The organism is Bacillus sp. ISL-51, from assembly GCF_018613535.1.
GTDB lineage: Bacteria > Bacillota > Bacilli > Bacillales > Bacillaceae > Bacillus.
This window is the reverse complement of sequence record NZ_JAGGQB010000004.1, coordinates 57,545-114,253: the sequence shown is the minus strand read 5'-3', so window position 1 is coordinate 114,253 and position 56,709 is coordinate 57,545. Positions and strand designations below refer to the sequence as shown.

At 43.6% G+C, this 56,709-nt stretch carries 56 protein-coding genes, 7 tRNA genes and 10 pseudogenes (2 of these 73 only partly in view); 52 read left to right on the top strand and 21 right to left on the bottom strand.

The window, feature by feature from the left end:
- From J7E26_RS04325 to J7E26_RS04315, 3 genes and pseudogenes are all read left to right on the top strand, one after another.
- Positions 1–1,769: the 3' portion of an APC family permease gene (locus tag J7E26_RS04325; RefSeq protein ID WP_214801652.1), read on the top strand. 52 nt of this gene lie to the left of the window's left edge; the window shows 1,769 of its 1,821 coding nt (coding positions 53–1,821); its start codon lies off the left edge, out of view; the stop codon is at positions 1,767–1,769.
- A 53-nt stretch (positions 1,770–1,822) separates the two neighbouring features.
- Positions 1,823–2,273, top strand: a pseudogene (locus J7E26_RS04320) (NUDIX hydrolase).
- Between the two features lie 58 nt (positions 2,274–2,331).
- On the top strand, positions 2,332–4,053 hold the full coding sequence (locus J7E26_RS04315) for a pyruvate oxidase (protein ID WP_214801650.1): 1,722 nt from the start codon (positions 2,332–2,334) through the stop codon (positions 4,051–4,053).
- 61 nt (positions 4,054–4,114) lie between these two features.
- Here the strand turns inward: J7E26_RS04315 and J7E26_RS04310 are convergent, their stop codons facing one another.
- From J7E26_RS04310 to J7E26_RS04300, 3 genes are all read right to left on the bottom strand, one after another.
- Positions 4,115–4,381 carry a hypothetical protein gene (locus J7E26_RS04310; protein WP_214801646.1) on the bottom strand — a complete coding sequence of 89 codons (267 nt, stop codon included), beginning with the start codon at positions 4,379–4,381 and terminating at the stop codon, positions 4,115–4,117.
- Positions 4,382–4,487: 106 nt separating this feature from the next.
- Positions 4,488–5,765 (bottom strand): Nramp family divalent metal transporter, encoded by a 1,278-nt coding sequence (locus J7E26_RS04305; protein ID WP_214801913.1) that lies wholly within the window; start codon positions 5,763–5,765, stop codon positions 4,488–4,490.
- A gap of 233 nt (positions 5,766–5,998) precedes the next feature.
- The gene (locus tag J7E26_RS04300) at positions 5,999–6,256 is read right to left on the bottom strand and encodes a GlsB/YeaQ/YmgE family stress response membrane protein (RefSeq protein WP_214801643.1); all 258 of its coding nucleotides are present in this window, start codon (positions 6,254–6,256) and stop codon (positions 5,999–6,001) included.
- A 541-nt stretch (positions 6,257–6,797) separates the two neighbouring features.
- Here J7E26_RS04300 and J7E26_RS04295 point away from each other — a divergent pair.
- Positions 6,798–7,157 (top strand): SH3 domain-containing protein, encoded by a 360-nt coding sequence (locus J7E26_RS04295; protein ID WP_214801638.1) that lies wholly within the window; start codon positions 6,798–6,800, stop codon positions 7,155–7,157.
- A 144-nt stretch (positions 7,158–7,301) separates the two neighbouring features.
- Here J7E26_RS04295 and J7E26_RS04290 read toward each other — a convergent pair.
- From J7E26_RS04290 to J7E26_RS04280, 3 pseudogenes are all read right to left on the bottom strand, one after another.
- Positions 7,302–7,517: pseudogene (locus J7E26_RS04290) on the bottom strand (DUF2188 domain-containing protein); the annotation flags it as partial.
- 57 nt (positions 7,518–7,574) lie between these two features.
- Positions 7,575–7,980 (bottom strand): annotated as a pseudogene (locus tag J7E26_RS04285) (DUF5360 family protein).
- Positions 7,977–8,228 (bottom strand): annotated as a pseudogene (locus J7E26_RS04280) (DMT family transporter); the annotation flags it as partial. The pseudogenes J7E26_RS04280 and J7E26_RS04285, both read right to left, overlap by 4 nt.
- A 106-nt stretch (positions 8,229–8,334) precedes the next feature.
- Between J7E26_RS04280 and J7E26_RS04275 the strand changes: the two are divergent.
- The 4 genes and pseudogenes from J7E26_RS04275 to J7E26_RS04260 all read left to right on the top strand — a co-directional run bounded on the left by J7E26_RS04275 (position 8,335) and on the right by J7E26_RS04260 (position 10,309).
- Positions 8,335–9,144: an EcsC family protein gene (locus J7E26_RS04275; protein WP_214801633.1), complete on the top strand. Its 810-nt coding sequence runs from the start codon at positions 8,335–8,337 to the stop codon at positions 9,142–9,144.
- 94 nt (positions 9,145–9,238) lie between these two features.
- Positions 9,239–9,487 (top strand): annotated as a pseudogene (gene gsiB, locus J7E26_RS04270) (glucose starvation-inducible protein GsiB); the annotation flags it as partial.
- A gap of 137 nt (positions 9,488–9,624) precedes the next feature.
- A pseudogene (locus J7E26_RS04265) lies at positions 9,625–9,967 on the top strand (cupin domain-containing protein).
- A gap of 9 nt (positions 9,968–9,976) precedes the next feature.
- The gene (locus J7E26_RS04260) at positions 9,977–10,309 is read left to right on the top strand and encodes a DUF4937 domain-containing protein (RefSeq protein WP_214801628.1); all 333 of its coding nucleotides are present in this window, start codon (positions 9,977–9,979) and stop codon (positions 10,307–10,309) included.
- A 26-nt stretch (positions 10,310–10,335) separates the two neighbouring features.
- On the opposite strand, the gene J7E26_RS04255 is transcribed toward J7E26_RS04260, so the two are convergent.
- Both J7E26_RS04255 and J7E26_RS04250 read right to left on the bottom strand, forming a co-directional pair.
- Entirely contained in the window at positions 10,336–11,157 is an 822-nt protein-coding gene (locus J7E26_RS04255; RefSeq protein ID WP_214801625.1) for a manganese catalase, read from the bottom strand.
- An 83-nt stretch (positions 11,158–11,240) separates the two neighbouring features.
- The gene (locus J7E26_RS04250; RefSeq protein ID WP_214801621.1) at positions 11,241–12,293 is read right to left on the bottom strand and encodes a TRAP transporter substrate-binding protein; all 1,053 of its coding nucleotides are present in this window, start codon (positions 12,291–12,293) and stop codon (positions 11,241–11,243) included.
- A gap of 79 nt (positions 12,294–12,372) precedes the next feature.
- On the opposite strand from J7E26_RS04250, the gene J7E26_RS04245 reads away from it, so the two are divergent.
- From J7E26_RS04245 to J7E26_RS04210, 8 genes are all read left to right on the top strand, one after another.
- Complete coding sequence (locus J7E26_RS04245) at positions 12,373–13,995, top strand: two-component system sensor histidine kinase DctS (protein ID WP_214801618.1); 1,623 nt, start codon at positions 12,373–12,375, stop codon at positions 13,993–13,995.
- The gene (locus J7E26_RS04240) at positions 13,970–14,641 is read left to right on the top strand and encodes a two-component system response regulator DctR (protein ID WP_214801615.1); all 672 of its coding nucleotides are present in this window, start codon (positions 13,970–13,972) and stop codon (positions 14,639–14,641) included. The genes J7E26_RS04245 and J7E26_RS04240 overlap by 26 nt, the downstream gene beginning before the upstream one ends.
- 108 nt (positions 14,642–14,749) lie before the next feature.
- A complete protein-coding gene (gene dctP / locus J7E26_RS04235) occupies positions 14,750–16,006 on the top strand; it encodes a dicarboxylate/amino acid:cation symporter (protein WP_214801612.1) in 1,257 nt (418 codons plus the stop codon).
- A gap of 183 nt (positions 16,007–16,189) precedes the next feature.
- On the top strand, positions 16,190–17,239 hold the full coding sequence (locus tag J7E26_RS04230; RefSeq protein ID WP_214801609.1) for an AI-2E family transporter: 1,050 nt from the start codon (positions 16,190–16,192) through the stop codon (positions 17,237–17,239).
- A 101-nt stretch (positions 17,240–17,340) separates the two neighbouring features.
- Positions 17,341–18,267: an ABC transporter ATP-binding protein gene (locus J7E26_RS04225; RefSeq protein WP_214801606.1), complete on the top strand. Its 927-nt coding sequence runs from the start codon at positions 17,341–17,343 to the stop codon at positions 18,265–18,267.
- A complete protein-coding gene (locus J7E26_RS04220) occupies positions 18,260–19,027 on the top strand; it encodes an ABC transporter permease (RefSeq protein ID WP_214801602.1) in 768 nt (255 codons plus the stop codon). The genes J7E26_RS04225 and J7E26_RS04220 overlap by 8 nt, the downstream gene beginning before the upstream one ends.
- A 96-nt stretch (positions 19,028–19,123) precedes the next feature.
- Positions 19,124–19,459 (top strand): hypothetical protein, encoded by a 336-nt coding sequence (locus J7E26_RS04215; protein WP_061520120.1) that lies wholly within the window; start codon positions 19,124–19,126, stop codon positions 19,457–19,459.
- A gap of 116 nt (positions 19,460–19,575) precedes the next feature.
- Positions 19,576–20,724 (top strand): acyl-CoA dehydrogenase family protein, encoded by a 1,149-nt coding sequence (locus tag J7E26_RS04210; RefSeq protein WP_214801598.1) that lies wholly within the window; start codon positions 19,576–19,578, stop codon positions 20,722–20,724.
- 23 nt (positions 20,725–20,747) lie between these two features.
- On the opposite strand, the gene fbpB is transcribed toward J7E26_RS04210, so the two are convergent.
- Positions 20,748–20,894 carry a Fur-regulated basic protein FbpB gene (gene fbpB, locus J7E26_RS04205; protein ID WP_214801596.1) on the bottom strand — a complete coding sequence of 49 codons (147 nt, stop codon included), beginning with the start codon at positions 20,892–20,894 and terminating at the stop codon, positions 20,748–20,750.
- The gene (locus J7E26_RS04200; protein ID WP_214801908.1) at positions 20,881–21,054 is read right to left on the bottom strand and encodes a Fur-regulated basic protein FbpA; all 174 of its coding nucleotides are present in this window, start codon (positions 21,052–21,054) and stop codon (positions 20,881–20,883) included. The genes fbpB and J7E26_RS04200 overlap by 14 nt, the downstream gene beginning before the upstream one ends.
- Positions 21,055–21,269: 215 nt before the next feature.
- Between J7E26_RS04200 and J7E26_RS04195 the strand changes: the two genes are divergently transcribed.
- Positions 21,270–22,163, top strand: a complete 894-nt coding sequence (locus J7E26_RS04195) for a cation diffusion facilitator family transporter (RefSeq protein WP_214801592.1) — start codon at positions 21,270–21,272, stop codon at positions 22,161–22,163.
- On the opposite strand, the gene J7E26_RS04190 is transcribed toward J7E26_RS04195, so the two are convergent.
- Positions 22,160–22,477 carry a thioredoxin family protein gene (locus tag J7E26_RS04190; protein WP_214801590.1) on the bottom strand — a complete coding sequence of 106 codons (318 nt, stop codon included), beginning with the start codon at positions 22,475–22,477 and terminating at the stop codon, positions 22,160–22,162. The two genes, J7E26_RS04195 and J7E26_RS04190, sit on opposite strands and share 4 nt — an antisense overlap.
- Before the next feature lie 153 nt (positions 22,478–22,630).
- Between J7E26_RS04190 and J7E26_RS04185 the strand changes: the two genes are divergently transcribed.
- The 5 genes from J7E26_RS04185 (at position 22,631) to J7E26_RS04165 (ending at position 29,056) form a co-directional block, all read left to right on the top strand.
- On the top strand, positions 22,631–23,716 hold the full coding sequence (locus tag J7E26_RS04185) for a D-alanine--D-alanine ligase (protein ID WP_214801588.1): 1,086 nt from the start codon (positions 22,631–22,633) through the stop codon (positions 23,714–23,716).
- Positions 23,717–23,794: 78 nt separating this feature from the next.
- Positions 23,795–25,165 (top strand): UDP-N-acetylmuramoyl-tripeptide--D-alanyl-D-alanine ligase, encoded by a 1,371-nt coding sequence (locus J7E26_RS04180; RefSeq protein WP_214801586.1) that lies wholly within the window; start codon positions 23,795–23,797, stop codon positions 25,163–25,165.
- 344 nt (positions 25,166–25,509) lie between these two features.
- Positions 25,510–26,994 carry a degradosome RNA helicase CshA gene (gene cshA / locus J7E26_RS04175; protein ID WP_214801584.1) on the top strand — a complete coding sequence of 495 codons (1,485 nt, stop codon included), beginning with the start codon at positions 25,510–25,512 and terminating at the stop codon, positions 26,992–26,994.
- Between the two features lie 114 nt (positions 26,995–27,108).
- Positions 27,109–27,588: a PH domain-containing protein gene (locus tag J7E26_RS04170; RefSeq protein WP_214801581.1), complete on the top strand. Its 480-nt coding sequence runs from the start codon at positions 27,109–27,111 to the stop codon at positions 27,586–27,588.
- Complete coding sequence (locus J7E26_RS04165) at positions 27,578–29,056, top strand: PH domain-containing protein (RefSeq protein WP_214801578.1); 1,479 nt, start codon at positions 27,578–27,580, stop codon at positions 29,054–29,056. Before J7E26_RS04170 ends, J7E26_RS04165 begins: the two co-directional genes overlap by 11 nt.
- Here J7E26_RS04165 and J7E26_RS04160 read toward each other — a convergent pair.
- A complete protein-coding gene (locus tag J7E26_RS04160; RefSeq protein WP_214801573.1) occupies positions 29,053–29,652 on the bottom strand; it encodes a rhomboid family intramembrane serine protease in 600 nt (199 codons plus the stop codon). The genes J7E26_RS04165 and J7E26_RS04160 overlap by 4 nt on opposite strands.
- Positions 29,653–29,745: 93 nt before the next feature.
- On the opposite strand from J7E26_RS04160, the gene acpS reads away from it, so the two are divergent.
- From acpS to J7E26_RS04090, 14 genes are all read left to right on the top strand, one after another.
- Positions 29,746–30,111, top strand: a complete 366-nt coding sequence (acpS, locus tag J7E26_RS04155) for a holo-ACP synthase (protein ID WP_214801570.1) — start codon at positions 29,746–29,748, stop codon at positions 30,109–30,111.
- Positions 30,112–30,283: 172 nt separating this feature from the next.
- Entirely contained in the window at positions 30,284–31,300 is a 1,017-nt protein-coding gene (locus J7E26_RS04150) for a LolA family protein (RefSeq protein ID WP_214801567.1), read from the top strand.
- 116 nt (positions 31,301–31,416) lie between these two features.
- A complete protein-coding gene (gene alr / locus J7E26_RS04145; protein WP_214813160.1) occupies positions 31,417–32,586 on the top strand; it encodes an alanine racemase in 1,170 nt (389 codons plus the stop codon).
- A gap of 122 nt (positions 32,587–32,708) precedes the next feature.
- Complete coding sequence (gene endB / locus J7E26_RS04140; protein ID WP_003156188.1) at positions 32,709–32,990, top strand: type II toxin-antitoxin system antitoxin EndoAI; 282 nt, start codon at positions 32,709–32,711, stop codon at positions 32,988–32,990.
- A gap of 5 nt (positions 32,991–32,995) precedes the next feature.
- Positions 32,996–33,346 (top strand): type II toxin-antitoxin system endoribonuclease NdoA, encoded by a 351-nt coding sequence (ndoA, locus tag J7E26_RS04135; protein ID WP_003156187.1) that lies wholly within the window; start codon positions 32,996–32,998, stop codon positions 33,344–33,346.
- 119 nt (positions 33,347–33,465) lie between these two features.
- The gene (locus J7E26_RS04130) at positions 33,466–34,287 is read left to right on the top strand and encodes an STAS domain-containing protein (RefSeq protein ID WP_214801561.1); all 822 of its coding nucleotides are present in this window, start codon (positions 33,466–33,468) and stop codon (positions 34,285–34,287) included.
- Positions 34,288–34,291: 4 nt separating this feature from the next.
- A complete protein-coding gene (gene rsbS, locus J7E26_RS04125) occupies positions 34,292–34,657 on the top strand; it encodes an RsbT antagonist protein RsbS (protein ID WP_003156180.1) in 366 nt (121 codons plus the stop codon).
- 2 nt (positions 34,658–34,659) lie between these two features.
- On the top strand, positions 34,660–35,061 hold the full coding sequence (locus J7E26_RS04120; RefSeq protein ID WP_214801558.1) for an anti-sigma regulatory factor: 402 nt from the start codon (positions 34,660–34,662) through the stop codon (positions 35,059–35,061).
- A gap of 11 nt (positions 35,062–35,072) precedes the next feature.
- Positions 35,073–36,080 carry a PP2C family protein-serine/threonine phosphatase gene (locus tag J7E26_RS04115; RefSeq protein WP_214801555.1) on the top strand — a complete coding sequence of 336 codons (1,008 nt, stop codon included), beginning with the start codon at positions 35,073–35,075 and terminating at the stop codon, positions 36,078–36,080.
- A gap of 63 nt (positions 36,081–36,143) precedes the next feature.
- Complete coding sequence (gene rsbV, locus J7E26_RS04110) at positions 36,144–36,473, top strand: anti-sigma factor antagonist (RefSeq protein ID WP_214801552.1); 330 nt, start codon at positions 36,144–36,146, stop codon at positions 36,471–36,473.
- The gene (gene rsbW / locus J7E26_RS04105) at positions 36,470–36,952 is read left to right on the top strand and encodes an anti-sigma B factor RsbW (protein WP_214801549.1); all 483 of its coding nucleotides are present in this window, start codon (positions 36,470–36,472) and stop codon (positions 36,950–36,952) included. Before rsbV ends, rsbW begins: the two co-directional genes overlap by 4 nt.
- Complete coding sequence (gene sigB / locus J7E26_RS04100; protein WP_214801546.1) at positions 36,918–37,706, top strand: RNA polymerase sigma factor SigB; 789 nt, start codon at positions 36,918–36,920, stop codon at positions 37,704–37,706. The genes rsbW and sigB overlap by 35 nt, the downstream gene beginning before the upstream one ends.
- Positions 37,706–38,308 (top strand): phosphoserine phosphatase RsbX, encoded by a 603-nt coding sequence (rsbX, locus tag J7E26_RS04095; protein ID WP_214801541.1) that lies wholly within the window; start codon positions 37,706–37,708, stop codon positions 38,306–38,308. The genes sigB and rsbX overlap by 1 nt, the downstream gene beginning before the upstream one ends.
- Positions 38,309–38,380: 72 nt before the next feature.
- Entirely contained in the window at positions 38,381–40,540 is a 2,160-nt protein-coding gene (locus J7E26_RS04090) for a Tex family protein (protein WP_214801538.1), read from the top strand.
- A gap of 9 nt (positions 40,541–40,549) precedes the next feature.
- Here J7E26_RS04090 and cmpA read toward each other — a convergent pair whose 3' ends face one another.
- A complete protein-coding gene (cmpA, locus tag J7E26_RS04085; protein ID WP_003156164.1) occupies positions 40,550–40,663 on the bottom strand; it encodes a cortex morphogenetic protein CmpA in 114 nt (37 codons plus the stop codon).
- Positions 40,664–40,761: 98 nt separating this feature from the next.
- On the opposite strand from cmpA, the gene J7E26_RS04080 reads away from it, so the two are divergent.
- From J7E26_RS04080 to J7E26_RS04045, 8 genes are all read left to right on the top strand, one after another.
- Entirely contained in the window at positions 40,762–41,211 is a 450-nt protein-coding gene (locus J7E26_RS04080; protein ID WP_214801535.1) for a SprT family protein, read from the top strand.
- Positions 41,212–41,346: 135 nt separating this feature from the next.
- Positions 41,347–41,421: transfer RNA gene (locus tag J7E26_RS04075), tRNA-Asn, on the top strand.
- A gap of 3 nt (positions 41,422–41,424) precedes the next feature.
- A tRNA-Ser gene (locus tag J7E26_RS04070) sits at positions 41,425–41,515 on the top strand.
- Between the two features lie 19 nt (positions 41,516–41,534).
- Positions 41,535–41,609, top strand: a tRNA-Glu gene (locus J7E26_RS04065).
- 11 nt (positions 41,610–41,620) lie between these two features.
- Positions 41,621–41,695, top strand: a tRNA-Gln gene (locus J7E26_RS04060).
- A 31-nt stretch (positions 41,696–41,726) separates the two neighbouring features.
- Positions 41,727–41,802 (top strand) — tRNA-Lys (locus J7E26_RS04055).
- A 10-nt stretch (positions 41,803–41,812) separates the two neighbouring features.
- Positions 41,813–41,894 (top strand) — tRNA-Leu (locus tag J7E26_RS04050).
- A gap of 63 nt (positions 41,895–41,957) precedes the next feature.
- Positions 41,958–42,041, top strand: a tRNA-Leu gene (locus tag J7E26_RS04045).
- A 95-nt stretch (positions 42,042–42,136) separates the two neighbouring features.
- Here J7E26_RS04045 and J7E26_RS18525 read toward each other — a convergent pair.
- Both J7E26_RS18525 and J7E26_RS04035 read right to left on the bottom strand, forming a co-directional pair.
- Positions 42,137–42,705: pseudogene (locus tag J7E26_RS18525) on the bottom strand (tyrosine-type recombinase/integrase); the annotation flags it as partial.
- Positions 42,706–42,822: 117 nt separating this feature from the next.
- The gene (locus J7E26_RS04035) at positions 42,823–43,671 is read right to left on the bottom strand and encodes a sialate O-acetylesterase (protein WP_214801533.1); all 849 of its coding nucleotides are present in this window, start codon (positions 43,669–43,671) and stop codon (positions 42,823–42,825) included.
- Between the two features lie 216 nt (positions 43,672–43,887).
- Here J7E26_RS04035 and J7E26_RS04030 point away from each other — a divergent pair.
- From J7E26_RS04030 to J7E26_RS04015, 4 genes and pseudogenes are all read left to right on the top strand, one after another.
- Positions 43,888–44,166: pseudogene (locus tag J7E26_RS04030) on the top strand (3-hydroxyisobutyrate dehydrogenase); the annotation flags it as partial.
- Between the two features lie 683 nt (positions 44,167–44,849).
- Positions 44,850–45,425, top strand: coding sequence for a TetR/AcrR family transcriptional regulator (locus J7E26_RS04025; protein ID WP_214801530.1), 576 nt, complete (start codon positions 44,850–44,852; stop codon positions 45,423–45,425).
- Positions 45,426–45,482: 57 nt separating this feature from the next.
- Positions 45,483–46,232, top strand: coding sequence for an SDR family NAD(P)-dependent oxidoreductase (locus J7E26_RS04020; protein WP_214801527.1), 750 nt, complete (start codon positions 45,483–45,485; stop codon positions 46,230–46,232).
- A gap of 326 nt (positions 46,233–46,558) precedes the next feature.
- Complete coding sequence (locus J7E26_RS04015; RefSeq protein ID WP_214801524.1) at positions 46,559–47,572, top strand: NADP-dependent oxidoreductase; 1,014 nt, start codon at positions 46,559–46,561, stop codon at positions 47,570–47,572.
- A 44-nt stretch (positions 47,573–47,616) separates the two neighbouring features.
- Here J7E26_RS04015 and J7E26_RS04010 read toward each other — a convergent pair.
- Together J7E26_RS04010 and J7E26_RS04005 are read right to left on the bottom strand one after the other, a co-directional pair.
- A pseudogene (locus J7E26_RS04010) lies at positions 47,617–47,716 on the bottom strand (transposase); the annotation flags it as partial.
- A gap of 210 nt (positions 47,717–47,926) precedes the next feature.
- Positions 47,927–49,237, bottom strand: a complete 1,311-nt coding sequence (locus tag J7E26_RS04005) for an amidohydrolase family protein (RefSeq protein WP_214801521.1) — start codon at positions 49,235–49,237, stop codon at positions 47,927–47,929.
- A gap of 169 nt (positions 49,238–49,406) precedes the next feature.
- On the opposite strand from J7E26_RS04005, the gene J7E26_RS04000 reads away from it, so the two are divergent.
- A complete protein-coding gene (locus tag J7E26_RS04000; protein ID WP_214801518.1) occupies positions 49,407–49,838 on the top strand; it encodes a MarR family winged helix-turn-helix transcriptional regulator in 432 nt (143 codons plus the stop codon).
- Positions 49,839–50,428: 590 nt separating this feature from the next.
- Here the strand turns inward: J7E26_RS04000 and desA are convergent.
- The gene (desA, locus tag J7E26_RS03995) at positions 50,429–51,457 is read right to left on the bottom strand and encodes a Delta(5) desaturase DesA (protein WP_214801515.1); all 1,029 of its coding nucleotides are present in this window, start codon (positions 51,455–51,457) and stop codon (positions 50,429–50,431) included.
- Positions 51,458–52,391: 934 nt separating this feature from the next.
- Between desA and cspC the strand changes: the two genes are divergently transcribed.
- Positions 52,392–52,595, top strand: coding sequence for a cold-shock protein (cspC, locus tag J7E26_RS03990; RefSeq protein WP_214801510.1), 204 nt, complete (start codon positions 52,392–52,394; stop codon positions 52,593–52,595).
- A 653-nt stretch (positions 52,596–53,248) separates the two neighbouring features.
- Here cspC and J7E26_RS03985 read toward each other — a convergent pair.
- The 3 genes from J7E26_RS03985 to J7E26_RS03975 form a co-directional block, all read right to left on the bottom strand.
- Entirely contained in the window at positions 53,249–53,344 is a 96-nt protein-coding gene (locus J7E26_RS03985; RefSeq protein WP_214801507.1) for a BC1881 family protein, read from the bottom strand.
- Between the two features lie 503 nt (positions 53,345–53,847).
- Entirely contained in the window at positions 53,848–54,309 is a 462-nt protein-coding gene (locus J7E26_RS03980; protein WP_214801504.1) for a CarD family transcriptional regulator, read from the bottom strand.
- A gap of 577 nt (positions 54,310–54,886) precedes the next feature.
- Positions 54,887–55,753 carry a DUF1259 domain-containing protein gene (locus J7E26_RS03975; protein WP_214801502.1) on the bottom strand — a complete coding sequence of 289 codons (867 nt, stop codon included), beginning with the start codon at positions 55,751–55,753 and terminating at the stop codon, positions 54,887–54,889.
- A gap of 111 nt (positions 55,754–55,864) precedes the next feature.
- Here J7E26_RS03975 and J7E26_RS18205 point away from each other — a divergent pair.
- A pseudogene (locus J7E26_RS18205) lies at positions 55,865–56,073 on the top strand (low molecular weight phosphatase family protein); the annotation flags it as partial.
- A gap of 280 nt (positions 56,074–56,353) precedes the next feature.
- A protein-coding gene (locus J7E26_RS03970) for a cation diffusion facilitator family transporter (protein ID WP_214813152.1) crosses the window boundary here: on the top strand, positions 56,354–56,709 show its start. The gene runs 580 nt beyond the window's last position; only the first 356 of its 936 coding nucleotides appear in the window; it begins with the start codon at positions 56,354–56,356; its stop codon lies off the right edge, out of view.

The following is a 56,709-nucleotide window of genomic DNA, read 5'->3' as shown; positions in this document are numbered from 1 at the left end:
CAGCGGGAGAGCAGAAACTGACCAAACTGAAGGCACTGGCGATGCTCTCATCAGACGCGCTGTCTTCTGTTGCATACGGGACAGAACAGATTCTTATCATCCTGGCCGCGGTAAGCGCGGCAGCGTTTTGGTATTCGATTCCGATTGCCGCAGGGGTTCTCATTTTGCTGCTGGCTTTGATCCTGTCATACAGACAAATCATTTACGCTTATCCGCAAGGCGGAGGCGCATATATCGTATCAAAAGAAAATCTCGGCGAAAAACCGGGGCTGATAGCGGGCGGCTCATTACTCGTTGATTATATTTTAACAGTGGCGGTGAGCATTTCCGCCGGAACTGACGCGATCACTTCAGCGTTTCCGGCATTGCACCCGTACCACCTGCTCATTGCTGTCATCCTGGTGGTTCTGATCATGATTTTAAACTTAAGAGGGCTGTCAGAATCAGCGTCCATTTTGGCTTATCCCGTGTACTTATTTGTGGCGGCGCTCATCCTGCTGATCGGTGCCGGGCTGTTTAAGCTGGCAACGGGCCAGATTCATCCGGCAGATCATACGTCAATCGGTACACCTGTAGCGGGAATCACGCTGTTTTTACTGCTCAAAGCCTTCTCATCAGGCTGTTCGGCGCTTACCGGGGTTGAAGCCATTTCTAATGCAATTCCGGCTTTTAAAAATCCTCCGGCTAAAAACGCGGCCCGTACGTTAGCGATGATGGGCATCCTTTTGGCCGTCTTATTTACCGGAATTACGGTGCTGGCGTTCGGCTACGGCACGGGACCGAAGCCGAATGAAACGGTCATTTCTCAAATCGCTGCTGAAACGTTTGGCCGCCACACGATTTATTTTATCATTCAAGGCGCTACGTCCCTGATTCTCGTGCTTGCGGCAAATACGGGTTTTTCCGCTTTTCCGCAGCTTGCTTTTAATTTAGCGAGAGACCAATATATGCCGAGAATGTTCACGGTGCGCGGCGACCGTTTAGGCTTTTCAAACGGTATTATCTTTCTCGGTGTCGCGTCCATTTTGCTTATTCTGTTATTCGGCGGCCGGACGGAGCATTTAATTCCGCTGTATGCCGTCGGGGTGTTCATTCCGTTTACGCTGTCACAGACGGGAATGTGCATTAAATGGATCAAACAAAAGCCAAAAGGCTGGGCCGGAAAAATGTTGATCAACTCATGCGGCGCCGCGATTTCATTTATGGTGCTGTGCATTTTATTCGCGACCAAATTTAATCTTGTCTGGCCCGTGCTTATATTTATGCCGGCTGTCGTCATGCTGTTTTTTGTGATTAAAAATCATTATACCGCTGTCGGCGAACAGCTTCGGGTCGTCGATACAAAGCCCGAAGATATTAAAGGAACTGTCGTCATTGTGCCTGTTGCCGGTGTCACCACCGTCGTCCAGAAATCAATTCAATACGCAAAATCATTGTCAGATCAGGTCATTGCCGTTCATGTGTCCTTTGACAAAGAAAATGAAAAGAAAGTGGAAAAGCGCTGGGAGGAGCTTGATAACGGCGTCCGGCTCGTGACGCTTCATTCCTCATACCGCAGCCTTGTTCATCCGTTTGATAAATTTTTGGAAACGGTGGAAGCAAAAGCGAGGAAGGAGCAGTTTTCCGTCATGGTGCTGTTTCCGCAATTCATTACGAAAAAACGCTGGCAGACCATCCTTCATAACCAATCAGCCTTTTTGCTCCGCGTCCGGCTGTTCTGGAAAAAGGACATTATCGTTGCCACCTTACCGTATCATTTTAAGAAATAAAAAAAGAGACCGCCGGCCGGGTGCCGCGGTCTTTTATTGTAAAGGAGGACGACATGGCTCAAGGGGCTTTTGTCATCATTCAAACAAAATGGCGGGCGGGATATATTGCTCGTGAAACGAAACGACGTCCCCTTATGGGATTTGCCCGGCGGAGAAATCGCAGAAGGCGAAACACCTGAAGCCGCAGCCATCAGAGAGGCCTGTGAAAAAACCGAATATACCATTACCATCCTGCGGAAAGCGGGTGAGTATGAAAGGCCGGCATTTCATGATACACAGCACGTGTTCATCGGAGCCGTGACAGGCGGAACCCCGCTGATGAACGGGCCGGAAACCGCCGCTTTACGCTGGTTTCGCCCAAACCGGCTGCCGCTGTTCATGGTGCCGAACAGAAAACGGCAAGTAAAAGACGGGCTTAATGGAGCGGCGGATATCAAGGTAACGCTTAAAGACCGAAATCTGTTATCCATCCTTGACCTGCTGAGGAAAAAGCCAGACAAATAGCCCCCGTGTTTCAACCTGTTTCAGAAGTGGTATGAAACAGGTAAAAGGAGGATGCAGTATGCCAAGTAAAACAGCAGGACACGTAATGACAGAGCTGCTTGAACAATGGGGAGTCGGTCACATATACGGCATTCCCGGAGACAGCATTAATGAATTTATCGAAGAACTGAGACATGAAAGAAACAACCTGACATTCATCCAAACCCGTCATGAGGAAGTTGCCGCCCTGGCAGCCGCGGCTGAGGCGAAGCTGACGGGAAATATCGGTGTCTGCCTTTCTATCGCGGGGCCCGGTGCCGTTCATTTGCTGAACGGATTGTATGACGCCAAAGCGGACGGTGTCCCGGTCCTGGCGATTGCGGGACAGGTGGCTTCTAATGAAATCGGCCGTGACAGCTTTCAGGAAATCAAATTAGAGCAAATGTTTGAGGACGTGGCGGTATTTAATCAGCAGGTACATACGGCAGAAGCGCTGCCCGATCTTCTGAATCAGGCGATCCGTACGGCATACAGCAAAAAAGGCGTTGCCGTCTTAACCGTATCCGATGATTTATTTGCGGAAAAAATCAAACGGGAGCCGGTTTACACATCACCTCTTTATCTCAAAGCAGACATTGAGCCTAAAAAAGAACATCTCGTTACCTGTGCGCAATATATTAACAATGCAAAAAAACCGGTCATTCTCGCAGGCCAAGGGTTAAAATCAGCAAAAGAGGAGCTGCTCGCGTTCGCCGACAAAGCGGCGGCCCCGATCGTCATTACCCTTCCGGCAAAAGGCGTCGTGCCTGACAGCCATCCGCACTTTCTTGGGAATCTCGGTCAAATCGGCACAAAACCCGCCTATGAGGCCATGGAGGAATGCGATCTGCTGATTATGCTCGGGACATCGTTCCCGTACCGGGATTATCTGCCAGAAGATACGCCGGCGATTCAGCTTGATTCAGATCCGGCGAAAATCGGCAAACGCTATCCCGTCAGCGCGGGGATTGTCAGCGATGCGGCTCTTGGGCTGAAAGAGCTGACGGAGTATATTGAATATAAAGAAGACAGAAGATTTTTGAATGCCTGCACGGAGCACATGCAGCATTGGTGGACGGAAATTGAAAAGGACGAAACAGAAGCGACTCATCCCCTAAAGCCGCAGCAGGTCATTGCCCGTCTCCGGGATGCCGCAGCAGAAGATGCCGTTCTTTCCGTGGATGTCGGCACAGTGACTGTATGGATGGCGCGCCATTTCAAAATGGCCAAGCAGGACTTTATTGTATCAAGCTGGCTGGCTACGATGGGCTGCGGTCTTCCGGGAGCCATTGCTGCAAGCCTTGCCGAACCGAACCGGCAGTCCATCGCCATCTGCGGAGACGGCGGATTTTCCATGGTCATGCAGGACCTCCCGACGGCTGTTAAATATAAACTGCCGATCACAGTCGTTATCTTAAATAATGAAAATTTAGGCATGATTGAATATGAACAGCAGGTCAAAGGCAACATCGACTACGTCACAAAACTGCAAAACGTGGACTACGCAGCATTTGCGGAAAGCTGCGGGGCGAAAGGCATTAAAGTGACAAAACATGAAGAGCTTGCACCCGCCTTCCATGAAGCGCTCAACTCAAACGAGCCGGTCGTCATCGACGCCATCATCGGCGACGAGCCGCCGCTTCCGGGGAAAATCACTTACGGCCAGGCGAAGGGCTTCAGCAAATACATGCTGAAAAATTTCTTCGAAAACCAAAAACTCGAAATGCCGTCACTCAAGAAAAGTTTGAAACGGCTGTTTTAGAAAGACAGATTTTTTCTCGTAAAATGGTATAAATAAAAAATAAACAGGCGTAATAGCCTGTTTATTTTTGTTTTCGTGAAGAACCAAAGAAGAACGGGAAAGCAGAGCCAACCGATAGCGTGCCGAATAAAAACATGCCGCCGATGAAAATGTGATAGTTCACGCCGCCAAGTGTGAGCCCCGTTATCAAGGAAACGATACTCAAAGCGATCATCACAAAACCGGGGATCAGCCGTTTCTTTCCTGTTGTCCGATAAGCAATAAGAGAACAGAAAATGCCAATGACAATCGGCACAATCCACAGATAAAAAAGGATAAATACTGACATATGCAAAACTCCGATTTTTCTTCTATCATACCAAAACCAGCGAAAAAAAGATACGAACTAAAGCCGGCGCCAAAAGAAAACCCGGCTCTTAGCGGCCGGGTTTTTTCTAACGGAATGAATCGTAAATCACAAATAGATTAAGAGCAATAACCAATACAGCAATGACCCAGGCGAGAGACGTGACCCATTTCCTGTTCGTCAGGACGCCCATAAGATGCTTGTTGCTTGTGAACATAATAAGCGGAACTAATGCGAAGGCGATCCCGAATGAAAGGACGACCTGGCTCCATACAAGCGCCGCTGTGGCGTTTACGCCTGAGATGATGATAATCATCGGAGGAATGATCGTAATGAAGCGCCGTAAGTAAAGCGGGATGCGGTAACGGATAAATCCTTGCATAATGATATCGCCTGACATCGTGCCGACCGAAGAACTGGAAAGCCCGGCGGCCAAAAGCCCGATCCCGAAAAGAACAGCCGAAGCAGGCCCGATGAAATGGCCGAATTGATGATACGCCACATCTAAATCTTCTACAAACAGTCCTTTTTTGAAGAAAAGCGCAGCCGCGACAATCAGCATGCTTGCGTTAATCGCACCGGCGATCACCATCGCGATGAGAATATCAACTGTCTCGAATTTGAAAATCTTTTTCCGTTCAGTATCTGTTTTTCCGACGACACGGCCCTGTGTAAGCGCAGAGTGTAAGTAAATGGCGTGCGGCATAACGGTCGCGCCGAGAATACCCGTCGCCAGAAGCACGCTGTCCATTCCGTCAATCCTCGGAATAAAAAGCCCCTCGATGACCGACACGGCATCAGGCTTTGCGAAGAAGGTTTGCAGGGCAAACGCGATGACAACGACAAACAGCAGCCCGGCAATGCCTGCTTCCAGCGCACGATAGCCCCGCCGCTGCAGCTCTAATATAGCGAATGATCCGATCGCTGCAAGCACCGCCGCTTCCACCATCGGCATACCGAATAACAAATTAAGACCGAGAGCCGCACCGATAAATTCAGCAAGATCAGTCGCCATAATCACCAATTCACCTTGTATCCACAACCCCACTGACACCCATTTCGGATATCGGTCTCTTGCGATTTCAGGCAGGTTTTTCCCTGTAGCAATGCCAAGCTTCGCTGAAAGGACTTGAATTAAAAAAGCCATCAAGTTTGAGAAAAGGATCACCCACAGCAGCATATAACCATATTTTGAACCAGCTGAGATATTCGTAGCGAAGTTTCCGGGATCAATATAGGCAATGGCTGCGATAAACGCGGGGCCTAAAAAAGGCAGAAGCCTCTTGAACCCCTTGCTCTTGCCGTCAAGTGCATCTTGCACGGCTTTGGATTGCAGTGATTGTGCTGAGATGTCTTTGCTCATAATGTCTCACCTAAATTCTGATAGATTTTTAGCTTAATAATAAAAAGTTTCCCAAGCGCAAATTATTTTATCTACATCATAAATCCGCTATTATAAGATGTCAAGTTCTTTATGTTCACTAAAACATTACATTTATGCCCTGGTTTATCTATGATATGTATCCCCCGTGAGAAAGGTCCAAAAATAAAAAAGACACCGTTTCAGGAAAGAAACGATGCCTCCTTGACGAATTTCTTTTACGCTTCCTTGTGCATCCCGCGGAAAATAAGGCTGAGGATCAGAACAAAGATGGCTGCCCCGATAATCGCCGGAATGATCGCAAATCCCGCAAGGCTCGGCCCCCAAGTCCCGAACAGCCCGTGACCGATCCAAGCTCCGATCAGTCCGGCAATCATAGAACCGATCATACCGCCCGGCATTCGGTTCCCTACAATCGCGCTTCCGATTAATCCGATTACAATGGCAACTACTAACGAAACTAAAAAACTGAGCATAATGTCCACCTCTCCTTTTGTTTATTTAGTTATCTTTTACCGTTTTCACTGGGGTTGAAACTAAGGATTGCACACTCGATGTTATCGTGCTTGATCACATGCCCGGATGCATCGAGCGTCCCTTCAGAAAAAGTCAAAGGTTAAAAGAGTACACTTGCCTATAAATCCTCGGAACCTTCCAGCCGCCCGGACTGATTTGAAAAAAACACAGCTCATCTCTTTATTTTACCCAGCAAATAGAACAATAATTAATCTTTCCATTGGAAGATAAAACCCTCTGGTACCATTCAAATGACCTCTGCTGAAACCCCCGCCGTTTTTTAAAATAAAATCTGGAATCAGTGGAGTATCAGTGATTCTGGTTCAAAAAACGAACCTATTTTATTCATTTTTATATCATTTATTTTTAAAAAAGAAAGACTTTCAAAGTTTACGTCAAACATTAAGTTGGAACATTAGGCTTATGTTAGTCTGCTGAACAAAAAAGTATAATAACCTTAGGAAAGCTTTCCAGTTCCATTATAAAAAAGGGGGAATTTTCTTGATGCGTCGTTTGTCGATCTTTTCTTTAGTCATGATTTTTGCTGTTTCTTTATTCGCTTTTGGCGGCTCTGCATCAGCTGCAGCTATTAAACCATCTAAAGCTGAACCGGAAGTTTCAATTTTAGCTGGCAGCGGGGGCACAGTAGGTATTTACGGTGCTAATATGCGCTCATGCTCTAAGGTTAGCTGTTCCACTATTACAACATTCTCAAGCGGTAAAACAATTACAGGTACATGGGTAACAGGAGAATACGTCCAAGGCCACTACACCAATTCTAATAAATGGCTGAAAGTAACTTATGCAGGAGCGACAGGCTATGTTTCTGTCACAACTCTATCTTATTACTATGGTTTATAATAAAAAAACCTCGCTCTGCCGGAGCGAGATTTTTTCTTTGCTTTTTCATCAGCGGTTCGTACATGATCCCCTTTATGCACACAAGAAAACGTATATGTTAACCCGAATAATGCTCCGCTCAGCCCGTGTTCCAGATCAGTTGCCGCGCTTCGTTTCATCGTCATGTTTCATCATCTGTTCAATTTCTTCTTTAGAAGCGTTTTCTTTCCACTTCTTCGCCTGGCTTGTCGCAATAGGAATAGCCCGTCCTTCCTCATAACCTTCGTCCGTCATCGCATTGGCGATTTCGATCGCTTTCTTCTTCACAGGCTCCTCGAGATTTTTAAATGATTGAGGATAATCCTTCATAGACCAAGGCATGTCTATCACTCCTTTATGAAAAGTGTTTCCCGCCTGAAGAAAAAGAAAACCGCCGAATCAAAAAGAATGACAGCTATTTTTACGAGACCAGCAATTTCCGAATAAAATATAAAGGATAAAGAAGCAAATACAGATTGAATAGCCACCACATGAGATCAAAATCACCGATAAATACCCAAAAGGCAATCGCTTGCAGGCCTGAACAAGAGGTCAGCACAAGTGATATTAATGCGAAAGGGCGCCATAACGCATGTTTTCGTTTATAAAGAAACAAGCTGTACAGCCCCGTTATCGAAATGAAAATATCTAAGGGAAAGAAGGACCAGTTCCAGGCCATCACCATGGCGTTATCATAATCTTTAAACGCCATGTTTTTTGGAATCCACTCAAAAAAAGTAACAATCCAATAAACGATAAATCCAATATCTGTAATGAGGAAGAGAACCTTTAACCCTTTCATCATCTGTTTCTGTCCGTATGTACGCTGATGCCGTTTGATAACGTTTCACTTTTAGAAATAAAGTTTAAGGAAACGACACCGATGATGATCAGAAGAACAGAGACAGCTTTAATGACAGAGAACTGTTCATGGAAGAAAAAAATTCCGATCACGGAAATCAGCACGATCCCCATTCCCGACCAGACCGCATAAGCGATGGAGACACTTATATATTTCAAAGTCAAAGTAAGAAAACAAAGATTTGAAGAAAATTAAACAATGGAATGTTTTCCGGATAAAAAATCCGTTCGGGTGTAAAAAGAAAACGCCATAAAGGTATACTATGAAGAAAGAAATCAGAAGGGATGTGCAGGACGGGTGACAGAACAACAGGAAGACCTGCAAACACAATTAAAAGAAATCCGGAAATGGGAAAAGGAGCAGCAGAAGGTCTGGTTCTGGCAAAAACTCAGCCGCCTGCCATTTCAGCTTTTGGACAAGCTCACGCCGCGATTCATTCAGAAGAAAATCGGCGTCATTTTGGATGAGACGGGAAGCTTTATTCAAACAGGCGGCCAGTATTTAACCTCAGAGAAGCAAATCATGAAAAAGTTTAAGAAGAGGCTCCCGCAGCAGTCCTTTGATACGCTGCATGACATACAAGAAGCCCCGCTTGCTGTCATGGATGACATCGCCGCTGCCATGGGGCGCGCAAGAATCAATACTGCAACCGTGCAGGGCGCCGCAACGGGGGTAGGCGGCGTGTTTACGCTGGCGGCAGATATTCCGGCTATGCTCGGTTTATCCTTAAAGACGCTGCAAGACATCGCCATCGCCTACGGATTCGACCCGAAAGATAAAAAAGAACGCGTGTTTATCGTCAAATTGCTCCAGCTCGCATCAAGTGACGTCATCGGAAAAAAGGCGATTTTACAAGACTTGAAACATTATGATCAAAACGAACGCGCATATCAGCGCGTTGCCTCACAAATTCTAGGCTGGCGCGAAGTCGTATACAGCTACCGTGATACCTTTGCAACCAAGAAACTGCTTCAAATGGTTCCGGTTGCGGGCATTATCTTTGGCGCATCCGCCAACCGTTCAGCTTTAGAGAGCATTACGGAAACAGGCATCATGCTTTATAAAAAGCGCCGTATCCTGGCGCGCATGGAGGCCGCTGAATCATAAAACAGCCGAAAACACATTCAATGTGTTTTCTTTGTTTAGGAGATCTGAATTCGGGAAATCAACAACCAACACCAATTAAAGGAGGAATTCAAAAATGGCACAAGAAAACAAAATGAGCAGAGAAGAAGCAGGTAAAAAAGGCGGACAAGCGACAAGCAACAACCATGATAAAGAATTCTATCAGGAAATTGGTCAAAAAGGCGGAGAAGCCACAAGCAAAAATCATGACAAAGAATTCTATCAGGAAATCGGCGAAAAAGGCGGAGAAGCCACAAGTAAAAATCATGACAAAGAATTCTATCAGGAAATCGGCCAAAAAGGCGGAAACAGCCGAAGCAGCGATTAATCCAAACAAACAGGCAGACATCATGAAACCAAAAAAACGATCCGGATCACATCCGGATCGTTTTTTGTATGAGCTTGCAGAATATTCAGCTCATGTATCAGATTTCTGCGTTACAATAAAAACAAAAAGGAGATATCGCGAACGTTCAGAACCTGCTTTCCATGGCAAATGTAATAAAAGAAAAGCATGCCAATTTTTCTGTATCAGAAGTCAATGATCATTGTGTGCGCCTTGCCGTTCACGGGCGAATATGATTGGCACGCTCATCCGGAATCCGATGAGTTATTCATCGTTCTTGAAGGGGAGCTTCATATTGATTTTGAAAACAAAGAAACCGCAATTTTAAAAGCAAACGACAGCTTTCTTGTGCCGAAAGGAGCCGTTCACCGCACGCGGTCCTATGTCAGGACCGTTAATCTGTGTATCGAGCACAGCCATGCTGAAACAGTCATCAGGGAGGGGCGGAATGCTGATTAAAAAGGTGATATGCCATGTAGCAGAATCCAAGCCGAAGAATTTTCAAAAGCCCAGTCCAAATGGAGTGAATTGTCGAAAGTAAAAGGGTTTATGAGGCAAGCGGGCGGATGGCGCACGGATGAAGACGGTCATCTCATCGCCGTGATCGTCGGGGTATGGGAAAACCGCCGATCCTATGAAGAGTTTATGGCACACAGCCACGATCAAATCTTTGCAAACTCAAAGCAAAACGATACCTTTCAATCAATAAACGTTCAGCTGTATGAGACAGACGATGTACGCGATTTCTTTCGGCAGCTTGACCTTCGATTTGAACCGGAATGGATGGTGCTGAACACATAGAAAAAGCCCTGCTGCAGGGCTTTTTCTCACTCCCGTCCCGGAAGCGTATTATGGACATAAGGCGGAACCGGTCCCAATTCTGCTTTTTCGCCGTATGCTTTCGGCTCCTTCACATATTCAAATACTTCACCATCCGGGGCTTTTTCCTTCAGCCAATTTTGTTCAGCGCTTTCTTCGCCTTCTGAGAAGTTGATGAGCTGATGGGAGAATGACTGCTTTTCAAGCGCCTTTGGAAATGTGCCGGGAACGATTGGGCCTTCCTGCGCCTCAAGTTCTTTAATGGCCGCAAGCCATTGGTTCTGGTGCATCGTATCGCGGGCCAGCAAAAAGCTGAGCATATCTTTCACGCCTTTGTCATCCGTCATTTCATACAGACGTGCTACTTGGAGTCTGCCTTGTGATTCCGCGTTCAGATTGGCCCGGAAATCTGCCAGCAGGTTTCCGCTGGCGACGATGTAGCCGGCGCTCCACGGAACGCCCGTGCTGTTTTCCGGCATCGCTCCGAGTCCTGAGACAATCGCGTGATGAGGGTTCATGCCGCCTAAGATTGAGCCGATGACAGGATCATCAGCGGCTTGCTCCTGTTCTGCCAGCGGAGCGTCTTCAAGCAGCCTTGCAATCATTGTGGCGATCATTTCCACATGGCCGATTTCTTCCGTAGCGGTGTCCATCAGCAAGTCCTTATATTTTTCATTTCCGCGCGTATTCCACCCTTGGAACAAATACTGCATGGCAACGGATATTTCCCCGTATTGCCCGCCTAAAATCTCCTGCATCTTTTTTGCGAATAATGGATCAGGACGGTCCGGTTTAGCAGGATGCTGAAGCCTTTTCGTATGTGTGAACATATATCCATCTCCTTTTCGTTTCGTCTCTTTTTTACTTCCCGGCAAAGAAATAAACGAAACGAAAGACAGCGTATCAGATTCAGTCAGGGCTGGCGCCGCAAGGATAAAAGCTCCTGAATGAGTCCGCGGCCGATGACAGACTTATATTGCCCGTAAATCGGGTCAAGGCGTTTCATCCACTTTAATTTCTCCGCTTTCGTCAATACATGAATGCTGATGGCCGAATTTTTTTTGATTTCCTCAAGCTGTTCTTTGTTCATCTGTTCGGCGGAGGACTCATTCCATTCGGTCGTTTCCTTCATCGCTTCCTTTAAAATGTTCCTCGTTTTTTCAGTTTGCGAATTCCAAAAACGCTCGTCCGTCATCACCGCATAACCGAGATACCCGTGATTGCTGATTGTCAAATAATCTTGAACATTATAAAATTTTTTAGAATAGATATTTGAAATCGTATTTTCCTCTCCGTCAACGAGGCCGCTCTCCAGCAGCTGAAACGTCGAATTGAAGGAGTCCTGACGGGGATACGCTCCGAGGAGGCGGTACTGGTCTTCGATCACGCTGCTCGGCATGATTCTTAATGCCTGTCCTTTCAGATCATCCGGAGATAAAATCGGCCCTTTATTTGATGTGAGCTGCTTAAATCCGTTCGTCCAATAGGCCAGCCCTTTGAAATGCTGTTTTTCTAAAGACGCAAACAGGCGTGCACCGATTTTACCGTTTAAACCTTTTTGAACGGCGTCATAGCTTGTAAACGCGTAAGGCAGATCCAAAACGCCCCATTCAGGAGAAAGCATGCCGAGCTTTGAAGTGGAGGGGGCGATGAATTGCACGTCTCCGTTTTGGAGGGCGTTCATTTCTTCATTATCTGAATAGAGGCTTCCGTTTGGGAACACTTCGATCTTAATGCTGCCGCCGGACTTTTTATACACCAAGTCCGCAAACTTCTTAGCGGCCCGCCCTTTGGGGGTGTTTTCAGCAACGACATGGCTGAATTTGAAAACAATTTGGTCTTTCAGGCCTTCCTGTTCGTCATCATAGTACATATCTTCCGAGGTGAAACGATCATGAAAGCCGATAAATAAAGCGGTTGCAATACCGAGTATCATCAATCCGAGACAAGTCAGCATACTTTTCATCGAAAACCCCTCCGTTATTTTCTATAACAAGCATAATCGGGCGGGCCATTTTCGTAAAGAGACGGAAAGGGAGAGGCTAATGACGAAAAAAAAGCTTACCATCCGCTGGAAAATCACCATTCTTTCTTATATCGTCGTCATCTTTACATTTTTGATCGTGGGCATTGTACTGATCGGCAATATTCAGCATATCGAGGAGCGCGAGCTGAAAAAAAGGCTGATGAATACAGCACGGACGGTATCGGAGATGACGGATGTAAAGCGGGCTTTGGAGCAAAAGAAGCAAAGGGCAGACGTGCGCCATGCGGTCGAAGAAATCCGGATTATAAATGAGGCCGACTACATCGTCGTGATGGATATGGATCATATCCGCTATTCACATCCGGTGAGCACGATGATCGGAAAGCGTTCAAGGGGTGAGGATGAAGAGGCGGCGTTTGCCGAGCACATTTACTTTTCAGAAGCGAAGGGCGAAATCGGCACCGCCGTCCGCGCCTTTTATCCAGTGAAAGACCGGGAGCTGAATCAGATCGGTGTCGTCCTTGCGGGCAAAACACTCCCGGGCTTCGGCGATATTTTACTTCATTTAAAGCATGAAATTCTGTTTATTGTCCTTCTGGCGCTCGGTTTCGGTTTGGCCGGCTCCTTTCTATTGGCGCGCCACATCAAAAAACAGATGTTTTGGCTGGAGCCTCACGAGATTGTGAGAATGTATGAGGAACGAACCGCCACATTCCATTCGATGAACGAGGGCGTCATAGCCATTGATAATCAGCATATCATTACCATTTTTAATGAAAAAGCGAAGCAAATATTTAATGTGAAACAAGACACGGCAGGAAAGCTGATTTGGGACGTTCTGAATGATTCCCGCCTTCCGGAGATCGTGGAGCGCAACCAAGCCGTCTACAATGAAGAAATTCAAGTCAGCGGAAAGGTGATTATGAGCAGCAGGATCCCGATCGTCATGAAAAAAAAGGTCATCGGAGCCGTTGCCATTTTTCAGGACAGAACGGAAGCGGCCAAAATGGCTGAGGAACTGACCGGTGTGAAAAACTTTGTCGATGCGCTCAGGGTCCAAAATCACGAGCATATGAACAAGCTCCACACCATCGCAGGGCTGATCCAGCTCGGAAAATCAGAAAAGGCCCTCCAGCTTGCTTTCAAAGCTTCCTCAGAACAGGAAAGCGTCACTGAATTTCTTCATCAGGCGATTCAAAATGACGCCGCGGCGGGGCTGTTGTTAAGCAAAATCAGAAGGGGAAAGGAACTCGGCATTTCTGTCCGTATTGATGAAAACAGCAGCCTCACCGACTTCCCGGAGCATGTCGACCAGCATGACATTGTCGTGCTGCTCGGAAATTTAATTGAAAATGCTTTCGGCGCGTTTGAAACGGCAGACACGGAGGATAAACGAATTGACATCAGTATCGAGCAAAATGAGGAAGTGCTTGCTATATTAATAGAAGATAACGGAAGCGGCATTTCCGATCAGCACATCCCGCGCCTGTATGAAAAAGGGTTTACCGTAAATAAAACAGGAGGTACAGGCTACGGTTTATTTCTCGTCAAACAAATAGTCGACAAAGGAATGGGCGTCATTGAAGTTGACTCTCAGCAGGGACAGGGATCGGCATTTTCCATCTTATTTCCGATGAAGGGGGCAGAAACAGCATATGGACATCAAGGTGCTGCTTATTGAAGACGATCCGATGGTGCAGGAGGTGAATAAAGAATTTATCACAAGCGTGGCGGGCTTCAGGGTCATCGCGACGGCAGGAAACGGGGAAGAAGGAATCAGGCTGATAAAAGAATGGCGGCCCGAACTGGTGATATTGGATGTGTACATGCCGAAAAAGGACGGAATCAAAACCTTGCAGGAAATCAGAAAACAAAAGCTCGAAGTCGATGCCATCATTGTCTCGGCGGCAAAAGACAAAGAGACGATTCAGCTGATGCTGCAAAACGGCGCCGCCGACTATATTTTAAAGCCGTTTAAGCTCGAACGGATGAAGCAGGCGCTCGAAAACTATAAGCAATACAAACGAAAGATTGAAGAGCATGACACCATGTCCCAAGACCAGCTCGACGTTTTGCTCAAATTGCCGCAAAATCCGTCCAGAGATCTGCCGAAAGGTTTGAATCATTTTACAATGAACGAAATATTGACCTATATGAAACAGCAGACGGCGCCTCTCTCGGCCGAAGAAGCCGCAAAAGCGCTCGGAATTGCCAGGGTGACGGCAAGGCGATACCTTGACTTTTTGGAGAAAGACGGCCAGATTAAGCTCGACATTCAATACGGCGGAGTCGGCCGTCCGGTGAACCGCTACCTATTCGTCCGCTGAATAAGACCAAAAAGACCAAAATGTCCGTTATGATCATAAGCTTCCCCTTCTATAGTGAAAACGCTACCATTTCACTATAGACAAAACGAGAGGCAAGGGGGAATAGGGATGAAGGTCTTTAAAAATTTAACCGTTCAAGTCATCACAGCGGTTATCATCGGCGTTATTGTCGGGCTGGTTTGGCCTGACGCGGGAAAACAAATGAAACCGCTCGGCGATACATTTATCAATGCGGTGAAGATGATTATCGCGCCGATCATTTTCCTGACAATCGTACTCGGTATCGCAAAGATGGGCGATATGAAAAAAGTCGGAAAAGTCGGGGGAAAAGCATTTATTTACTTTGAGGTTGTGACCACAATCGCTCTTATTATCGGGCTGCTTGTCGTTAATATTATGAAGCCCGGAGCAGGACTTGATTACAGCAAGCTTGAAAAGGGAGATGTCTCGCAGTACACGCAAAACGGGGGACAGGGCATTGACTGGATCGAGTTTATCACTCATATCGTACCGTCCAACATGGTTGATGCCTTTGCAAAAGGCGACATTCTTCAGGTCTTATTCTTTTCCGTTTTATTTGGGGTCGGCCTGGCGGCATTGGGTGAGAGAGGCAAAAGCATCATTGATTTCTTCGATAAACTGTCACACGTATTTTTCAAAATCATCGGCTATATTATGCGCGCGGCGCCGATCGGCGCATTCGGGGCAATGGCCTATACGATCGGGCATTTCGGCCTTGACTCAATTAAGCCGCTGGCAAGTCTGATGCTGTCGGTTTACATCACAATGTTCCTGTTTGTTTTTGTTGCTTTAAACATCATCTGCAAAATATTCGGTTTCAGTCTGTGGAACTATCTACGTTTTATTAAAGATGAATTGCTCATCGTTCTCGGCACAAGCTCATCTGAGTCCGTTCTGCCGCGGATGATGGATAAAATGGAACGCTACGGCTGTTCTAAATCAGTGGTCGGGCTGGTGATTCCGACGGGCTATTCCTTTAATCTGGACGGGACCTCGATTTACCTGTCGATGGCGACTGTTTTTCTCGCACAGGTATTCGGCGTTGACCTCACCATCGGCCAGCAGGTTACCATCATTCTGGTGCTGATGCTGACGTCTAAAGGCGCAGCCGGTGTGACGGGGAGCGGATTTATCGTGCTCGCCTCCACTCTGTCAGCGCTTCAGGTCATTCCGTTAGAGGGCCTTGCGCTTCTCCTCGGTGTTGACCGCTTTATGAGTGAAGGAAGAGCGATCGTCAACCTGATCGGAAACGGTATTGCCACCATTATTGTCGCGAAGAGCGAAAACGAGTTCGATGAAGTAAAAAGCACACAAGCCGTAAAAGAAATGAAAACGGCGGTATAAAGGGGCAGAACGGCATGCATCCGGCATGCCGTTCTTTTTTTCTGCCGTCATGAGTAAAAATAATAAAATTGTTTCAATTTATTAAGAGATGGACAAAGACCTTAGCGTCATTTTGTTATATAATTTACAATTAGAGAGTGAAAGATGAAATCTAAGGGCTTTTGTCCTAGCAGGAGTGTATAAATGGCGGCTATTTTTAAATTTTTTCAGCATCCGGGTGTCAGACGTTTTTGTGTTTTTCTTGTTTTGGCTGGGGTGTTAGTTGTATTCCGAAATATGATTAACCTGATTTTGCTTACGTTTATTTTTACTTTTCTGATGAATCGGCTGGAAACGGTCGTCCGGCACTTTTTGAACCGTTTTTTCCGGGTCAGCCAGAGGGTGGTCATTACCTTTTTATATATTGCGCTGGCTGTCGGGGCGACTGTCGGGGGCTTTGTGTTTTACCCGGTTGTTGCCAAGCAGATTGAACAGCTCGTTAAACAAATCAAACATATCGCATATCATCCTGATATCATCCCGTTTTATGACGAGATATCGAGCGTGTTCGGCGATATCAATATCGGTTCTTATGTAAAAGAAGGATTTAATGTACTGTATACATACTTGGCCGATATCAGCACATTTGGTTTGCAGGTCGTGATGTCACTGATTCTCAGCATGTTTTTCCTGTTCGAGAAAAAGCGGCTCACCGAATTTATGAAAAAATTTCAAAACAGCAAGCTGTCTGTTTTTTATTATGAAATTGCTTATTTCGGAAGCAAGTTTGCAAGAACATTCGGCAAAGTGCTGGAGGCTCAATTTATTATCGCGCTGGTGAACTGCATTCTCACCTTTATCGCGTTGGCGATTCTGCATTTCCCGCAGCTGTTCGGCCTGTCCATCATGGTCTTTTTCCTAGGGTTAATACCCGTTGCCGGTGTGGTGATTTCCCTCATTCCGCTCAGCATTATCGCTTATACGACGGGCGGGGCCGCGTATGTCATCTACATCGTGCTTGTCATTTTCGTCATCCATGCGATTGAAACCTATTTCCTCAACCCGAAATTGATGTCAGCAAAAACGGAACTGCCGATCTTTTTTACCTTTACCGTCTTGATTTTCTCTGAACATTTCTTAGGCATCTGGGGATTAATCATCGGAATCCCGATCTTTGTGTTCCTGCTTGATATTCTTGATGTCGTCAATAATGGAGACCCGGAAAAAAAAGGTCCGAAGCCGGATAAAACGTAAATCCGCCCTCGGCCCTTCACGAATAAATGACAAATGTTATAATGCAGACAGTGCCTATGTACGGGCACTGTTTATTTTTTGTGAAAAAGGAGGAAGGCTGTATGACTGAGCCGATTTTACATATCGAAGGTCTGGACAAAACGATAGGCAAAAAGCAAATCTTAAAGAACATCAGCATGGATGTCAGGCAGGGCGAAATCATCGGTTTGTTAGGTCCGAACGGGTCGGGGAAAACCACACTCATCAGAATCATCGTCGGCTTGTTAAAGAAAAACAGCGGCACGATTACGATTAACGGCTTTCAGCATGATACCGAATTTGAAAAAGCGCTTGAATCCGTCGGCGCCATCGTAGAAAATCCTGAATTTTACCCATATTTAACGGGGTGGGAAAATCTGAAGCACTTTGCCAACATGCACAAACAAATCACGGAAGACAGGCTTGATGAAGTGATTGAGCGGGTCGGGCTGACAAATGCCGTCCACGACAAGGTAAAAACGTATTCCCTCGGTATGCGCCAGCGCCTCGGCATCGCACAGGCGATTCTTCACCGCCCGAAGCTGCTGATCTTAGATGAACCGACAAACGGGCTCGACCCCGGCGGAATGAAGGACTTTCGCGAGCATTTAAAGGAACTCGCCGAGCAGGAAGGGACGTCCATCCTCTTTGCGACGCATTTATTGCGGGAAGTGGAGGATCTTTGCGATCGCGTGATCATCATTCAAAAAGGGGAAATCAAAACAGAGGTTACGCTGCGCGGGGCTTACGAAAAAGAAGAAAAAGCCGTCATCGAAATCCAGCCGGCTGAAAAAGCGTTTGCTTGGCTGTCCGAACAGCAATACGAGCCGGAGAAAAACGGCGATTCAATGACCGTCAGCGTATCGAAGAAGGACATTCCGGAATTGAACCGCGCACTGGTCGGACAAGATTTTCTTGTATATTCCATTACGCCTTATTCAGAATCACTCGAAGATGAATTCATGAAAGTGACGACGGCGCTTCAAGAGGAGGGAGAGACGAATGTTTAAATTGGTTTTGAACGAGCACATGAAGCTCTTTAATCGAAAGGTAACGTTAGTTTCGCTTATTCTCATGGCAGCCCTGCAGTTCTTCATGGCGCTTGCCATCAAACGGCTCGTCATCAGTGCCGGAACGGATGAAAATTTCATCGGCTACATGGCGTACGCACCCGCCTTGAATATTCTGCTTGAGGCATTAACGATTGTGATCGCGGCAACGATTATTTCCTCGGAATTTGATAAAAAGACGATTAAATTTCTGCTCATTCGTCCTGTGAAAAGGGAGCGGATTTTTGTATCCAAACTCATTACCGTGTTTCTTGTCAGCTTGTACCTGTATTTGGCGTACTACATTCTTTCCATGCTGTTCGGCATCGTCTTTTTCGGGATGTCCGTTACGTCTGAATCAGGAACACTTCTATTAAATACGCTGAAAGTGATCGGCACGAATTGGGTGGAAGCTTTTGCGATGGGATGCTTCGGATTATTTTGCTCTTCATTATTCCGAAACAGCGCCACGGCTGTCATTCTTTCTTTTATCGTGCTGTACGGCGCAAAATCACTCGTCACCATTATGTCTGTCTTTCAAAACAAATGGGGAAGCTTCCTTCTGTTTGCGAATACCGACCTGACGCAATACATGAGCGGAGCAAAACCGATGTTTACGGGAATGACGCCGTTATTTTCTGTCGGCATCATTATCATCCACATCGTATTCTTTTTAGCAGTCGCATGGTGGAGCTTTTGCAAACGGGATGTCCGGGTGTAAAGTAAAGGAATGACATTTTTGTGAAAAAGATCACGAAAAATCAATAATTACAGCTATTTTGATTTATAATAAAGGTAATGACGGAGGTGCTCTCACTTGAGAAATTTTATTACCGCATTACCGATTGTATTATTGCTTGGTTTTTCCTTTGTGTCATTTATGTTCCGGTTCGACCATCTTGTCTATTTCAGGCTTGCTTTGGGGCTGTTTTCCACAGTCGGTCTGTTTCTTTTATATAAAATGAAGACGGGATTCCGATATTTCATCATTTACCTGTATGCAAGCTGGATTGTGCTTGCGGCAGTTACCGCGTTTGAAGAGCCGATATTCTCAAGCTTTTTCTTCGGCGGTCTTGTGATGACAATGGGCTATCTCACCTATATGCTGATCTATCTCGGGTTAAAGCAGGACCGGGACCCGGAAGCAGTCTGAACACGCTATTCAATAAGATAGCGTGTTTTTTTTATGGGTGCTCACAGTTGCGAAAACAAGCCTGAATCTCTATAATACTTATTAAATTTATCGGAATTATATAAGGGGGAATACCAGTGTCATCGCTATGGATACAGAACGAACGGCAGAGGGAATGGATGGAAAAAATCGGCCGGATTGCAGATGGATTCCAGGAAACGGCCGCGCTTGATGATGAACAGGGACGTTTTCCCGCTGAGAAAATCCAAGCATTGCGGGATGCCGGTTATACGGCGTTAACGGTTCCCGTATCTCACGGCGGCGCTGGCATGTCCGTTTATGACATGGTGCTGCTTCAAGAACGGCTGGCACAGAAAGACGCGGCTGTCGCTCTCGGAATTGGCTGGCATTTATCCGTCATGGGTGAGCTCGGGGAAGGAAACAGCTGGAATCCAGATGTCTTCACATTTATTACAGAAGAAGTAAAAAAAGGAGCCGTCCTAAACAGAGCGGCGACTGAGGCGCAGACCGGAAGCCCGACAAGAGGGGGAAGACCCGGCACGGCCGCTGTGAAACGAGACGGCAAGTGGGTCTTAAACGGCAGAAAAACCTTTACGACGCTTTCGCTGATACTGGATTACATGTTAGTAACGGCATGGATTGAAGAAAAGCAAACGACGGGTGTTTTCCTGATTCACAAGGATCAAGCAGGGGTTTCTGTGGAAGAAACGTGGGATATGATTGCGATGAAGGCGACCGGAAGCCATGATCTTCTTTTACATCATGTCACTGTCAGTGACGATCGGCTTGTTGAGTTTCTGAACGGGCCGAGAGGATCAAAGGTGAATGGCTGGCTGCTTCACATTCCGGCGGCTTATTTAGGAATCGCCCAAGCGGCAAGGGACTATGCCGTTCGTTTTGCGTCCGAGTATTCTCCGAACAGCCTGAACGGACCGATCAAAGAAGTGCCCGCCGTACGCCAGCGGGTTGGAGAAATGGAGCTTGAATTGTTAAAAGTAAGGCAGTTTCTCTTTACTGCGGCGCAAATGTATGACGATCCGCAGCGCCGTCAATACATTAAAAGCGAGCTCGGCGCGGCAAAATACATCGTCACAAACGCAGCCCTTTCTATTGTGGATAAAGCAATGAGGATCACCGGCGCAAAAAGCCTGGAACGGAGCAATCCCCTTCAGCGGTATTACCGGGACGTCCGGGCAGGCCTTCACAACCCGCCGATGGACGATGCGGTTATCGGCAAATTAGCGGCAGAAGCATTTGATTCGTAAAAGAGCCTGAGAAGGGCTCTTTTTTATGTATGGCTGCTATGCTGAAGAAGCTTCTGATGCTTACGGTCAATTCTGTCGTATATCACATTCATCAGCTTTTGATTAGACATAATCGCTGCTTTGTTTTCTTTCACGAGCTGTTCAAACGTTTTTATTTTACGTTTCGGCATGACCCGCACCTTCCTTACATATTTGATATTCGCTTTCTAATTCTCCTAATGTTAATTCATATAAATGCCGTTCCGATTTTTTGTATATTCCATTGCTGATCAGCAGATGAATGAGCTGTTTTCTTCGTCCTTCAACTGATGTTCTGAGTTGAGGAGACATCATCATTACCCTCCTATCAAATGATACTGATAATCATTATCAATTAATGAAAGTATACAACGCCCTTATTCATCTGTAAAGGCAAAATACCACCATTCTTTCGACAAAAGTTTCCCGGGCAATAATATTGTCGAATATACACCTTTCGGGCAGATCAAAACTGCTATTTTTCTGCTTTTTCATCCATACTATGAAGTAGAATGGAGGCATCTGACATGGATGATCAAACGGCAAACTTAAAACGCGGGGAAAAGGGCGCAATTCTCAATATCGCTGCGTACCTTATCCTTGCCGCCATAAAATTGGCAATTGGCCTTTTATATCATTCCGAAGCGCTCAGAGCGGACGGGTTAAATAATGCCACGGATATTGTCGCATCCTTGGCTGTGCTTATCGGGCTGCGGATTTCCCAGCGCCCCGCTGACAGCGATCACGCGTACGGCCATTATCGGGCTGAAACAATTTCATCACTGATTGCGTCTTTTATTATGATGGCAGTCGGTATCGAAGTGCTGATCGGAGGGGCAAAGGCGGTTGTCAGCGGAAAAACGGCGGAGCCGAGCTACATTGCGGCGTGGACGGCACTTGGGAGCGCGGCCGTCATGTATGGCATGTACGTCTATAACAAACGGCTTGCCGGAAGCATAAAGAGCTCGGCGCTGCTTGCGGCGGCGAAAGACAGCAGATCTGACGCCTATGTCAGCATCGGGGCGTTTATCGGCGTCATAACGGCCCGGCTTCACCTGCCGTGGATTGATCCTGTTATCGCTTTTCTGATCGGCATCATTATCTGTAAGACGGCATGGGACATTTTTAAAGACGCTTCCCACTCCTTAACGGACGGTTTTGATTTGAAAGATTTGGAACCGTACAAACATACCGTCAGAGAAATTCAAGGCGTAGGCCGTTTAAAAGATGTGAAAGCAAGATATTTGGGGAGCACTGTTCATGTTGAAATGGTCATTACCGTAGACCCGAAGCTGTCCGTGAAGGAGGGCCATGAAGTAGCAGATGAGGTGGAAAACGCAATCAAACATGAACATGATGTCACTCATGTCCATGTTCATGTTGAGCCTGAAGTCATAAACAAAGATAATGAAACGAATTAGATATGCTGTGACAAAAACTCAGTCACTTCTTCAGGTGATTTGGCGTTTGCGCTGTGAAGATGAGCTTTCTTTTCGCCGTTTTTAAAGATCAGAAGGCTCGGTATGCCCATGACCTGGTATTTGTCGGCAAGCTCAGGAAGCTCGTCCTTGTTCAGTTCATACCATTCATTTTGATTATATTCTTCCAGAATATCGCCGATGAACATATTCATACGCGTACAGTCAGGGCACCAGTCAGCGTAAAATTTAACAATGATTTCCTTGTCGGATTGAATAAGTTCATTAAATTGTTCTGTTGTACTGATTATTTTCATATGACACATCTCCTTTTCCATGCCATTTTAATATAAAATAAAAAGGAATTACATACAAATGCTTTCACCTTTAGAATGCCCAAAAATAAATAGATCATTTTCTGATGAAAATGATAAGATAGTAAAGATGAATTGTTGTGGGGGGAATATCCATTGAAAACAAGTCTAGGATTGGTGTACGGCGGAAAGTCAGCCGAGCACAATGTATCGCTGCAGACAGCTTTGGCTGTAACGAAAGCACTTAATACTGATAAGTTTGATATACATCCGATTTACATTACCGAAAAAGGAGAATGGCAACGAGGGCCGCTTCTGACTGAACCGGTTTCAAACGTGAAAATGCTTCAGCTGGAGCAAAACGGCACGGGCTTTGCCTTGTCATCACTGAACCGGGAAATGTTCCCGGAAGCTGCATCAGACGAAAATGCACAGATTGATGTCGTATTTCCGCTTCTGCACGGGCCGAACGGGGAAGACGGCACGATTCAAGGTCTTTTGGAGCTGTTAAACGTTCCTTACGTCGGCAACGGAGTGCTGGCATCTTCAGCCGGTATGGATAAAGTCGTCATGAAGCATTTGTTTGCCCAAGCCGGTCTTCCTCAGGCGAAGTACGCCGCTTTCTTGAAAAAAGACTGGAAACAAACGCCTGGCGACTGCTTGCAGCAGGTTGAGGAAGAATTGGGCTACCCGTGCTTTGTAAAGCCTGCGAACCTCGGATCAAGCGTCGGGATCAGCAAATGCCGCAGCCGCGAAGAGCTTGAAAAAGCATTCGAGCTGGCCTTCGAATATGACCGTAAAATCGTCGTGGAAGAAGGGATCACAGGCAGAGAAATCGAGATCGGCGTGCTCGGTAATGATGAACCGAAATGTTCCGCTGTCGGTGAAATCGCGCCGAAAACCGATTTTTACGACTACAAAGCAAAATATGAAGACGGCGACACGGATTTAATCATTCCGGCGCAGGTGACAGATGAAGAATATGCGGCGATCAGCGATATGGCCATCAAGGCGTTTAAAGCGATCGACGGCTCAGGTCTTGTCCGGGCTGATTTCTTCCTGACTAATGACGGCGAAGTGTTAATTAACGAAGTGAACACAATGCCCGGCTTCACGCCATTCAGCATGTTCCCGCTTCTGTGGAAAGAAGCCGGCGTAGAATACGGCGAACTGATCGAACAGCTGGTTGAGCTGGCAAAAGAGCGTCATGCTGAAAAACAGCTGATTAAACATACATTTTAATGAAGACGGACACTGCCTTAGACAGGGCAGTGTCTTTTCCCGTAGCAGAAAAATTTTTCAGAAAGCGAGGTGCTTCCTTTGATAAAGCGAACCGTAAAACGAATCGCCGAAATGGTCAAAGGCACACTGACGAACCCTGTATTTGAACAAACAATGATTGAAGGAGCAGCAACCGATACAAGAACACTGGAAAATAACCAGCTGTTCATTCCCTTGAAAGGCGAACATTTTAACGGCCATTCCTTTGTGCCTCAGGCATTTGAAAAAGGGGTCTCCGCAGTTCTGTGGAATCGGTCTGAGCCCAATCCGCCGAAGGAAAAGGCGGTCATTCTTGTAGAAGACACGCTTGAGGCGCTTCAGCTGCTGGCAAAAGCATATTTGCAGGAGCTGGGCACACGGGTCATTGGTGTGACCGGAAGCAATGGCAAAACAACGACGAAAGATATGCTTCACGCCGTTTTGCAAACGCAGTACCGCGTCCATAAAACCGCCGGAAACTATAATAACCATATCGGACTTCCTCTGACCGTCCTCGCCATGCCGGAGGACACAGAAATCGCCGTTTTAGAAATGGGAATGAGCGCAAAAGGCGAAATTGATTTTCTCAGCCGTCTTGCCAATCCGGAAGCGGCCGTCATAACAAATATCGGCGAATCTCATATGCAGGATTTAGGTTCAAGAGAAGGAATTGCGGAAGCAAAGCTTGAAATTATAAATGGCCTCCAAAAAGACGGCGTTCTCTTTTATTACGGAGATGAGCCGCTGCTCAGCGGAAAGCCGTATCACTGCCGGACCACGACATACGGCGCCGGGCCGGACAATGACCTCCGCCTGCAACAGGTCAGACAGACAGAAGAGGGCACCCATTTCAGAATGGAAGGCATTGACCGATCCTTCTTTATTCCCGTTCTCGGCAAGCATAATGTCATGAATGCCATGGCCGCGTACGCAGCCGGGATCTATTTCGGCATCACGCCTGATAATGCCGAAAAAGGACTGAGCAGGCTGAAAGTGACCGGAATGAGATTGGAACTGGTCAAAACGGAAAACGGAATTTCTATCGTTAACGATGCGTATAATGCAAGCCCGACGTCAATGAAAGCGGCGATTGAATTGATCGAAACGATGAAAGGCTACCGAAAAAAAATGCTCGTGCTCGGCGATATGCTTGAACTAGGAGATAATGAAGAGGCATTCCACACAGAATGCGGAGCCGCCATCCATCCGGCTGACATCGATTATGTGTTTACTTACGGTGCACTCGGCACATTCATCGCCGAAGGAGCGCGCCGAAACTTTGAAGAAGAGCGCGTCAGCCATTATAATGATAAGAAAGAGCTGCTTCAAGCCATCAAAGAAAAGGCCGATACAGGCGATTTGCTCCTGTTTAAAGCATCAAGAGGTATGAAGCTTGAAGAAATCGTTAAAGATTTATTAGAGAAGGACTGAAGAAAAAAATTGAGCTGCACTTCATAAAAATAATGAAAATGAAGAAACTACTTTTGAAGATGAGAAATAAATCTGTCCGGGCTGAAGAAACACTGCTGTCTGAAAAAGACCCCGCCCGGCGCGGGTTGAACCGGCCGGCTTCATCTGTAAAAGAGATCGGGCGGGCTGATTGAAGCCTTCTCCCTGTCTCGCCTTATTGAAAAACAAATACTGTAATGGTAAGATTAAACGTAAAGTAATTCGGGGCTTTGTATACGTATGGATACTGTCCTTTGTATAAAGGGCAGTTTTTAGTGGTAAATCACGACATTACTGAAACAGCAATTAGAAGGAGTTTGAATAATTTGACTATAACGTTTCAAGATTTTCAATTAAGTTCTGATCTCATGAAAGCAATTAATCGTATGGGATTTGAAGAAGCAACGCCGATTCAGGCACAAACGATACCGCTCGGACTTTCAAATAAAGACGTCATTGGACAAGCGCAAACAGGTACAGGTAAAACAGCTGCGTTTGGTATACCCCTTGTTGAAAAAATGAACCCCGAGTCTCCTAATATTCAAGCAATCGTAATCGCGCCAACCCGTGAATTAGCCATTCAAGTTTCTGAAGAGTTATATAAGATCGGACAAGATAAGCGTGCGAAAGTGCTTCCTATTTACGGCGGCCAGGATATCGGACGGCAGATCCGTGCATTAAAGAAAAACCCGCACATCATTGTCGGAACGCCGGGACGCCTTCTTGACCACATCAACCGCCGTACGATCCGTTTAAACAACGTGAACACGGTTGTTATGGATGAAGCGGACGAAATGCTGAACATGGGATTCATTGATGATATCGAATCCATTCTTTCAAACGTGCCGAGCGAGCACCAAACGCTTTTATTCTCAGCAACAATGCCTGCTCCGATCAAACGGATTGCAGAGCGCTTTATGACTGAGCCTGAGCACGTAAAAGTAAAAGCGAAAGAAATGACGGTTTCAAACATTCAGCAGTTCTATTTGGAAGTGCAAGAGCGCAAAAAATTCGATACGCTCACACGTCTTCTTGACATTCAGTCTCCTGAGCTTGCGATCGTTTTCGGCCGTACTAAACGCCGTGTTGACGAATTGGCGGAAGCCCTGAACCTTCGCGGATATGCAGCTGAAGGAATTCACGGCGACTTAACGCAGGCGAAGCGTATGGTAGCGCTCCGCAAGTTTAAAGAAGGTGCGATTGAAGTGCTTGTAGCGACTGACGTTGCGGCTCGCGGACTTGATATTTCAGGCGTTACTCACGTGTACAACTTTGACGTGCCTCAAGATCCTGAAAGCTATGTTCACCGTATCGGAAGAACAGGCCGCGCAGGTAAAACAGGTATGGCGATGACGTTTATCACACCGCGTGAGATAAGCATGCTGCGTGCGATTGAACAAACGACAAAACGCAAAATGGACCGCATGAAAGAGCCTACACTTGATGAAGCGCTCGAAGGACAGCAGCAGGTTACCGTTGACCGTCTTCGCACGGCAATCAGCGATAACAACCTGAACTTCTACATGACTGCCGCTGCAGAGCTTTTGGAAGACCATGATGCAGTGACAGTTGTAGCAGCTGCCATTAAAATGGCGACAAAAGAGCCGGACAGCACCCCTGTACGCCTCACTGATGAAGCGCCGATGGTCGGCAAACGCTATAAAAACCAGCGCTCTTCTAAGCGAAGAGACGGCCAAAGCGCCGGTTACCGCGGCGGAAAAGGGAAAAGCAACAACCGCTCTTCCTATGATAAAAAACGGTCAAACGACCGCCGTTCTTCCAGTGACAGACGCCAGAAAAAATCATACTAAGAAACAGAAGCGAACCCATTAAAGGGTTCGCTTTTTATCTATATGCCGGAAAGTGAATCTTTTTTGCAACAAGACCGTACTTGTATGTATGATAAGAAGCGGGAGGTAGGTATTTTGAGAGCACAGCCAAAAAATCAAATCAGTCCGAACGGCTTAAAGGTATGGCGCCTTCAAGAAGTCATCTTATCAGCCGTTTGTCTTCTTGCCGTCATTGCAGAAGCCGTCTTAAGCTATTACTTCCATTGGCCGTACTGGATCAGCGGAATTCTCGGCATCATTTGGGTCATCGGTTCGGTGATCACCATTTATGCGATACCGAAGATCAGGCACAGGATCTGGCGGTATGAAGTACATGAAAATGAAATTGATATCCAATCCGGCATTTTTATTGTCAAACGGGTCATTGTGCCGATGGTCAGGGTGCAGCACGTAGACACCTCACAGGGGCCACTCCTCAGAAAATACCGCCTGGCCTCAGTCAAAATTTCGACAGCGGCAACCGTTCACTCGATTCCGGCGCTTGAGATGGAGGAAGCAGACCGGCTGAGGGATTCCATTTCGCGTCTGGCGAGGGTGACGGAAGATGATGTCTGAACCGAAACGTCTGCATCCGGCGGCCGTGATTTTGAACTTATTTCATATTATTATCCATACCATTAAAAATATTATTCTTCCTTTCTTTTTCGTATACATCGTCAATTCAAACCACTTTATCCGCTTTTACGGCGGCATAGCACTTCTCGTATTGCTGGTATGGCTTATCGCGGCAAGTGTTATCGAGTGGAGAAAATTCACGTACCGCATTGAAGATGGCGAATTCAGAATAGAAGAGGGATTGTTTTTCACACAAAAAAGATATATCTCCATTGACAGAATTCAATCGATGAATACGAGTGCGGGCATTATTCAGCAGCTCTTTAAGCTGGTCAAGCTGCAAATAGAAACAGCCGGCGAAGGAAAAAACGCAGAAGCTGTGTTGTCTGCCATTTCTCTTAATGAGGCAGAAAAAATCAGAGAAGCCGTTTTCCAGCAAAAAGAAAAGCGCAGAGCCGAACAAGAGGAGCACCAAGAGGCTTCGGCGGAGCAGGAGCCGACTCGCGAAAAAGCCGTGCACTCTGTATACCGTATGTCTTTAGGAGAACTTCTCATGGCAGCCTCAACATCCGGCGGAATCGGCGTCATTATTTCAGCGGTCTTTGCCCTGATTTCTCAGATTGACGAAGTATTTCCGATGGATTGGTTCTATGACAGATTTTCTTTTCTGAAACATGCCAGTGTAGGAATCTACGCCGTTATCATTTTTATCGGCCTTTTTATCGCGTGGCTGTTAAGTATCGCGGGTATGATGATCAAGCATGCCAACTTTCAGGTTGAAAAAAAGGAGCATGAATTGGTCATTTCAAGAGGAATTATTGAAAAGCATCAAGTGACGATTCCGCTCCGTAAAATCCAAGCGATTAAAATAAAAGAAAATATCGTCAGGCAGCTTTTCGGATATGCGACAGTCACCATTGTCAGCGCGGGCAAATCCGGCAATGAGAAAGAGGGCCTTCAGACGATTCTGTTTCCGCTTATCCGCAAATCAAAGCTGTCCGGAATGCTTGGCGAATTTACGAAGGACTACGTGCTTGAAGAAAAGCGGCATCATCTGCCGAGAAGGTCGCTGCGGCGTTATTTGTTCCGATCCGTTATTTTTTCAGTTTTTGTGATGGTTCCGCTTTGTATCCTTTTTAAACCTTGGGGGTATTTATCGCTGTTTCTGCTTCCGGCAGAGCTTGTTTTCGGTTATGCCGCTTTTAAAGATGCGTCATGGTTTTTAAACGGGGAAAAACTCCAGCTCACCACAAGGCTGATCGGAAAGACGACAACGATTATGCTGAGAAGAAGAATGCAGATGTACGAAGTAAGCCAATCCTTTTTACAAAAAAGAAAACGGCTCGCTTCCGTTGCCACGGCTGTGAAATCAGCGAGCCACATGGATTATGTCATGCTGAGAGATGTCAGCGAGGAAGACGCAGAACGCATCAGAAGCTGGTATTCATATGAAAAAGCGGACGGTTAAAACCGCCGCTTTTTTTGATGCACGCATAGAAAAGAAAGCAAAAAACCGCCTGCCAAACCGAACAAATGCGCCATAATGTTAATATTGGAATTGATAAATGTCATCAGAACCGCAATGATGAGCAGGGTGACAATCATTTTAGACTGATCCTGGTCGATCAGCTCCTTACGGAAAACAGTCAGAAACAGATACACGCCGAACAGGCCGAAGATCGCACCGGAGGCGCCGACATGTACATAATCCAGCGGCTCGATAAGGTAAGTTCCGATATTGCCGATGATGCCGGACCCGATATACACAATAAGAAAACGGACTTTTCCGAGCATCTGCTCCAGCGGAGGCGCAAATAAGAAGATAGACATTGAATTAAACAGAAGGTGGGTAAAATTGGCATGTAAAAAAACCGGTGTGACAAGCCGCCACCATTCTCCGCCGGCAACGCCGAAATTATAGCCTGTCACTGCGTCTCCCCACATCATGACGGAATGAACGGGCATTTTAAAAAACAGCCATAACAGCGCCTGCAGGGCTAGAATACAGCTGACAGCCGGATAACGTCTGATAAAGGTCTGGAAATTTTCCGTTCGTATAAACATCGTTTGCCCCTTTGCATCTATTTTGATACTTATATAGTACCACGTTTATGAGATAAACCATTTTTTAGTACGGACTTTTTAGGAGGAATTCACATGATTTTCGGAATTGGAATAGACATCGTCGAGCTCAGCAGAATTGAAACAATGCTCAGCCGGCAGGCAAGATTCCCGCAGCGAATACTGACAGAGGCGGAATACGCCCGGTTTAAGGCGCTGTCAGACAAAAGGAAAATTGAATTTCTCGCGGGCCGTTTTGCGGCAAAGGAAGCCTTTTCTAAAGCTTACGGCACTGGCATCGGCAGCCAGCTCAGCTTTCAGGATATTGAAACGGCAAAAGACCCTTCAGGAAAGCCGGTGCTTGCCTGCGCCAAACTGGACGGCGCAGCGGCTCATGTATCCATTACGCATACAAAAGAATACGCGGCTGCTCAGGTCGTGATTGAAAGGTTGTCAAGCTAGTCTGCATATTAGCCGAACCCCTCTCATATATTTGATAGTGCATTAAGGGAGACAAGTTGTTTGAGGCTTTTATGGTACGCGTCCGTCCGTCTTTTCCCGAGGCCGTCTTTAGGGCGTACCGTTAAAGTCAAACAAGCGATTTCTTCCCTTTACATCAATTGAGAAGAAGGGGTTGAAAAAGGTGAGAAAAAGCTTTGTTTTGCTTTTAACGGGACTGCTTGCCGTCCTTATTCTTTCGGCCTGCGGCCAAAAATCACAGGAAGATATCGTGAACGGTTTAGATAAGAAGGCGAAAGAATACACTTCATACAAAGCAAAAGCCAAAATGACCATTCAAACGGGAAGTGATCCGCAAGTATACAATGTGGAAATCTGGCATAAAAAACCTTCCCTATACCGGGTCTATTTAGAAAATCCGAAAAAAGACCAAAACCAAGTCATCTTACGGAATGCCAACGGAGTATTTGTTCTCACGCCGTCCTTGAATAAGAGCTTCAGATTTCAAAGCGACTGGCCGAACAACAGCAGCCAAGTATATTTGTTTGAATCACTTGTGAAAGACGTGATCAAAGACAAAGACGCCGTTTATTCCGCCAAAGATAAAAAGTATTCATTCGAAACAAAAACAAACTATCAGCACAACAAAATGCTGCCGACACAAGTTATCACATTCAACAAAAAAGATATGAGCCCGTCGCTGGTGAAGGTGATGGACACAGACCGCAAAGTCATGGTGAAAGTCGAATTCAAAAGCTTTGAATTTAACAAACCGTTTGAAAAAGAATCATTTGATGAAAAGAAAAACATGACGCTTTCTCAAATGGACGTCGCCACAAGCGCCAAGCCGTCTGATTCATTTGCGGTAAAAACACCGCTTCAAGTGCCGGCGGGCGTCAAAAAGCTTGAAGAAAAAGATATTTCGACAGCGGACGGCAAACGTGTCGTGATGACATACGGAGGCGAAAAATCATTTACTCTCATTCAGGAAAAAGCACAGGTCGCAAAAGCAGCCTCTACCGTGACGCTGAACGGCGAACCGGTTAATCTCGGCTTTACGGTTGCCGCATTATCGGATACATCCTTAACCTGGACGTATGACGGTGTCGACTATCTCTTGTCATCGCAAGACCTTACCAAAGATGAAATGGTGGCTGCCGCCAAAAGCATGCAGGGGCAGTCATCAAAATAATCAAAAAAGAGGCCGGATGCTGTCGGTCTCTTTTTTTTGAATACATTTCACTTTGCCCGGTAATTTTAGTATGATAATAACGAAATTCAATGAAAAAAAGCTAGGAAGTGTATCGAGTGAACACAGCATCCTTTTACAGAGATACGTGGGCGGAGATCGATCTGTCTGCGATTAAAGAAAATGTCAGCCATATGAAAAAACACATCGGCGAAAACGTCCATCTCATGGCGGTTGTAAAGGCAAACGCGTACGGCCACGGAGATGCAGAAGTCGGGAAAGCCGCTCTGGAATCTGGCGCTTCATGTCTTGCCGTTGCCATTTTAGATGAGGCGATTTCATTGAGAAAACGCGGCATCACAGCACCGATCCTCGTGCTTGGCGCTGTGCCGCCTGAGTATGTACAGGCTGCTGCCGAATATGACGTGACCTTGACGGGCTACTCCGTTGAATGGCTGCAGGAAGCGGCCCGCCACCTCGGCAGTGAAACAGTCTCTTTTCACCTGAAAGTCGATACGGGAATGAACAGGCTCGGCGTAAAAACAGAAGACGAGGTGCAAATCGTTTTAAAAATCCTCAGCCAAAATCCCGGCTTAGTATGTACAGGCGTTTTTACCCATTTTGCCACCGCGGATGAAAAGGACAGAAGCTATTTTCACATGCAGTTTGACCGTTTCAAAAAACTGATTGCCCCCCTTCCTTTAAAGGAACTGATGGTGCATTGTGCAAACAGCGCCGCGGGTCTCCGTCTGAAAAAAGGCTTTTTTAATGCGGTCCGCTTCGGTATCGGCATGTATGGGCTTCGTCCGTCAGCGGAGATCACAAACGAAATTCCGCTTCGATTAAAGCAGGCTTTCACGTTCCATTCCACCCTGTCTCATGTGAAAAAAATTCATAAAGGGGAAAGCGTCAGCTACGGCGCCACGTACACGGCTCATAAAGACCAATGGATCGGAACCGTTCCCGTCGGTTACGCAGACGGCTGGCTTCGCAAGCTTCGGGGGACAGCTGTCCTCATCAACGGCAAACGGATGAATATCGCCGGAAGAATCTGCATGGATCAATTTATGGTGGAATTAGACCAATCCTATCCGCCGGGCACAAAAGTGACCTTGATCGGCAGTCAAAAAGAAGAAACGATTACGATGGACGAAATCGCCGGACGCCTTGAAACGATTAACTACGAAATTCCTTGTACGATTAGTTCCCGCGTTCCCCGTATGTTTTTGGAAAATGGGAGTATAATGGAAGTAAGAAATCCTTTGCTGCAAGAAAATACAAACAAATAGCCATTATCCAGAAAAAGAGAATTTATAAAACCGCTTTGCTTGGCGTTTGAATAGTGGTATCATTATGTTTGGATGGATGAATGAATGGTCGTATCCGTAAGTTTGGTGGAGGTGTATGTTTTTTGTCTGAATCCAGCGCAAGAACCGAAATGAAAATCAGCTTGCCTGAAAACTTAGTAGCTGAATTGGATGGTGTAGCGATGCGGGAGAAACGAAGCAGAAACGAACTGATATCACAAGCAGTGAGAGCGTATGTCAGCGAACGGACAACACGCCATAACCGTGATTTAATGAGACGCGGGTATATGGAAATGGCGAAAATCAACTTGAATATTTCTTCTGAGGCTCACTATGCTGAGTGCGAAGCAGAAACGACCGTTGAGCGCTTAGTCAGCGGAGGCTAATCATTTTGATTGTTAAGCGCGGCGATGTTTATTTTGCTGATTTATCTCCTGTTGTTGGCTCAGAACAAGGCGGCGTACGCCCGGTTTTAGTGATTCAAAATGATATCGGAAATCGCTTTAGCCCGACTGCTATTGTTGCAGCCATAACAGCACAAATACAGAAAGCGAAATTACCAACCCACGTCGAAATTGATGCAAAACGCTACGGTTTTGAAAGAGATTCCGTTATTTTGCTGGAGCAAATTCGGACGATTGACAAGCAAAGGTTAACGGATAAAATAACTCATCTGGATGATGAAATGATGGATAAGGTTGATGAAGCCCTGCAAATCAGTTTGGCACTCATTGATTTTTAGTAATATCTTCCCGGTTGCTCATATAGAGCAACTTTTTTTGTTTTCGAAAAACATTAGCGCTATAATGAATAGATAATCAAACAAAATTGTTGTTTTGTGTCGGGAGGTCATTGAAATCCATGTCGAATCAAGATATTTACCAGTTTATTATCGACCAGCATGATGAATTGCTTCATACTTGGACAAGCAAATTAAAAGAAGTAGGCAATCAGGAAGATTATCAGTTTAACAATCAAATATATATAAATATCTGCAAGGATTATATAGACATTCTTTTACTGTCATCGAAGGATGAAGAAGCAGCGGAAGAACAGATCAGCCAGCTTGCTCTGCGCGCGGTGCAGCTCGGCCTGTCGCTGAAACTTCTGTCCGCCACCCTGTCAGAGTTTTGGAAGCTGCTTTACGAAACAATGGTTGACCATGCTGCGGCCGATCAGGACAGAGCGGCGTTAATTTTGCAGATTGACAGCATTTTCAATCCGATTAACACAGAAATTTTCAATCAGTATTCCATCTCTTGGGAAAAGACGGTATCCCTTCAAAAAATCGCGCTTCAGGAGCTGTCGGCGCCGCTCATCCCAGTGTTTGAGCACGTGACTGTTATGCCGCTTGTCGGAACGATTGATACGGAGCGTGCGAAGCAGATTATGGAAAACCTTTTGAACGGCGTCGTCAAACATCGCGCGCAGGTCGTATTGATTGATATTACAGGCGTGCCGGTCGTCGATACGATGGTCGCGCATCACATCATTCAGGCATCAGAAGCGGTAAGGCTTGTCGGAGCGAAATGCCTGCTAGTCGGAATCCGTCCGGAAATCGCGCAAACGATCGTTAATCTGGGAATTGATTTGTCGCAGGTTATTACGAAGAATACCCTTCAAAAAGGAATTCAAACAGCGCTGGAGATGACAAATCGAAAAATCGTTTCATTGGGGGAATAACATTGTGAGACATCCAAAAATCCCGATTCTGAAACTGTATAACTGCTTATTAGTATCCATTCAATGGGAACTCGACGATCAAACTGCTTTGCATTTTCAAGAGGACCTGCTGAACAAAATTTATGAAACCGGCGCAAATGGGGTCGTGATTGATCTTACATCCGTTGACATGATTGACTCATTTATCGCAAAAGTTCTCGGAGACGTCATTACCATGTCAAAACTGATGGGTGCCAAAGTGGTATTAACGGGGATTCAGCCCGCTGTAGCGGTAACGCTGATTGAACTGGGAATCTCACTTGAAGAAATCGAAACAGCGCTCGATTTGGAGCAAGGGCTTGAGACATTGAAGCGGGAATTGGGGGAATAGCGATGAACGACCAATCCTGTGTAAAAATCATGACAGAATGGGATATCGTAGCCGCCAGACAGCTTGGCCGCAATGTTGCGAAGGAATTAGGCTTCGGGACGGTGGATCAGGCCAGAATCACGACGGCAATCTCAGAATTGGCCAGAAACATTTATTTATATGCCGGCAAGGGCCAGGTGAGCATCGAACGAGTAAACGACAGAGGAAAAAAAGGCCTTAAAATCATAGCGGAAGACAAAGGACCCGGAATCCCCGATATCCGTAAAGTGATGGAAGACGGCTTTTCAACGTCAGGCGGACTGGGAGCTGGGCTTCCGGGTGTAAAAAGACTGATGGATGAATTCAGCCTGCAATCTGTTGCAGAGGAAGGAACAGAGATTCAAGCCGTAAAATGGCTTCGGTAGGAGGTAAAAACGTGGATTTCAGGGAGGTTATTGAGCAGCGGTATCACCAGCTGCTTAGCCGTTATATAGCCGAATTAACGGAAACATCTTTATATCAAGCTCAAAAATTCAGCCGAAAAACGATTGAACATCAAGTTCCTCCGGAGGAAATTATAAGCATCCACCGAAAAGTAGTGAAGGAGCTGTATCCGGATTTGCCGGAAGATGTTTTTCATTCGCTGGATTTTTTAATAGAAGTCATGATTGGCTACGGGATGGCCTATCAGGAACATCAAAGCCTGAGAGATATCCAGCAGGAGCTGCGCTCAGAGATTGAAATCGCCGCAAATGTCCAGCAAACGCTGCTCGGTACAAAAATTCCCGATGAAGAAGAGCTGGATATCGGCGCAATCAGCGTTCCCGCTAAACAAATGAGCGGTGATTATTATCACTTCGTCAAAGACAAGGAATCTATTAACATTGCGATAGCCGATGTGATTGGGAAAGGAATCCCCGCCGCTTTGTGCATGTCGATGATTAAGTATGCCATGGACTCTTTGCCTGAGATCGGCATTCACCCCTCCCAAGTGCTGAAAAATCTTAACCGCGTTGTAGAACAAAATGTGGACGCAAGCATGTTTATCACCATGTTTTATGCAAACTACAATACGAAAAGCCACCAATTTACATATGCTTCAGCCGGGCATGAGCCGGGCTTCTACTACTCCGAAAAAGAAAACAAGTTTTATGATTTAGAGGCAAAGGGATTGGTGCTGGGGATATCTCAGGATTTTGATTACGACCAATATGAACAGCACATGGACAAGGGAGACATGATCGTTCTCTTTTCTGACGGCGTCACCGAATGCCGGACAGAAAATGGTTTCCTAGAACGCCGCGACATTCAGAACATGCTGGAAGAGCACATGGAATGCTCCGCGCAGGACATGGTCAAAAATATTTACAACAGCCTGCTGCAGCTTCAGGATTTTCAGCTGCATGATGATTTTACGTTAATTGTTTTAAAAAGAAAGGTTTAAAGAAACAGCATCTCGGGTAATTAACCATTAGCATTAGTAAGGATAACTTTCAGAGGTGATACGATGAATTTAAAAGTAGATATGAAGCAGAATCTTTCAGATATACAGGTCAATATCGCTGGAGAAATTGATGTATACTCAGCTCCGGTCGTTCGTGAAAAGCTGATGCCCCTGGCAAGCGAGGGAAAAGACATGAGAATCTGCTTAAAAGATGTGAACTATATGGACAGTACGGGTTTAGGCGTATTTGTAGGCGTGTTTAAAACGGTCAGTAAGGAAGGCGGCTCCATGAAGCTTGAAAATCTTTCTGACCGTCTCGTTCGGCTGTTTGAGATCACTGGGCTTAAGGACATCATTGATATTTCGGCAAAGTCAGAAGGTGGCGTGCAATGAAGACATCAGTTGATTATATAGAAATGAAGATTCCGGCCGAACCGGAATATGTAGGAATCGTCCGGCTTACACTTTCAGGTGTCGCAAGCAGAATGGGCTATACCTACGATGAAATTGAAGATTTGAAAATTGCTGTCAGTGAAGCCTGTACAAACGCTGTTCAGCATGCTTACAAAGATGACAGCAAGGGTGAAGTATCCGTACGATTCGGTGTGTTTGAGGATCGGCTTGAGGTAATTGTCGCGGATCAGGGAGACAGTTTTGATTTCGATCAAAAGCATCAGAATCTCGGACCGTACACACCTTCGCACACAGTCGATCAATTATCAGAAGGAGGGCTCGGTCTATATTTAATGGAAACGCTCATGGACGAAGTCAAAGTTCAAAGCAACTCTGGCGTCACCGTGGCGATGACAAAGTATTTACATGGGGAGCGAGTTGATCATGGCACAACCATCAAAAACTACGAAACTAACTAAAGATGAAGTTGATCGGCTCATACGCGAATTTCAAATAAATGATAATAAAGAAGCCCAGGAAACACTCGTCGAAGTGTATACCAATCTTGTCGAAATGCTGGCGAAGAAATATTCAAAAGGCAAAAGCTTTCACGAAGACCTTCGCCAAGTCGGGATGATCGGGCTGCTCGGCGCCATCAAAAGATATGATCCTGAAGTCGGAAAAGCATTTGAAGCCTTTGCGATCCCGACCATAATCGGAGAAATTAAACGCTTCCTCAGGGACAAAACATGGAGCGTCCACGTTCCGAGACGGATCAAGGAGCTCGGCCCTCGAATTAAAATGGCGGTTGATCAGCTGACGACAGATACGCAGCGATCACCGAAAGTCGAAGAAATCGCAGCCTATCTCGACGTGTCCGAAGAGGAAGTGCTGGAAACGATGGAGATGGGGAAAAGCTATCAGGCCCTGTCTGTCGATCACAGCATCGAGGCGGACGCGGACGGAAGCACCGTCACCATTCTCGACATTGTCGGTTCCCAAGAAGAAGGATACGAACGCGTCAACCAGCAAATGATGATCAAAAGCGTGCTTCATGTGCTGTCTGACCGTGAAAAACAAATTATTGATTTAACATTTGTGCAAAATAAAAGCCAAAAAGAAACAGGGGACATTCTCGGAATATCTCAAATGCACGTCTCGCGCTTGCAGAGAAAAGCGGTGAAAAAACTGAGAGAGGCCTTGATTGGAGATCCCTCCATGGAGCTAATGTAATGATTCAGGTTGAAGAAAACGAACATGTTCAAACTCTTGTATACCAACTAAATAAAGAAGGCAAGTCCGTTTGCGGCGACAGCTTTTTTATGAAGGCGAATGAAGAGGAACTAGTATGTGCGGTAGCGGACGGCCTCGGGAGCGGATCACTTGCCAACGAGTCCTCATCAGCCATTAAAGACATCGTTGAATCCTATGCAGACGAGGACGTGGAAAGCATCATCGAACGGTGCAACCAAGCGATGAGAAACAAAAGAGGAGCGACTGCCTCCATCTTAAAAATCAATTTCATCAAAAGGCAGCTGACGTACTGTTCAATCGGGAACGTCCGTTTCTTTCTGCAATCCCCATCTGGCGACAGCTTTCATCCTCTGCCGATCTCAGGTTACCTGTCAGGCAAACCGCAGAGATACAAAACTCATACGTCATCATACGAAAAAGGAGCGAAATTCATCATTCACACTGATGGGTTAGATGTTCCGAATATCCGCTCCTATTTAAAACAAGGGCAATCAATAGATGACATATCAAATTCGCTTCACATGTACACAACGTCAAGAAAAGATGATTTAACCTATATTCTCGGGCAGCTTTTATCGTAAGGCTGCTTTTTTTATGTTCAGCCGTTTTTTGATACACTAGAGGAAGAATGAAGAGATGGAGGCTTTGGTGATATGGAAACGTTAGCCCTTTTGAAAAAACAAATTGCTGCAGAAACAGCTTTATCACAAAAAAACGTCGAAAGTGTAATCCGCCTGCTTGAAGACGGCAACACCGTCCCGTTTATCGCACGATACCGAAAAGAACAGACAGGTTCAATGGACGAGGTGCAGATTCAGACGATCTCTGAGCGCTGGCAATACATTCAAAACCTGAGCCAGCGGAAAGAAGAAGTGATCAGATTAATCTCCGAGCAGGACAAGCTGACAGACGAGCTGAAGCAAAAAATCGAACAGGCCGTCAAGCTCCAGGAAGTCGAGGATTTGTACCGCCCCTTCAAACAAAAACGGAAAACAAAAGCGACCGTCGCCAAAAGCAAAGGGCTTGAACCGCTTGCCGAATATATTCTTTCCCTGCCGAAAGATAACCGCCTTCACGAAACGGCTGATCAATACATAAGTGCAGAAAAAGAAGTGGCTTCAAGAGAAGAAGCCATCGAAGGCGCGAAGCACATTATAGCCGAACAAATCTCGGACGATCCTTATTTCAGAAAATGGATACGCCAAGAAACCTTCAAAAAGGGAATCCTCACATCTGCGGCAGGAAAATCAGCCGGGGATGACGAGAAAAACGTCTACGAAATGTATTATGAATATGAAGAGCCGATTCAAAAAGTCGTACCTCACAGAGTGCTTGCGATGAACCGGGGCGAAAAAGAAGGCATCTTAAAGATTGGGATCGAACCGCCCGCCGATCAAATAAAGGCCTATTTGGAAAAGCACATCATTAAACACCGCGATACACCGGTCAGGGAAACGCTGAAAGAAGCCATTGACGATGCGTACAAACGCCTGATCCAGCCGGCCATTGAGCGTGACATCCGCAAAGAGCTGTCAGAGAAAGCAGACGCGCAGGCGATCCATATTTTCTCTGAAAACCTGCGCAAGCTCCTGCTGCAGCCGCCGATGAAGGGAAAGGTTGTGCTCGGCGTCGATCCGGCCTTCCGCACAGGGTGCAAATTAGCCGTCGTCGACGAAACGGGAAAGGTGCTCAAAATCGACGTTATTTACCCGCACGCTCCCGTGAAAAAGACAGCGGAAGCGCGGGAAAAAGTGAAAACCATTTTGGAGAAGTACGAAGTCGAGGTCGTGGCGATCGGAAACGGTACGGCATCCAGGGAGACGGAGCAATTTACGGTTGATCTGCTAAAAGAAACGGAGCGGGACATTTATTATGTGATCGTCAATGAGGCCGGCGCAAGCGTCTATTCTGCGTCTGAGCTGGCGCGGGAAGAATTCCCTGATTTTCAGGTTGAAGAGCGCAGCGCCGTCTCAATCGCGCGGAGATTGCAGGACCCGCTGGCCGAACTCGTCAAAATTGATCCGAAATCAGTCGGCGTCGGCCAATATCAGCATGACGTCAGCCAAAAGCAATTAAACGAATCTCTCCGTTTTGTTGTTGAAACCGTCGTTAACCAAGTCGGCGTAAACGTCAATACCGCATCAGCCGCTCTGCTTCAATATGTAGCTGGATTATCCAAGACAGTTGCCGGCAACATCGTTAAAAAACGGGAGGAACTCGGCAAATTTACAAATCGCAAAGAGCTGAAAGACATCCCGCGTCTCGGCGCGAAAACGTATGAGCAATGCATCGGCTTTTTGAGGGTGCCGGACGGAAAAGAACCGCTCGACCGAACAGGCATTCACCCGGAAAGCTATAAAGAAACTAAGGACCTGCTTAAAAAACTCAAGCTCACAACAAGCCAGATCGGAAGCGCTGATCTAAAAGAGAAGATCAGCAAGCTGCCGCTGTCTGAAACGGCGCAAGAGCTCGGAATAGGGGAAATCACGCTGGCAGATATTTGCGGGCAGCTGACAAGGCCTGAGCGCGATCCGCGTGATGAAGTACCGAAGCCGTTACTGAAAAAAGACGTCCTTCAGCTTGAGGATTTAAAGGAAGGAATGGAACTGCAAGGCACCGTCCGCAACGTTGTAGACTTTGGCGCATTCGTCGATATCGGCGTCAAACAAGACGGGCTTGTGCATATATCCAAACTGAGCAATCAATTCGTCAAACACCCTCTCGACGTCGTATCGGTCGGAGACATCGTCACCGTATGGGTGGAAGGGGCAGACGTGCAAAAAGGCAGAGTGTCACTGTCTATGGTAAAATAAAAGCACTGCTTACGAGCAGTGTTTTTTTCTATAAAAATACCAGCATTGGTTCAAAAGCTTAATTTGATAATTATCCTTTTCTAAAAATGCTTTTTGCATTTGTTTCATCAGCCAATTCGGCATGGCTCATTCCTCCTCAGCTTTTAGTAAGAGGGCGGTTTTAACACATTGTATGCGAACGGTAAATTGTCCCGTTCAATGTTTTTAATGCGAGGTGCACAATGGATAACGAACAACTTCAAAAGCTGACAGAAGACATCTCTGCCGTTTATTTCGAAAAACCGTTCCGTCACCGGGCATTGTTTAATGATCGGCTGAAAACGACGGGAGGCAGATACCTGCTGTCTTCCCATAACATTGAATTGAACCGGAAATATTTACTTGAACACGGCCGAACAGAGCTGGAAGGCATCATCAAACACGAACTGTGCCATTACCATCTTCATCTTGAAGGGAAGGGGTACAAGCACAGGGACAAAGACTTCAGAGAACTGCTTCAGAAAGTAGGGGCGCCGAGATTCTGCACGCCGCTTCAAACAAAAAAAGTACAAAAGAAAACATATATGTATAGATGCACGGCTTGCGGCCAACAGTATATAAAGAAGCGGGCGATGAATCCGGAAAGATATGCCTGCGGAAAGTGCAAAGGAAAAATCAAAAGAATTTTGTAAAAAGGCTTGACTCATTTCGGTGTCCTATGTTAAATTATAAAAGTCGTTGAGAGACAACAATACTTTCTCGAAAAAACAATTGTTGCTTCTTGACACTATATGTCGCATCATATATAATGAAGAAAGTCTGATTATTCCACAGTAGCTCAGTGGTAGAGCTATCGGCTGTTAACCGATCGGTCGCAGGTTCGAATCCTGCCTGTGGAGCCATATGGAGAAGTACTCAAGTGGCTGAAGAGGCGCCCCTGCTAAGGGTGTAGGTCGTGTAAGCGGCGCGAGGGTTCAAATCCCTCCTTCTCCGCCAGATAAGTTCTCAACCAGACGGCCCGTTGGTCAAGCGGTTAAGACACCGCCCTTTCACGGCGGTAACACGGGTTCGAATCCCGTACGGGTCACCACTTACCTTCGTTGGGCTATAGCCAAGCGGTAAGGCAACGGACTTTGACTCCGTCATGCGTTGGTTCGAATCCAGCTAGCCCAGCCATTTTTATTTGTAACAATCACTTTTATAGAGCGAGCCATTAGCTCAGTTGGTAGAGCATCTGACTTTTAATCAGAGGGTCGAAGGTTCGAGTCCTTCATGGCTCACCATTTGTTTTTCGCGGGTGTGGCGGAATTGGCAGACGCGCTAGACTTAGGATCTAGTGTCTTACGACGTGGGGGTTCGAGTCCCTTCACCCGCACTTTATTTTTAAAGTGTTTATCACTAGCTTTCATGCTTAGTGGAAAAACAATTTCATAGTCACGCGGTCGTGGCGGAATGGCAGACGCGCTAGGTTGAGGGCCTAGTGGGTGAATAACCCGTGGAGGTTCAAGTCCTCTCGGCCGCATCCCAATAATACCAAGGGTTTAACCACCTTTGGTATTATTTTTTTGTGCGGAAAATACGGCTATGGAAGAAGACTTGCTCACCAAAACTCACCAGTTACTTAAAGTAATCATCCAAACGGTCAGCAGTTTCCTTCTGTTTATTAGGAAAAAGATGTCCGTAAGTATTCATTGTAAAAGAAACGGAACTATGTCCTAATCGTTCTTTTATTACTAAATAATCTTCCCCTTGATGGATTAGTAAGGCTACATGGGAATGTCTCAGATCATGGAAACGAATAGGCTCAACATTTCCTCTTTGACAAATCTGTTTTATTTTTCTGCTGAAAATATCTTTGGTAGGAGGTCTGTCTTTGTATTGGAACATATAAGTTTCTTCTGATTGATGAATTCTTTGAACTGATCGGGAGTCCAAAATTTCATCTGTTTCTTTACAACACTTAAATTTTTCACTTTTTCACATGGATTTTTGATTAAAACATCTTCTACGATACCTATATCAAAAATTTTGCTGAGAATGATCATTGTGTTATTAATTGTTTTGTTTTCAAGTCCTTTATTAATTAGTGATTTTTGAAAGTCTTGAATTTCATTATGGGTAACTTTTTTGACGATACAATTTTCAAAATACGGTATGATATGTTTTTCTATTGTGTATTTTTCAATATTTTAAAATAAATCTCCAATTGCATTGAAAACGTTCCTTATCAATATGGCACTTAACATAAAGAAAGAGCACAATTCTTACTTCAGAATTGCGCCCGATTGTTTAACAATTTTATTTTATTTACGTTCATTAATATTGGAGATATTAATAGAAAACTCCCCAAAACTCAATTGTCCTAAAGCAAATTTCGTACTTTGAACAAATATATGTTCATTTTTAGTTAGTTCACGTTTTGCTACCTTTTCAATCCATTCATGCTCTATGTCTAAACTGTCTAAAACATGCTTTTGTTTTGAAAAAGCTTCATAGTATCTTAATCCAAATTTTCTTTGGGAGATAGCATTAATATGAATGCCATCTGGATTTGCTGTTAAGCCTTTTGATGTTACAAAATAGCAATTTTTTTCGGTATGAGCAACTTTAGATAATATCTGGTTGATTTGTTTATATTCTACAGCGCTTTTTCCAAATCCGACTTCTCCAAGGTAATGTCCCAACTCACCGATAATAATCGGGATATCTGGTGCATTCAATTCTTCTCTCAAATGTTTAAATAATGAAAGCAATTTTTCTTCATATGTCTTATAACGTTCTCCGTAACTGTCGCTTTCTCCTTGATGCCACAGAATTCCCACTATTTCACTTGTTTCCATAGCGAATTTTGCTTCAGAAATCGCATGTCTTGTTAATAGTCCATCAATTGTCCACTCATCAATAGAGCTTCCTCCTTCAGCACATGGTATCAACCCAATGGACTCACCCGGATGATCCTCCGTCCAAGCCTGAGCAAAAGAGGCTGCTGGCCCAACACCAGATACGTGGCGATCAAAATTAAGCGGTTCTGCCATCATTTGCCACCTGCCGTTTCGCAACATATTTATATGCTCATTATAAATCAGCGCTACATCCTCAATAAATCCTCTACCTGCCATATTTGATTGTCCGATTAATAATATAGATTTCATTGAAAAACCTTCTTTCTTTGTTTGCATAAACAGGATTAAGAGTATCCTTAATTAGACTTTTTAGTCAAGTCGATTTTGTCTTTATTCAACTAAATGGTCCGATTCATTTTGTGTGAAATCCTGCGAATAAGCGAGTATTCGGGAGATATTCGTATTAAATTGAGGGAGTTTAAGTATATTTATTCACATTTTCATATCGATTTTAACACGAATATCGCATCACAAAAACAAGTAGTCATGGACGTAGTATCCGAGTTAGGCTTCGATGCAGTAGACAGTGGTTCTTTAAGTGACTCTTGGAGACAGCAGCCAGGAACTCCTGCTTATTGCACAGAGCTAACAAAAGATGAACTCAGGAAGGCTTTGAAAGAGGCGAAAAAAGAAAAAGCACCATTACTTCGCGACAAAGTGATGGGAATATTTGCGGAGAAAAAAGGTGTTGAATTTTCCCACGAGGATGTTGTGAATCTAAACAGAGAAATATACAATTCATAAAAACAAAGGGTGCACTCAGTTAGAGCGCACCTTTTTGTATATCATGTATACTCATAAATTTACAGATGTGTGTTTGCTTCTTTCTTTTTTTTCGCCAAAGGTTCTTTTTCCTGAGTATGCAGCTTTTTATTTCGCTTTTAAATTAAATTCTTCTCTGACGGATTTATTGTTTTTTTTAACCATAATTGATATAAACGTATAGAAATGATGGCAAATGAATATAAGGAGTGTAATGAAAACAAGCTTTCATCACCAGTGATATGGATTTATAATGTTGAGGGCCTAGTGGGTGAATAACCCGTGGAGGTTCAAGTCCCCTCGGCCGCATCTCAATGATACTAATGATTGAAGACCTTTGGTATTTTTTTTGTGTGAAAAATGACTCGCCCCCATTCACATAATGTTTTAAGGGGTTTATGCCGAAATTTACATTGTCCCATATAGATGCTCAAAAATATCACGGTCTGCTTTTTTATTGCACTAGAAGTCAAAATTCTTTACCGATCGTTCTTAAATATGCTATTATAAAAAACAGGTTAGATCTAACTACTTTGCTACTCAAATGAGAATGATCATTCTCTAATTGTTGTTTGAATGAGGGAGGGATGAATGTATAAGGTTGTGCTTCTAGTACATCAATGATTCTCAGTCCTTTCCCTGAATATGTTCGAAGGTGGGATTACATGGCTAGAAATAAAGAATTTGATGAAAAGAAGGCATTAAGAAAAGCAATGACCCTTTTTTGGGAACAGGGCTATGAAAAAACATCCATGCAAGACTTGGTGGATCATATGGGCGTTCACCGCAGAAGTATTTATGATACATTTGGCGACAAACATACTTTATTTATGCGAGTCTTAAATCATTATGTAGAAATAATGGAAGTTCGAATGAAGAATGAAGTGAAAACAGAATTAACAGTGAAGCAGGCGATACGAAAATTATTTGAAATGGTGATTGATTCGACAGATCATCAGCCAAAAGGGTGTTTAGCTGTTAATGCAGCTGTTGAGTTATCTCTAATTGATGAGGAAGTTGCGAAAAAAACGACAGAGATTTTTATCAATACAGAAGCCTTATTATTTGATCTGCTTAAACATGGTCAAGATCAAGGTGAAATTCCTAAACACAATGACATCAAAGGGCTTTCTCAATTTATTCATAATTCACTTGTAGGAATACGAGTATTAGCAAAAACGACAAATGATAAAGAGAAATTAGAAAGTATTATTGATTTGACTTTGTCGACACTAGATTAAATCTATTTTGTGATATCGTTTAATTCATTAATAATATGGTTTCAAGGAGAGAATGATATGAAGTATACAGTTATTACAGGAGCAAGCTCAGGTATTGGATATGAGACAGCATTAGCATTTGCTGCTCGTGGCAAAAACCTCATTATTGTGGCTAGAAGATTAGATAAATTGGAAGAGCTTAAATCAAAAATTCAGAATATCAATTCCGATTTAGATGTGATCATTCGTACAAGTGATTTATCTGACACAGCCCAGGCATATACACTTTATGAGAATTTAAAGGAATATCAAATTGAAACGTGGATTAACAATGCTGGTCTTGGTGAATCTTCTTCTGTGACGGATCAGAATTTAGAAAAAGTAGAATCCATGTTACGTCTTAATATAGAGTCATTGACAATCCTTTCTACACTATTTGTGCGTGATTATTCTCATGTAGAGGGAACTCAGTTAATAAACGTATCCTCTGCACTCGGATATGCAACTTATATTGGTGGTATTACCTATTCTGCATCTAAATATTTTGTTAGTGCATTTACAGAAGGGCTTGCAAAAGAACTAGAGCTTAAAAGTACAAAAATGAAGGCGAAAGTTTTAGCACCAGCAGTGACAGAAACAGAATTTGAGAGAACTGCACAGGATGTAGAAGAATTTGATTACAAAAACTTTATGCCTAAGTATCACACAGCTAAGCAAATGGCTGGTTTTATGCTAGAGCTTTATGACAATAATAAAGTCGTAGGTATTGTAGATGAAAGCTACAACTTCAATTTAGGAGATCAAATCTATCCAATACTAGGCGTTTAATGTGTGAACAAAGGATATATAAGTAAAAAACCCTTTAGAATGATTCTTTGCAGTATCGATTCAAAAAAATGCAATCATTTGAGAATGATCGTTCTAAAAAAGAGGAAAGTACCAAATGAATAAAAAGGAAGTTTTGTGAGTATTTAAGGTTTAGGTGGTGGATTGATCCTAATAAAGTTACCCTCCATCTAAACGTTTAGAATCAATATAAGAACCTTATAAAAAGAAAGATATTGAGGATAGAAAATTGAGGTAGACAGTGAAAATCATAAAAGTAAGGGAAAAAATTTTAAAAAGCAACTCTACGGAAGGGTGCTAATGAAAAAATGAAAACACTCATGAAAGCAGCTCAGATCACGAAGTACTCAAAAAATCTCCATGCCCAAATCAATGACATTCCAATTCCAGAAATCGATGACAACGAAGTCTTGGTAAAGGTCAAAGCTGCTGCGGTCAATCCACTCGAAATGTTGATTATTACAGGTAGCGTCAAACTAATTCAAGATTATGAATTCCCATTAACGCTAGGTAATGAATTGACAGGTGTGATCGAAAAAGTCGGAAAAAATGTGACAGACTTTCACGCAGGAGATGCCATCTATACACGTCTTCCGGTAGAAAAAATTGGAGCTTTTGCGGAATATGCTGCAATTGACGCTGCCGCAATTGCACCAATGCCAAAAAACTTGTCCTACGTGGAAGCCGCTGCTGCACCACTGGCTGGACTCACAGCGTATCAAGGTCTACATGAAGAACTTGAGGCGCAGTCTGGTAAATCTGTTTTCATACCAGGTGGATCAGGAAGCTTTGGTCAAATGGCTGTTCCAATCGCAAAGGCAATGGGCCTAAATGTCATTGTTAGCGGCAGTTCAGAAACGCGCGAACGCACTCTGGAAATGGGTGCCGATCAATATTTTGATTATTCAACAGAAAACTATGTTGACTTGTTATCGAATGTGGATTACGTGATTGATACACTGGGTCCTAAAGAGTTTGACAGTGAATTGAGTATCATCAAACCGGGCGGAAGATTGCTCTCTCTTCGTACGGGACCAAATAAACGTTTCGGAAAAGACCGAAATTTTCCATTGTGGAAACAAAAGCTATTTGCCCTTGCTGGTGCAAAGTATGACCGCAAAGCTAAGAAACACGACGTCGAATACCGTTTTATATTCGTTCGTTCTGAAGGCGCACAACTTAAAGAGATTACCAAACTCATTGAAGAGAACAACATTGTTCCAGCAATTTATCCAACACTATTTACCATAGACAACATAAATGAAGCACTAGAACTAGTCGCAAATGGGCGACCAATAGGAAAAGTGATTATTCATTTTTAAGGGGAACTGCAAGAAACAAAAGGCTTACAATAACCGCAATAATTCCAGACAAAGGCAGATTCGTTAGGAGCAATCGTATAGCCAAGTACTTCTTTGGAAACCGGCTTCGCGAATGCCAACCGCAATATAGACAGCTTCTTTTGATTCCCCGTAAACTAGAGCTTGAACAAGATCTGTTGTAAACCAATTCAAAGAAAGACCTTCTTTCTTTGAATTGGTTGTGGTGACTTAAATCTAAAAGAAAAGGTCTTCCTTTTTGTATTTCTTCATTTACACAAGATATTTTACGCTCTCAATTGAAGTATATCTTTTCACAATCTTAGTGAGAGATCCTAACTTATAATTAATTAACCATTAAATTGATTGTTTTATACCTTTGAACCATACAGATTTGATTGACAAAGTATCTGTTATATTGGTCGTCGGATCGCCGTTTACGAGTACAAAGTCAGCACGCATACCTTCGGCAATACGACCGCGATCATCAAGACAAAAGCAACGGGCCGTTTTTGAAGTAGCCGACTGAAGAGCTTCTATTGGAGTAAATCCCGCCTTAACCAGCAATTGCATTTCATGATGAACGCTGGCACCGTGAGCAAGACCACCAAGATTCGGAACAGGAACCGGGGAGACATCAGTCCCGACCAAAATATCTACACCCGCATTGTGAAGATCCATCACATTTTGAAAGCTATTCTCCATACTGCCTTGGGGAAAGGTATTAAAGCTTGAGTTCAAAACGTCAATCCATTCTGGACTTAATTTGGAATATACACGTGGATCATCTGCTAATACCGATGCCGAATTTCCAAGAATCGATGAGTTCAATACCAGGCATGGTGTGACAAAAGCACCTGACTCAGCTATAGAACTAACCAACTTGGACGTTGATTCGGGCCTGTCAATAAACAAATGGCCCAAACCATCTACTCCAATATTGATGGCTTCTTGGGAAGATTGAGCTGTCAATACATGGGCAATGACGATTTTATTCGACTTGTGAGCTTCATCAACAGCTGCTTTTAAAATAGCGTCACTTAAAACAGGCAGTCCTGGAGCGCCCATGACAGTACCTTCTTCAATCATAATCTTAATGAAGTCGGCTCCATTTTTAACTTGGGTATGCACATGCTTGATGGCTTCTTTCACAGTAGTCACTTGAGGAATTTCTTCGTGATCATGAGCGTATGCAGCAAGCATAGCCTCTCTGTCTTCCCTCGATAGCTTTTCTAATTCTTTCAAGACAAATTCAGGAATTTCATCTCCATCTGGTAACAGTTCATCTGGATGACCGCCCGGTGCAGTGATCGCAGTACCAGTAGAACGAACGTCGGCGACATCAACCAAATCTTTCAACTGGATCTCACGCCCTCTTTTAGTAAAATCGCCGTTCATTTCGAGTTCGGTTGTCACACCAAATTTTAAAGCATCCCTTAGTCCACCAATAGAAGTGTGAACATGTGCATCAATCAAACCAGGAAGTAAAGTTGCATTATCCGCATTGAAGATTGTTGCATTTTCTGGAATATCTTTGCCCACTGCAATAATTTTTTCTCCTTTGATAACAATATTTCTTGCATCGATAACCTTTTCCCCATCGAAAATACGAACATTTGTAATTGCCGTAACTTTTTCCGTAGTAGAGTTATGATTTTTGTTTGCCATTTTGATGTTCCTCCTTGGTAAATCATAATTTAATTAGGATTCTAACAGTTAGTCTTCTAACTGTCAATATTCTAAATTCAGCCATTGACAATCAAGTGTAAATTTTGTATAGTTCACCTATTGACTGTTAGTTATCTAACTATTTATCGGTTATATTAGGAGGTATACCATGAAGTCTCGAAAGGATACACCCTACCTTGACTTGTTTCAAATTATCGGGCTTAAACTAAAAAAAAGAGCAGACGAAAGCATAAAAGATTTGGGGTTAAACTCTCAACAAGGAAAAATCATCGACTATATCTACAAGAATCAAGATAAAGATTTAATTCAAAAGGACCTTGCAGATCGTTTCCATTTGCGCGGTGCAAGTATTACAAGTATGCTTCAAGGCCTTGAGAAAAAAGGATTGATTGAGCGCAAAATCCCTGCTGATAATGAGCGACAAAAAAATATTTATGTTTTGCCTAAAGCCGTTGAACTGATTGAATCCTTTAATCAATCGTTTCAAAAAGTGGAAGATGAAATTATTTTTGGCCTTACTGAAGAGGAGCAGCAAACCTTAAATGAATTGTTGAACAAAATCAATCAACATTTAAAATGAGTGTTACTAATGGAATCAAGTATACAACCATTCAAATTTCCTGGAATTAAAAACCCTTAACTCACTGTCAATTCTCATCTTGGAAGGGGGTTCTTGGATTAGTTTGCTTGAATTAAAGGGTAATTTCAAAATGAACAAAAATTCGGGCATGTATGTGTATTGTTTTAATTTCTAGGCTCCATGGCATCGTGACATTTTGCTTAGTTATCGAAACGGACAAGAAATTAATCACCATTTCTCAACCACAATTCACGAAAATAAATAGAAATTATAGAAAATGAAAGAAGGGAGTGTAATGAAAACAAGCTTTCATAACCAGTGATATGGATTTACAATGTTAAGAGCCTAGTGGGTGAATAACCCGTGGAGGTTCAAGTCCTCTCGGCCGCATCACAATAATACCAAGGGTTTAACCACCTTTGGTATTATTTTTTTATGCGGGAAATACGGCAGCAAATGTACCGCATTGTAGAGTCTGCAAGTGTATTCGGCACTAAAAAGTGCTGACCTCTGCACAAAACCGTTGTGCGGGTCTGCACTTTTATTCTGCAAGATACACTGCTCCTTATCATCGGTTATGGGGGGGCTATTTAATCCATTCTAAGCCGCGCTGATGCTTGGCTTTTAGAAGCTTTTTTTAAGTGGCTGAAACCAACAAATTTTTTGCCTTCTTCATCCCATAGGCGGAACTTTAATGACTTAAGACTTGTTGCCAGTGTAATGGTCGGAACGTTTTGCAATGGTTCAGTGTTGTTATGCACTTTTTCAAGCTTATAGTTTGGGACTCTCGGGCTTAAATGATGAACATGATGGAAACCGATATTGCCTGTTAGCCATTGCATGACTTTTGGAAGCTTATAAAAAGAGCTTCCTTCAACTGCTGCTTTTACATATTCCCAATGCTCATCTTCTTCAAAATAAGAATCCTCAAACGTATGCTGAATATAAAACAACCAAATTCCGAGGGATCCCGATATCATAAAAATTGGCACCTGAACCAGCAGGAAATTTTGCCAGCCGATAGCCCAACATAAAAGTGCTGCCAAAGCGACGATCCCCAGGTTCGTTATATACGTATTCATCCGTTCTTTGCGTTTTGCCCCTTTACGATTAAAACGATTGGTAATCCCGAAGACGTAAATCGGCCCGATAATAAACATAACAAACGGATTTCTGTACAAACGGTACATTATTTTTGTCTTAGTTGAGGCTTCCTTATATTCCTCAACCGTCAGTACCCAAATATCGCCTGTACCTCGTTTGTCCAGGTTGCTGCTTGTCGCATGATGGACAGAATGGTCGTGTGCCCAATGATCAAAAGGATGCAGAGTCAGAATTCCTGTTATTGTTCCAAGGATTCGATTCGCCTTTCTGTTCTTAAAAAAGGAATAGTGGCAGCAATCATGAAAGATGATGAAGGTTCTCACTAAAAAACCTGACGCAACGACAGAAATCGCTAATGTAAGGAAATAAGAAATCGACAAGCTCTTATACGCCAAATACCATAACAGGAAAAATGGCACCAATGTGTTAATGATTTGACAAATGCTTTTTTGTAAATCGGACTTTTCATAAGGTGTAACCAGTTTTCTCAAAGTCCTTAGGTTTTGTTCATTCATTTTTTAAAGTTTCCCCTTCCCTGATGATCTTAATCTTAGTATAGAAAACGTTTTATTGCCTTTGAAGTCCCAGCTGTCATACACCATATATGATATGTATCTTCCCCATCTTTCTGAAATGATTGGAAATCGAAACTGATTTCCAGCGCAATTAAATCTTTATTAGCAGAGCCGGCCGGGATACAAAAGGCGTATGAAGATTATACCCGGCTCTTTATCGTGTCAAACTCTCTCCCTGCTCCCCTAGGGAACCGGTTTATTTAGACCGTGAACATTGATTGATTGAGGAACAAACATTACAAGTAAGGAAATACTATCGTAAATATGGATTGATTTTTGATTGTCAAAATAAAGAGAGCTAGAAGACCATATTGCTATTGAGCTTGAATGTCCTAATTTTTTAAAAAGACTTTGGAAAGTGGTAATGAAGAAAAGGAAGATTATTTGTGGTCAAGTTTTATTTTTTATGAGGATCTTGGAAAATGGGGATATACCATGAGCACCGTTTGGAAATGCAGAAACAAAGCTTTACCAGTGAACAGCCCCGCTTTTAAAAGAATATCGTGCACTTGAACAAGAAACAGCTGAGCTTTTTAAAGAAAGCTTTAACAATCAATAATGAAGTACTATTAAGCAAAGAAAAAGGTTTGAAGACACTCGTGATTCATTTTCACGGTGTTTTCAAACCATAGTTATTATAGGTCTCTTAGACATGTTATAAATTCGATGCAGAATGATTGACATTTTCTATTTTTGTTTACCGCTTCTGCACCACTGGTATCCGTTTGCAATTATTTCCGTTTCGTGCTATGATAAAGAAGAATTATTTTTGTTCGTGTAAAGGATAGTATGAATATCGACTTTTCGTCTAGATGATACTTTGGGCAAGGATAGTAATTACAATGTGCGAGTAACGCACTAGGAGGCAACAAAAATGGAACAAGGTACAGTTAAATGGTTTAATGCAGAAAAAGGTTTTGGATTTATCGAACGTGAAAATGGAGACGATGTATTCGTACACTTCTCTGCAATCCAAGGTGACGGATTCAAATCTTTAGACGAAGGTCAAAAAGTAACGTTTGACGTTGAGCAAGGTTCTCGTGGAGCTCAAGCTGCTAACGTTCAAAAAGCTGCTTAATCTTCAATCGTTTTTACAAACAGGCTCTTTATATAGGGCCTGTTTTTTTATGTTCTCTGTATAATACTCAATAAAAAACCCTACTCAACGTTCGAGTAGGGAGGTGGTAAAAGAAGGTAATAGCAAAAGATTTAACACTTCAAAGGTTTGTTTACAGTATAACATACTGGATTGACAATATGCGGAATGTATATAAATTATTTATTTTTCTTTTCGAATACAACTGCATTTTATTCTTTCTTTTTTCACTAACCTGGTACAAGACTTCACAATCTCAAGTCCTGCAAACCATTTTCAAATAACCTCTGATTGAAAGTTTATCAGCTAAGATCTTTTCTTTTCCTGTTCCTCTGCTTGGTAGCCGTAGTTCGAGACCAATACTTTTTTAGCGAGGAAGTAAAAAACAATTACGAAATTCAAAAAAAAATAGCCAACGTGTGTCGTGTGCCGTTCGCTAAAAGCGTCATGCTAAACGAAGTGCCGATTTCTATTAAATAGAAGTTGGCGCTATTTTTATTTTATAGAAGTAATCCACGATAATTCCGACACTCTCCTTCCTTTTAATCCATCACATCAGATGAAATTTATGTAGATCTTATTATTACCGGCAGTAAACAAAAAGGATCATCCCTTTTCGTAAAGAATCATCCTTTTCATTCAACAATTTTTAGGTATTCTTGATTAATTAAAATAACAGCTGGTCCATCTGCAAGAATTCCACCAACTTCAATTTTTTCATTTAATCTCATTATGTTAAATAAATGATAAAAATGGTTTCTAGTTCTAGAAATTTCGTCATTTTATATCGTTGACCATATATTTAGATGTTGCCAACTCGTGTAGCTCTTTTATGGAAAGAAGATAAACAATACTATTCACTGTCGCAGCGGATATAAGAAATTCTTAAGGATAGAGGTAAGATTGATTGTTTTTTCTTCTGGAAATAATCACTTAGATATACCTAAAACAATGAAAGCCCTGCCTCTCTTCCATCCTTACGGCTCCTTGTCCGTTCCAGTGTGAATCAGGATTGCAAAAATCAAGTGACTATTTTGTCGAGGTATTTAATAAAACTTCAAATGTTCGTAGAAGAAATTTAAAAAATAAAAATGGATTAGATTGTAGGAATAACAAAAGAGGTTAATGTTCTAAAAGTAAGTTGAACGTCTTTGAAATGATTTATTTTTAATCATAAAATTACCGAAAAATTCAGGATATTTTTTGGAATGCAATACATTATCTATAATCAACCTTAACAGAAACTTTTCATTTGATTTTCAGTGATTCCTTTAATTACTTCCAGTTCACTAATCAAAAATTCATATGCATTATCCAACATTTTTTTTTCGCTTGTATTAAGTGCTTTCTCTTTCTTCATACGCATTAAATCACGCACAACTTCAACGCCTTCTTGTATTTCACCCGTTTTTATTTTGTTCGTGTTTACTTTATACCTTTGTTTCCACGGCAGTAACTTATCTGATTCTCCGTGCTGAAAAATGTGTATAATGTGTTTTAATGCAAGTATATCTGTAACTGGCCGTATACTTGAACTCAAGATTTTACGCGCTGGAATCATAACCTGCATATTACTGATTGACATTTTTATGACATAATACTGTTGTTTTTCCCCTAAGAATTCTTTTTCTTCTAGGGCTTCAATTATACCTGCTCCGTGCATTGGATAAACAATGTTATCGCCAATTTGAAACATATAATCCACCTCCATATATGGTAACCTTCTTAAGATTACCATATATTCGTTTTTTTATCAAATATTTAATAATAACATGGTCGCATTTTTTGTGTCAATAACTTTTTTAAAAAATCAGATCAAGCAAAAACAACATTAAAACAATAGGGAACGTTCGTATTTCCAATAAAAGAATGGTCAATTGGTCCGTATATATCCTGAAACCTTGACTAATTAACATAGATCAGTTTTTCATTGAAAATTATTAAATCTCCTTTAGGAATTCATGACTTGGCATCAATGACATGTTTGCTGATCTATATGGGCACAAATTTAATCACCAATTTTTAACCATAATCGAAATGTTGAAAATGGAAAATAGAAAGTGTAATGAAAACAAGCTTTCATAACCAGTGATATGGTATTACAATGTTGAGGCCTAGTTGGTGAATAACCCGCGGCAAGGGTTGTATACCCCTGGTGTTTTTTTATGTCCTCTTTTAATTTTGAAGGTTACCCTTAGATAAGAAAAAGAGCAATTTTTAAAATCGCTCTTTTAACGGATATAACTGACTAAAATAGAATTTTTAAAAATGTGTTAACCCCGGACTTCTTCAGTGGTAAGCACCCTTAGTGCATTTCTAACCTTTCTTGCGAAGTCGAGTGGTTTATCGATTGACTCGAAATGCATAAACATAAGGCGTGGTTTATCAAACAGCCAGTGATTATGAACAGCAGTTACGATAATATCATATTCGCGAAGCTTACTAATAAATGGATTGATTTCTTTTTGAAGAATAACAGTTTCTCCGCTGCAAAGAGCGCGCCCATCGCTTGTCATTGATTCAAATGTAAACATTTGAGGAATAAGCAGGAATGATCTCCCAGGTCTTCCGAGGACAATTGGTTTAATATTGGTACGAGATTTCATCACTGTACAAATACCATTTTCAAATGTATGCATTGTTCCGCCAAGAATATCATTAAATTCATCACAAAGGCCGGTAGCTTCGATCATTTGATCATTGGTACTTGGTTTAGCACGGACACTTTCTGTAATTAAAACTCTCATAGCATCTCTGACTTTTCTTGCAAAGCTGAGTGGTTTATCGATTGATTCGAAATGCATATACATAAGGCGCGGTTTATCAAACAGCCAGTGATTATGGACAGCGGTTACTTTAATGCCATGTTCACGAAGCTTACTCATAAACGGGTTAATTTCTTTTTGAAGTATAACTGTTTCGCCCAGACATAAAGCCCTGCCTTCCTGATCCATGCTTTCGAACGAAAATGCTTGGGGAATAAACATAAATGCTTCAGCTTTTCTTCCTAATACTACTGGATGAATATTAGTCCGTGACCTTGTTGCCAAACAAACACCATTTACAACACTAGGTGTGGAATTAAGAATCCTTGCAAATTCTCTGCAAAGATTCGATGGATTCATGTCCATGTCTTCCATTAGTTTTTCTCCTCCTGAATTCAATTGTTCAACCTATTTTTATGATATTCTCAGGTACTGTAAATGGAGACGGCTTTAGTCTATATTTAAAAAAGATCCTGCCGAAGCCAAATGGCAAAAGGATGGGCTGTTGAGCGGGAAGTTTATAGAACTGGAATAGAAGCATCTGGATGAAACCCCAATACTGTTAAAGAGATGAAGAAAATAGGTGGGGTTTTGATGATCCTGTAAAAGCAGAAGGAAAGCAAAAAAAGAATACCTTCCGGTTAGTCCGTGATGAAATTGGAGAACGCATAAAACGATGTGATGAAACAGGTGAGGGTTGTCAAATTATTCAGTTTATTTTTAATGATCCGCACAATTGTTACGCTGCAGCATAACAAAGAGAAGTTCATTCTTACACTTATATTGGGGAAGATTAAAGGAGATATTGCGAATTTTCGTTAATAATATTTTGACATTTCAGTAAAGAACATATATTTTTTATATGAAAACATGGTCATATATAAATATTACTTGTGTCATGTTAGAATGCTTTATAACAGATAAGAAATAATAAATGCATATGTATCAAGAAACTTTAGTTAAGGAGGAGTTTTTATGGGTCACAATCATACTGAAGGATCCAATAAAAAGGTTTTATTGATCTCTTTTATCATTATTACAGGTTATATGATTATAGAAGCTATAGGCGGATTTTTAACTAATAGTTTAGCGCTTTTGTCAGATGCAGGTCATATGCTAAGTGACTCAATCTCATTAATGGTTGCTCTGATTGCTTTTAAATTGGCTGAAAAAAAGGCAAGTCACAATAAGACATTCGGCTATAAACGATTTGAAATTCTTGCAGCTGTGATAAACGGTGTTGCATTAATTCTTATTTCCCTTTATATCATTTATGAAGCAATCAAACGTTTCTCTAATCCACCGGAGGTAGCAACAACCGGCATGCTTAT

Coding starts and splice junctions, on each gene's coding strand:
- J7E26_RS04025 (WP_214801530.1), top strand. CDS start 44,850: ATGGCTAGAAATAAAGAATTTGATGAAAAGAAGGCATTAAGAAAAGCA.
- J7E26_RS04245 (WP_214801618.1), top strand. CDS start 12,373: ATGACGAAAAAAAAGCTTACCATCCGCTGGAAAATCACCATTCTTTCT.
- J7E26_RS04165 (WP_214801578.1), top strand. CDS start 27,578: ATGATGTCTGAACCGAAACGTCTGCATCCGGCGGCCGTGATTTTGAAC.
- J7E26_RS04000 (WP_214801518.1), top strand. CDS start 49,407: ATGAAGTCTCGAAAGGATACACCCTACCTTGACTTGTTTCAAATTATC.
- cspC (WP_214801510.1), top strand. CDS start 52,392: ATGGAACAAGGTACAGTTAAATGGTTTAATGCAGAAAAAGGTTTTGGA.
- rsbW (WP_214801549.1), top strand. CDS start 36,470: ATGAAGACATCAGTTGATTATATAGAAATGAAGATTCCGGCCGAACCG.
- J7E26_RS04020 (WP_214801527.1), top strand. CDS start 45,483: ATGAAGTATACAGTTATTACAGGAGCAAGCTCAGGTATTGGATATGAG.
- fbpB (WP_214801596.1), bottom strand. CDS start 20,894: ATGCCGAAACGTAAAATAAAAACGTTTGAACAGCTCGTGAAAGAAAAC.
- rsbX (WP_214801541.1), top strand. CDS start 37,706: ATGATTCAGGTTGAAGAAAACGAACATGTTCAAACTCTTGTATACCAA.
- J7E26_RS04195 (WP_214801592.1), top strand. CDS start 21,270: ATGGATGATCAAACGGCAAACTTAAAACGCGGGGAAAAGGGCGCAATT.
- J7E26_RS04090 (WP_214801538.1), top strand. CDS start 38,381: ATGGAAACGTTAGCCCTTTTGAAAAAACAAATTGCTGCAGAAACAGCT.
- cmpA (WP_003156164.1), bottom strand. CDS start 40,663: ATGCCGAATTGGCTGATGAAACAAATGCAAAAAGCATTTTTAGAAAAG.
- J7E26_RS04300 (WP_214801643.1), bottom strand. CDS start 6,256: ATGCTCAGTTTTTTAGTTTCGTTAGTAGTTGCCATTGTAATCGGATTA.
- J7E26_RS04015 (WP_214801524.1), top strand. CDS start 46,559: ATGAAAACACTCATGAAAGCAGCTCAGATCACGAAGTACTCAAAAAAT.
- J7E26_RS04035 (WP_214801533.1), bottom strand. CDS start 43,671: ATGAAATCTATATTATTAATCGGACAATCAAATATGGCAGGTAGAGGA.
- dctP (WP_214801612.1), top strand. CDS start 14,750: ATGAAGGTCTTTAAAAATTTAACCGTTCAAGTCATCACAGCGGTTATC.
- J7E26_RS04080 (WP_214801535.1), top strand. CDS start 40,762: ATGGATAACGAACAACTTCAAAAGCTGACAGAAGACATCTCTGCCGTT.
- J7E26_RS03980 (WP_214801504.1), bottom strand. CDS start 54,309: ATGTTTCAAATTGGCGATAACATTGTTTATCCAATGCACGGAGCAGGT.
- J7E26_RS03975 (WP_214801502.1), bottom strand. CDS start 55,753: ATGGAAGACATGGACATGAATCCATCGAATCTTTGCAGAGAATTTGCA.
- J7E26_RS04260 (WP_214801628.1), top strand. CDS start 9,977: ATGCCATGTAGCAGAATCCAAGCCGAAGAATTTTCAAAAGCCCAGTCC.
- J7E26_RS04310 (WP_214801646.1), bottom strand. CDS start 4,381: ATGTCAGTATTTATCCTTTTTTATCTGTGGATTGTGCCGATTGTCATT.
- J7E26_RS04160 (WP_214801573.1), bottom strand. CDS start 29,652: ATGTTTATACGAACGGAAAATTTCCAGACCTTTATCAGACGTTATCCG.
- J7E26_RS04315 (WP_214801650.1), top strand. CDS start 2,332: ATGCCAAGTAAAACAGCAGGACACGTAATGACAGAGCTGCTTGAACAA.
- J7E26_RS04005 (WP_214801521.1), bottom strand. CDS start 49,237: ATGGCAAACAAAAATCATAACTCTACTACGGAAAAAGTTACGGCAATT.
- J7E26_RS04130 (WP_214801561.1), top strand. CDS start 33,466: ATGTCGAATCAAGATATTTACCAGTTTATTATCGACCAGCATGATGAA.
- J7E26_RS04225 (WP_214801606.1), top strand. CDS start 17,341: ATGACTGAGCCGATTTTACATATCGAAGGTCTGGACAAAACGATAGGC.
- J7E26_RS04250 (WP_214801621.1), bottom strand. CDS start 12,293: ATGAAAAGTATGCTGACTTGTCTCGGATTGATGATACTCGGTATTGCA.
- rsbV (WP_214801552.1), top strand. CDS start 36,144: ATGAATTTAAAAGTAGATATGAAGCAGAATCTTTCAGATATACAGGTC.
- J7E26_RS04190 (WP_214801590.1), bottom strand. CDS start 22,477: ATGAAAATAATCAGTACAACAGAACAATTTAATGAACTTATTCAATCC.
- sigB (WP_214801546.1), top strand. CDS start 36,918: ATGGCACAACCATCAAAAACTACGAAACTAACTAAAGATGAAGTTGAT.
- J7E26_RS04220 (WP_214801602.1), top strand. CDS start 18,260: ATGTTTAAATTGGTTTTGAACGAGCACATGAAGCTCTTTAATCGAAAG.
- J7E26_RS04255 (WP_214801625.1), bottom strand. CDS start 11,157: ATGTTCACACATACGAAAAGGCTTCAGCATCCTGCTAAACCGGACCGT.
- J7E26_RS04200 (WP_214801908.1), bottom strand. CDS start 21,054: ATGTCTCCTCAACTCAGAACATCAGTTGAAGGACGAAGAAAACAGCTC.
- desA (WP_214801515.1), bottom strand. CDS start 51,457: ATGAATGAACAAAACCTAAGGACTTTGAGAAAACTGGTTACACCTTAT.
- J7E26_RS03985 (WP_214801507.1), bottom strand. CDS start 53,344: ATGAGATTAAATGAAAAAATTGAAGTTGGTGGAATTCTTGCAGATGGA.
- J7E26_RS04240 (WP_214801615.1), top strand. CDS start 13,970: ATGGACATCAAGGTGCTGCTTATTGAAGACGATCCGATGGTGCAGGAG.
- J7E26_RS04230 (WP_214801609.1), top strand. CDS start 16,190: ATGGCGGCTATTTTTAAATTTTTTCAGCATCCGGGTGTCAGACGTTTT.
- J7E26_RS04120 (WP_214801558.1), top strand. CDS start 34,660: ATGAACGACCAATCCTGTGTAAAAATCATGACAGAATGGGATATCGTA.
- acpS (WP_214801570.1), top strand. CDS start 29,746: ATGATTTTCGGAATTGGAATAGACATCGTCGAGCTCAGCAGAATTGAA.